This is a genomic window from Falsiroseomonas sp. HC035, from assembly GCF_050563525.1.
GTDB lineage: Bacteria > Pseudomonadota > Alphaproteobacteria > Acetobacterales > Acetobacteraceae > Falsiroseomonas.
In genome coordinates this window covers 436,159-491,239 of sequence record NZ_JBNXUN010000003.1, presented here as the reverse complement: position 1 = coordinate 491,239, position 55,081 = coordinate 436,159, and the positions used below count along the sequence as shown (strand labels likewise).

The 55,081-nt window shown below is 68.5% G+C and carries 54 protein-coding genes and 1 pseudogene (2 of these 55 running past the window's edge); 32 read left to right on the top strand and 23 right to left on the bottom strand.

Annotated features, from left to right (window positions below; all coding sequences use genetic code 11):
* The 4 genes from ACLF3G_RS10215 to ACLF3G_RS10200 form a co-directional block, all read left to right on the top strand.
* Positions 1-1,231, top strand: the 3' portion of a protein-coding gene (locus ACLF3G_RS10215) for an NAD-dependent succinate-semialdehyde dehydrogenase (protein WP_430669252.1). Its footprint begins 248 nt before the window's first position; the window shows 1,231 of its 1,479 coding nt (coding positions 249-1,479); its start codon lies off the left edge, out of view; it ends in the stop codon at positions 1,229-1,231.
* Positions 1,232-1,236: 5 nt separating this feature from the next.
* Positions 1,237-2,625 (top strand): glutathione-disulfide reductase, encoded by a 1,389-nt coding sequence (gene gorA, locus ACLF3G_RS10210; protein WP_430669251.1) that lies wholly within the window; start codon positions 1,237-1,239, stop codon positions 2,623-2,625.
* Positions 2,626-2,699: 74 nt separating this feature from the next.
* The gene (locus ACLF3G_RS10205) at positions 2,700-4,082 is read left to right on the top strand and encodes a class II 3-deoxy-7-phosphoheptulonate synthase (RefSeq protein WP_430669250.1); all 1,383 of its coding nucleotides are present in this window, start codon (positions 2,700-2,702) and stop codon (positions 4,080-4,082) included.
* A 5-nt stretch (positions 4,083-4,087) separates the two neighbouring features.
* On the top strand, positions 4,088-5,248 hold the full coding sequence (locus tag ACLF3G_RS10200; RefSeq protein ID WP_430669249.1) for a nicotinate phosphoribosyltransferase: 1,161 nt from the start codon (positions 4,088-4,090) through the stop codon (positions 5,246-5,248).
* 10 nt (positions 5,249-5,258) lie between these two features.
* On the opposite strand, the gene ACLF3G_RS10195 is transcribed toward ACLF3G_RS10200, so the two are convergent.
* Positions 5,259-6,290: a 2OG-Fe(II) oxygenase gene (locus ACLF3G_RS10195; protein WP_430669248.1), complete on the bottom strand. Its 1,032-nt coding sequence runs from the start codon at positions 6,288-6,290 to the stop codon at positions 5,259-5,261.
* A gap of 63 nt (positions 6,291-6,353) precedes the next feature.
* Between ACLF3G_RS10195 and ACLF3G_RS10190 the strand changes: the two genes are divergently transcribed.
* From ACLF3G_RS10190 to ACLF3G_RS10150, 9 genes are all read left to right on the top strand, one after another.
* Positions 6,354-7,283 (top strand): DMT family transporter, encoded by a 930-nt coding sequence (locus ACLF3G_RS10190; protein ID WP_430669247.1) that lies wholly within the window; start codon positions 6,354-6,356, stop codon positions 7,281-7,283.
* A gap of 34 nt (positions 7,284-7,317) precedes the next feature.
* On the top strand, positions 7,318-8,982 hold the full coding sequence (locus tag ACLF3G_RS10185) for an NAD+ synthase (RefSeq protein ID WP_430669246.1): 1,665 nt from the start codon (positions 7,318-7,320) through the stop codon (positions 8,980-8,982).
* The gene (locus ACLF3G_RS10180) at positions 8,979-9,395 is read left to right on the top strand and encodes a hypothetical protein (protein WP_430669245.1); all 417 of its coding nucleotides are present in this window, start codon (positions 8,979-8,981) and stop codon (positions 9,393-9,395) included. Before ACLF3G_RS10185 ends, ACLF3G_RS10180 begins: the two co-directional genes overlap by 4 nt.
* Positions 9,396-9,485: 90 nt before the next feature.
* A complete protein-coding gene (gene gltX / locus ACLF3G_RS10175; protein WP_430669244.1) occupies positions 9,486-10,820 on the top strand; it encodes a glutamate--tRNA ligase in 1,335 nt (444 codons plus the stop codon).
* Between the two features lie 5 nt (positions 10,821-10,825).
* On the top strand, positions 10,826-12,220 hold the full coding sequence (cysS, locus tag ACLF3G_RS10170; RefSeq protein ID WP_430669243.1) for a cysteine--tRNA ligase: 1,395 nt from the start codon (positions 10,826-10,828) through the stop codon (positions 12,218-12,220).
* Positions 12,221-12,287: 67 nt separating this feature from the next.
* Complete coding sequence (copM, locus tag ACLF3G_RS10165; protein WP_430669242.1) at positions 12,288-12,668, top strand: CopM family metallochaperone; 381 nt, start codon at positions 12,288-12,290, stop codon at positions 12,666-12,668.
* Complete coding sequence (locus tag ACLF3G_RS10160) at positions 12,665-13,498, top strand: RNA methyltransferase (RefSeq protein ID WP_430669241.1); 834 nt, start codon at positions 12,665-12,667, stop codon at positions 13,496-13,498. Before copM ends, ACLF3G_RS10160 begins: the two co-directional genes overlap by 4 nt.
* Positions 13,495-14,355 carry an alpha/beta fold hydrolase gene (locus tag ACLF3G_RS10155; RefSeq protein WP_430669240.1) on the top strand — a complete coding sequence of 287 codons (861 nt, stop codon included), beginning with the start codon at positions 13,495-13,497 and terminating at the stop codon, positions 14,353-14,355. The genes ACLF3G_RS10160 and ACLF3G_RS10155 overlap by 4 nt, the downstream gene beginning before the upstream one ends.
* A gap of 2 nt (positions 14,356-14,357) precedes the next feature.
* Positions 14,358-15,329: a Bug family tripartite tricarboxylate transporter substrate binding protein gene (locus ACLF3G_RS10150; RefSeq protein WP_430669239.1), complete on the top strand. Its 972-nt coding sequence runs from the start codon at positions 14,358-14,360 to the stop codon at positions 15,327-15,329.
* On the opposite strand, the gene ACLF3G_RS10145 is transcribed toward ACLF3G_RS10150, so the two are convergent.
* Positions 15,316-15,525: a hypothetical protein gene (locus tag ACLF3G_RS10145; protein WP_430669238.1), complete on the bottom strand. Its 210-nt coding sequence runs from the start codon at positions 15,523-15,525 to the stop codon at positions 15,316-15,318. The two genes, ACLF3G_RS10150 and ACLF3G_RS10145, sit on opposite strands and share 14 nt — an antisense overlap.
* Positions 15,526-15,742: 217 nt before the next feature.
* Here ACLF3G_RS10145 and rpsD point away from each other — a divergent pair, with 217 nt between their 5' ends.
* On the top strand, positions 15,743-16,360 hold the full coding sequence (gene rpsD / locus ACLF3G_RS10140; protein WP_430669237.1) for a 30S ribosomal protein S4: 618 nt from the start codon (positions 15,743-15,745) through the stop codon (positions 16,358-16,360).
* 95 nt (positions 16,361-16,455) lie between these two features.
* Here rpsD and grxD read toward each other — a convergent pair whose 3' ends face one another.
* The 10 genes from grxD to purB all read right to left on the bottom strand — a co-directional run bounded on the left by grxD (position 16,456) and on the right by purB (position 24,704).
* Positions 16,456-16,794, bottom strand: a complete 339-nt coding sequence (gene grxD, locus ACLF3G_RS10135) for a Grx4 family monothiol glutaredoxin (RefSeq protein WP_430669236.1) — start codon at positions 16,792-16,794, stop codon at positions 16,456-16,458.
* A 29-nt stretch (positions 16,795-16,823) separates the two neighbouring features.
* Positions 16,824-17,057, bottom strand: coding sequence for a BolA family protein (locus ACLF3G_RS10130; RefSeq protein WP_430669235.1), 234 nt, complete (start codon positions 17,055-17,057; stop codon positions 16,824-16,826).
* Positions 17,057-19,264 carry a phosphoribosylformylglycinamidine synthase subunit PurL gene (purL, locus tag ACLF3G_RS10125; RefSeq protein WP_430669234.1) on the bottom strand — a complete coding sequence of 736 codons (2,208 nt, stop codon included), beginning with the start codon at positions 19,262-19,264 and terminating at the stop codon, positions 17,057-17,059. The genes ACLF3G_RS10130 and purL overlap by 1 nt, the downstream gene beginning before the upstream one ends.
* A gap of 824 nt (positions 19,265-20,088) precedes the next feature.
* Positions 20,089-20,787 (bottom strand): phosphoribosylformylglycinamidine synthase subunit PurQ, encoded by a 699-nt coding sequence (gene purQ, locus ACLF3G_RS10120; protein WP_430669233.1) that lies wholly within the window; start codon positions 20,785-20,787, stop codon positions 20,089-20,091.
* A 10-nt stretch (positions 20,788-20,797) separates the two neighbouring features.
* Positions 20,798-21,031, bottom strand: coding sequence for a hypothetical protein (locus ACLF3G_RS10115; protein ID WP_430669232.1), 234 nt, complete (start codon positions 21,029-21,031; stop codon positions 20,798-20,800).
* 6 nt (positions 21,032-21,037) lie between these two features.
* A complete protein-coding gene (gene purS / locus ACLF3G_RS10110) occupies positions 21,038-21,277 on the bottom strand; it encodes a phosphoribosylformylglycinamidine synthase subunit PurS (protein ID WP_430669231.1) in 240 nt (79 codons plus the stop codon).
* On the bottom strand, positions 21,274-22,038 hold the full coding sequence (gene purC / locus ACLF3G_RS10105; RefSeq protein WP_430669230.1) for a phosphoribosylaminoimidazolesuccinocarboxamide synthase: 765 nt from the start codon (positions 22,036-22,038) through the stop codon (positions 21,274-21,276). Before purC ends, purS begins: the two co-directional genes overlap by 4 nt.
* 148 nt (positions 22,039-22,186) lie before the next feature.
* A complete protein-coding gene (locus tag ACLF3G_RS10100) occupies positions 22,187-22,930 on the bottom strand; it encodes an NRDE family protein (protein ID WP_430669229.1) in 744 nt (247 codons plus the stop codon).
* Between the two features lie 12 nt (positions 22,931-22,942).
* On the bottom strand, positions 22,943-23,269 hold the full coding sequence (locus ACLF3G_RS10095; protein ID WP_430669228.1) for a hypothetical protein: 327 nt from the start codon (positions 23,267-23,269) through the stop codon (positions 22,943-22,945).
* Positions 23,270-23,366: 97 nt separating this feature from the next.
* A complete protein-coding gene (gene purB / locus ACLF3G_RS10090) occupies positions 23,367-24,704 on the bottom strand; it encodes an adenylosuccinate lyase (protein WP_430669227.1) in 1,338 nt (445 codons plus the stop codon).
* Positions 24,705-24,824: 120 nt separating this feature from the next.
* Between purB and ACLF3G_RS10085 the strand changes: the two are divergent.
* Together ACLF3G_RS10085 and ACLF3G_RS10080 are read left to right on the top strand one after the other, a co-directional pair.
* Positions 24,825-25,442: pseudogene (locus tag ACLF3G_RS10085) on the top strand (TerC family protein); the annotation flags it as partial.
* A gap of 167 nt (positions 25,443-25,609) precedes the next feature.
* A complete protein-coding gene (locus ACLF3G_RS10080) occupies positions 25,610-26,206 on the top strand; it encodes a hypothetical protein (protein ID WP_430669226.1) in 597 nt (198 codons plus the stop codon).
* A 12-nt stretch (positions 26,207-26,218) separates the two neighbouring features.
* On the opposite strand, the gene parE is transcribed toward ACLF3G_RS10080, so the two are convergent.
* The 3 genes from parE to ACLF3G_RS10065 all read right to left on the bottom strand — a co-directional run bounded on the left by parE (position 26,219) and on the right by ACLF3G_RS10065 (position 30,513).
* Positions 26,219-28,225, bottom strand: a complete 2,007-nt coding sequence (gene parE / locus ACLF3G_RS10075) for a DNA topoisomerase IV subunit B (RefSeq protein WP_430669225.1) — start codon at positions 28,223-28,225, stop codon at positions 26,219-26,221.
* Positions 28,226-28,335: 110 nt separating this feature from the next.
* A complete protein-coding gene (gene dps, locus ACLF3G_RS10070) occupies positions 28,336-28,830 on the bottom strand; it encodes a DNA starvation/stationary phase protection protein Dps (protein ID WP_430669224.1) in 495 nt (164 codons plus the stop codon).
* A 63-nt stretch (positions 28,831-28,893) separates the two neighbouring features.
* On the bottom strand, positions 28,894-30,513 hold the full coding sequence (locus tag ACLF3G_RS10065) for an MFS transporter (RefSeq protein ID WP_430669223.1): 1,620 nt from the start codon (positions 30,511-30,513) through the stop codon (positions 28,894-28,896).
* Between the two features lie 95 nt (positions 30,514-30,608).
* Between ACLF3G_RS10065 and ACLF3G_RS10060 the strand changes: the two genes are divergently transcribed.
* Positions 30,609-30,941: an Mpo1-like protein gene (locus tag ACLF3G_RS10060; protein ID WP_430669222.1), complete on the top strand. Its 333-nt coding sequence runs from the start codon at positions 30,609-30,611 to the stop codon at positions 30,939-30,941.
* A gap of 1 nt (position 30,942) precedes the next feature.
* Here ACLF3G_RS10060 and ACLF3G_RS10055 read toward each other — a convergent pair whose 3' ends face one another.
* On the bottom strand, positions 30,943-32,229 hold the full coding sequence (locus ACLF3G_RS10055; RefSeq protein ID WP_430669221.1) for an NCS2 family permease: 1,287 nt from the start codon (positions 32,227-32,229) through the stop codon (positions 30,943-30,945).
* Positions 32,230-32,265: 36 nt separating this feature from the next.
* Positions 32,266-33,558: an amidase gene (locus ACLF3G_RS10050; RefSeq protein ID WP_430669220.1), complete on the bottom strand. Its 1,293-nt coding sequence runs from the start codon at positions 33,556-33,558 to the stop codon at positions 32,266-32,268.
* Positions 33,559-33,818: 260 nt separating this feature from the next.
* Here ACLF3G_RS10050 and ACLF3G_RS10045 point away from each other — a divergent pair, with 260 nt between their 5' ends.
* The 4 genes from ACLF3G_RS10045 to ACLF3G_RS10030 are packed head-to-tail and all read left to right on the top strand — an operon-like array spanning position 33,819 to position 36,859.
* On the top strand, positions 33,819-34,376 hold the full coding sequence (locus ACLF3G_RS10045; protein WP_430669219.1) for a VOC family protein: 558 nt from the start codon (positions 33,819-33,821) through the stop codon (positions 34,374-34,376).
* 10 nt (positions 34,377-34,386) lie between these two features.
* Positions 34,387-35,352 carry an ABC transporter substrate-binding protein gene (locus tag ACLF3G_RS10040; protein ID WP_430669218.1) on the top strand — a complete coding sequence of 322 codons (966 nt, stop codon included), beginning with the start codon at positions 34,387-34,389 and terminating at the stop codon, positions 35,350-35,352.
* A complete protein-coding gene (locus ACLF3G_RS10035; RefSeq protein WP_430669217.1) occupies positions 35,349-36,113 on the top strand; it encodes an ABC transporter ATP-binding protein in 765 nt (254 codons plus the stop codon). Before ACLF3G_RS10040 ends, ACLF3G_RS10035 begins: the two co-directional genes overlap by 4 nt.
* Positions 36,110-36,859, top strand: a complete 750-nt coding sequence (locus ACLF3G_RS10030; RefSeq protein ID WP_430669216.1) for an ABC transporter permease — start codon at positions 36,110-36,112, stop codon at positions 36,857-36,859. The genes ACLF3G_RS10035 and ACLF3G_RS10030 overlap by 4 nt, the downstream gene beginning before the upstream one ends.
* On the opposite strand, the gene ACLF3G_RS10025 is transcribed toward ACLF3G_RS10030, so the two are convergent.
* Positions 36,841-37,410, bottom strand: a complete 570-nt coding sequence (locus ACLF3G_RS10025; protein ID WP_430669215.1) for a nucleoside 2-deoxyribosyltransferase — start codon at positions 37,408-37,410, stop codon at positions 36,841-36,843. The two genes, ACLF3G_RS10030 and ACLF3G_RS10025, sit on opposite strands and share 19 nt — an antisense overlap.
* A gap of 137 nt (positions 37,411-37,547) precedes the next feature.
* Between ACLF3G_RS10025 and ACLF3G_RS10020 the strand changes: the two genes are divergently transcribed.
* The 7 genes from ACLF3G_RS10020 to ACLF3G_RS09990 are packed head-to-tail and all read left to right on the top strand — an operon-like array spanning position 37,548 to position 44,768.
* Positions 37,548-38,420: an FAD binding domain-containing protein gene (locus tag ACLF3G_RS10020; RefSeq protein ID WP_430669214.1), complete on the top strand. Its 873-nt coding sequence runs from the start codon at positions 37,548-37,550 to the stop codon at positions 38,418-38,420.
* Positions 38,417-38,875: a (2Fe-2S)-binding protein gene (locus ACLF3G_RS10015; protein ID WP_430669213.1), complete on the top strand. Its 459-nt coding sequence runs from the start codon at positions 38,417-38,419 to the stop codon at positions 38,873-38,875. Before ACLF3G_RS10020 ends, ACLF3G_RS10015 begins: the two co-directional genes overlap by 4 nt.
* Complete coding sequence (locus tag ACLF3G_RS10010) at positions 38,872-41,205, top strand: molybdopterin cofactor-binding domain-containing protein (RefSeq protein WP_430669212.1); 2,334 nt, start codon at positions 38,872-38,874, stop codon at positions 41,203-41,205. The genes ACLF3G_RS10015 and ACLF3G_RS10010 overlap by 4 nt, the downstream gene beginning before the upstream one ends.
* The gene (locus tag ACLF3G_RS10005; protein WP_430669211.1) at positions 41,198-41,980 is read left to right on the top strand and encodes an ABC transporter ATP-binding protein; all 783 of its coding nucleotides are present in this window, start codon (positions 41,198-41,200) and stop codon (positions 41,978-41,980) included. The genes ACLF3G_RS10010 and ACLF3G_RS10005 overlap by 8 nt, the downstream gene beginning before the upstream one ends.
* Positions 41,973-42,839 (top strand): ABC transporter permease, encoded by an 867-nt coding sequence (locus ACLF3G_RS10000; protein WP_430669210.1) that lies wholly within the window; start codon positions 41,973-41,975, stop codon positions 42,837-42,839. The genes ACLF3G_RS10005 and ACLF3G_RS10000 overlap by 8 nt, the downstream gene beginning before the upstream one ends.
* The gene (locus ACLF3G_RS09995; protein WP_430669209.1) at positions 42,836-43,756 is read left to right on the top strand and encodes an ABC transporter permease; all 921 of its coding nucleotides are present in this window, start codon (positions 42,836-42,838) and stop codon (positions 43,754-43,756) included. The genes ACLF3G_RS10000 and ACLF3G_RS09995 overlap by 4 nt, the downstream gene beginning before the upstream one ends.
* Before the next feature lie 16 nt (positions 43,757-43,772).
* Positions 43,773-44,768, top strand: a complete 996-nt coding sequence (locus ACLF3G_RS09990) for an ABC transporter substrate-binding protein (protein ID WP_430669208.1) — start codon at positions 43,773-43,775, stop codon at positions 44,766-44,768.
* A gap of 3 nt (positions 44,769-44,771) precedes the next feature.
* Here the strand turns inward: ACLF3G_RS09990 and ACLF3G_RS09985 are convergent, their stop codons facing one another.
* Positions 44,772-45,836: a ring-opening amidohydrolase gene (locus ACLF3G_RS09985; protein ID WP_430669207.1), complete on the bottom strand. Its 1,065-nt coding sequence runs from the start codon at positions 45,834-45,836 to the stop codon at positions 44,772-44,774.
* A gap of 65 nt (positions 45,837-45,901) precedes the next feature.
* Here ACLF3G_RS09985 and ACLF3G_RS09980 point away from each other — a divergent pair, with 65 nt between their 5' ends.
* Positions 45,902-47,044, top strand: a complete 1,143-nt coding sequence (locus ACLF3G_RS09980) for an FAD-dependent oxidoreductase (RefSeq protein ID WP_430669206.1) — start codon at positions 45,902-45,904, stop codon at positions 47,042-47,044.
* A gap of 2 nt (positions 47,045-47,046) precedes the next feature.
* Here the strand turns inward: ACLF3G_RS09980 and ACLF3G_RS09975 are convergent, their stop codons facing one another.
* From ACLF3G_RS09975 to ACLF3G_RS09965, 3 genes are all read right to left on the bottom strand, one after another.
* A complete protein-coding gene (locus ACLF3G_RS09975) occupies positions 47,047-48,471 on the bottom strand; it encodes a M20 family metallopeptidase (RefSeq protein WP_430669205.1) in 1,425 nt (474 codons plus the stop codon).
* A gap of 20 nt (positions 48,472-48,491) precedes the next feature.
* The gene (locus tag ACLF3G_RS09970) at positions 48,492-49,898 is read right to left on the bottom strand and encodes a M20/M25/M40 family metallo-hydrolase (RefSeq protein WP_430669204.1); all 1,407 of its coding nucleotides are present in this window, start codon (positions 49,896-49,898) and stop codon (positions 48,492-48,494) included.
* Between the two features lie 66 nt (positions 49,899-49,964).
* Entirely contained in the window at positions 49,965-51,398 is a 1,434-nt protein-coding gene (locus tag ACLF3G_RS09965; RefSeq protein WP_430669203.1) for an NAD(P)-binding domain-containing protein, read from the bottom strand.
* 248 nt (positions 51,399-51,646) lie between these two features.
* Here ACLF3G_RS09965 and ACLF3G_RS09960 point away from each other — a divergent pair, with 248 nt between their 5' ends.
* From ACLF3G_RS09960 to ACLF3G_RS09950, 3 genes are read left to right on the top strand one after another with little or no spacing between them, the layout of a single operon-like run.
* The gene (locus ACLF3G_RS09960) at positions 51,647-52,684 is read left to right on the top strand and encodes a TRAP transporter substrate-binding protein (protein ID WP_430669202.1); all 1,038 of its coding nucleotides are present in this window, start codon (positions 51,647-51,649) and stop codon (positions 52,682-52,684) included.
* Positions 52,681-53,175: a TRAP transporter small permease gene (locus ACLF3G_RS09955; RefSeq protein WP_430669201.1), complete on the top strand. Its 495-nt coding sequence runs from the start codon at positions 52,681-52,683 to the stop codon at positions 53,173-53,175. Before ACLF3G_RS09960 ends, ACLF3G_RS09955 begins: the two co-directional genes overlap by 4 nt.
* Entirely contained in the window at positions 53,172-54,488 is a 1,317-nt protein-coding gene (locus ACLF3G_RS09950; protein ID WP_430669200.1) for a TRAP transporter large permease, read from the top strand. The genes ACLF3G_RS09955 and ACLF3G_RS09950 overlap by 4 nt, the downstream gene beginning before the upstream one ends.
* Here the strand turns inward: ACLF3G_RS09950 and urtE are convergent, their stop codons facing one another.
* Positions 54,489-55,081, bottom strand: the 3' portion of a protein-coding gene (gene urtE / locus ACLF3G_RS09945; RefSeq protein WP_430669199.1) for an urea ABC transporter ATP-binding subunit UrtE. The gene runs 100 nt beyond the window's last position; 593 of the gene's 693 nt are visible here — the last part of the coding sequence; its start codon lies off the right edge, out of view; it ends in the stop codon at positions 54,489-54,491.

Genomic DNA, 55,081 nt, shown 5'->3' with positions numbered 1-55,081 from the left:
GCGCCGGCTGAACGACCTGATGCTGGCCAATACGGATGACCTGGCTGCGATCATGACGGCCGAGCAGGGCAAGCCCCTGGCGGAGTCCAAGGGCGAGATTGCCTATGCGGCGTCCTTCATCGAGTGGTTCGCTGAGGAAGCCAAGCGCATCTACGGCGATACGATCCCGCAGAACGCCAATGGCCGCCGCATCCTGGTGATGAAGGAGCCGATCGGCGTCTTCGCGGCGATCACGCCCTGGAATTTTCCGGCGGCCATGATCACGCGCAAGGCCGGGCCAGGCTGGGCCGCGGGCTGCACGGGCGTCATTCGGCCAGCCTCTCAGACGCCCTTTTCGGCCCTTGCACTGGCGGTGCTGGCGGAACGCGCCGGCATGCCGCCGGGCGTCTGCAACGTCATCACCGGGCCATCCCGGGAGACGGGCGGTGAGCTGACCTCCAACCCGCTGGTCCGCAAGCTGACCTTTACCGGTTCGACGGAAGTGGGTCGGACTCTGCTGGCGCAATGCGCGCCGACGATCAAGAAGACCTCCATGGAGTTGGGTGGCAACGCGCCCTTCATCGTCTTCGACGACGCGGACCTGGATGCTGCGGTGCAGGGGGCCATGGCCTCCAAGTACCGCAACACCGGGCAGACCTGCGTCTGCGCCAATCGCATCCTGGTTCAGGACGGCGTGTTTGAGGCCTTCGCGCAGAAGCTGAAGGTGGCCGTGGAGGCGCTGAAGGTGGGCGACGGGATGGAGGCGGGTGTCACCCAAGGCCCGCTCATCAACGCAGACGCCGTCAAAAAGGTGGAGGAGCACATTGCCGACGCCACTGCCAAGGGTGCCAGCATCCTGACGGGTGGCAAGCGGCATGCCCGCGGCGGCAATTTCTTCGAGCCGACGATCCTGACGGACGTGCCGCATGGGGCCCAGGTGTTCCGCGAGGAGACCTTCGGCCCCGTCGCGCCGCTGTTCCGCTTCCGGACGGAGGAGGAAGCCATCAGGCTCGCCAACGACAGCGAGTTCGGCCTGGCCGCCTATTTCTATGCCCGTGACATTGGTCGCATCTTCCGCGTGGCGGAGGCGATCGAGGCTGGCATCATCGGGATCAACGAGGGCCTCATCTCGACCGAGGTCGCACCCTTCGGCGGCGTCAAGCAGAGCGGGCTTGGCCGGGAAGGTTCCAAATACGGGATCGAGGACTACCTCGAGATCAAGTACCTCGCCCTCGGCGGCATCGGAAGCTGACATCCATGGCCTACGACTTCGACCTTTTTGTCATCGGCGGCGGCTCTGCCGGCGTGCGCTGCGCGCGCATCTCGGCCGGCCACGGTGCGCGCGTCGCGGTGGCGGAGGAGCGATTCTGGGGCGGCACCTGCGTCAATGTCGGCTGCGTGCCGAAGAAGATCATGGTGAATGCCACGGAATACGGCCAGTGGGCGGAAGACGCCGCCGCCTTCGGCTGGGACGTCGAGATCAAGGGCCATGACTGGGCACGCCTGGCGACACGCCGCAACGCCGAGATCGAACGGCTCTCGGGCATCTACGGCAGGCTGTTGAAGGGCAATGGCGTCACCACCTTCGACGCTCGCGCGACCTTCGTGGACGACCACACGCTTCAGGTGGGCGACCAGCGCATCACCGCCGAGCGGATCCTGATCGCCACGGGTGGCACGGCGCAGAGGTTGGACATTCCCGGCGCGGAACTCGGCCTGATCTCGGACGACCTGTTCACGCTGCCCGCATTGCCGAGGCGGGTCGTGATCATCGGCGGTGGCTACATTGCACTCGAATTCGCCTGCATACTGCATGGCCTGGGCGCAGAGGTGGATGTGATGTACCGGGCCGCCCTGCCGCTGCGGGGCTTCGACGCCGATGTGCGGGCCGAGGTTGTCGAGGCGCTGACCACCCAGGGCATCAACCTGAACCCGGATGTCTCCCCAACCCGGATCGCCCGGGTGGACGGCCATCTGATGGTCAACATGTCCAACAACTTCATGCGCGAAGCCGATGCTGTATTCTTCTGTACCGGCCGCCTGCCCAATACCCACGGCCTCGGCCTGGACAAGGCAGGTGTCACCACCACGGCGGAAGGCGCCATCGTGGTGGATGAGGAGCATCGCAGCAGCCAGCCGCATATATACGCCCTGGGTGATGTGATCGACCGCGTGAACCTGACGCCGATGGCAACGGCCACGGGCCATGCGCTCGCCGATACGCTGTTCGGCAACAAGCCGCGCCGCGCCTCCTACGACAATGTCGCCACCGCCGTCTTCACCAACCCACCCATCGGGACGGTAGGCCTGTCGGAGGAGGAGGCGGCCGCGCGCGGGCCGGTGGATGTCTACGTCACCCGCTTCACCCCTATGCGCCACAGCATCAGCGGCCGGAAGGGCCGGCGCACGCTGATGAAGCTGATCGTCTGCCAGAAGACGGACCGGGTTCTCGGCGCCCACATGCTGGGCGAGGATGCGGCGGAAATCATGCAGGGCATTGGCATTGCGGTGGGCATGGGCGCGACAAAGGCAGATTTCGACCGCACCATCGGCATCCATCCGACCGCGGCGGAGGAGTTCGTGACGTTGCGGACCCGGGCGCGCGAGGCCGGTGTGCTGCCGCCGGCCCAGGCGGCCGCAGAATAGGCCAAAGCCGCATGGAGTTTCCCTGAGCCGCCGCTGGCGCTAAGCTTGGCGTCAGGAGTGGAGCAGGAACCAAGATGATCGCGCGCGTGTGGACCCCGGATAGCTGGCGGGCGATGCCCATCCGGCAGGTGCCGGACTATCCCGACCAGGCCCGGCTTCGGGCCACCGAGGATAAGGTCCGGCGATTTCCGCCCCTGGTTTTTGCAGGTGAGGCTGATCGGCTGAAGGCCCAGCTGGCGCGTGCAGGTGATGGCGATGCCTTCGTCCTCCAGGGAGGCGACTGCGCGGAGAGCTTCGCCGATTTCCATGCCAATACCATCCGCGACACCTTCCGGGTGCTGCTGCAGATGGCGGTCGTGCTGACCTTCGGGGCGGCGTTGCCGGTGGTGAAACTCGGTCGGATGGCCGGGCAGTTCGCCAAGCCACGCAGCAGCGACAGCGAGACGATCGGGGGTGTGACGCTGCCCTCCTACCGCGGCGACATCGTCAATGGCCCCGATTTCACGGCCGAGGCGCGTGTGCCGGACCCAGCACGCATGGAGTTCGCCTATCTGCAGGCGGCGTCAACCCTGAACCTGCTGCGCGCCTTCGCCACCGGTGGCTACGCCGACCTGCGGGAGGTGCATCGCTGGAACCTGGACTTCGCCGCCCGAAGCCCACTTGCCGACCGCTATGAAGGGCTGGCGCACCGGATCGACGAGACGCTGCGCTTCATGGGCGCCTGCGGCATGTCCGACCTGCCTCAGGTGCGGGAGACGGAGTTCTACACCTCCCACGAATCGCTGCTGCTGCCGTTCGAGGAGGCGCTGACCCGCCAGCCCTCCACCCACCCCGGCCGGCACTTCGCCTGCTCGGCCCACTTCCTGTGGATTGGCGACCGCACGCGCCAGCCGGATGGCGCGCATGTCGAATTCCTGCGCGGGGTGGCCAACCCGATCGGCATGAAGGTCGGACCGACCATGGAGGCCGATGAACTCGTTCGCCTGACCGAGATCCTGAACCCGGCGAATGAGAAGGGCCGCCTGACCCTGATCGCCCGCATGGGGGCGGACAAGGTCGAGGCCAAGCTGCCTGGCCTGCTGTCCGCCGTGAAGCGTGCGGGCCGCAACGTGGTCTGGCTGTGCGACCCGATGCACGGCAACACCGTCAAAGCCGGGGACTACAAGACCAGGACCTTCGACTCGATCCTGTCCGAGATCCGCCGCTTCTTCGACTGCCACGCCGCCACAGGGACCATTCCGGGTGGTGTGCATGTCGAGATGACCGGCCAGAACGTGACGGAGTGCATCGGCGGCGCGCATCGGATGACGGAGGCCGATCTTGCCGGCAACTACGCGACCTTCTGCGACCCGCGCCTGAACGCGGAACAGTCGTTGGAGCTCGCCTTCCTGATCTCGGAGGAGCTGAAGGCGCGCCGCCCCGGCGCGGCGGTGCTGCCGGCGAGAGCGGCCCAGTGAAAGCCATGCCTACCCCGGGTCGCGCCTTGCCGCCGGAGGTGGATGGCATCGCCGCCTGGACCGACAGCTACTTCAACCGCACCCGGGCGGTCGTCGAACAGTTCGGCGACTGCCGCGTCACCTATGCGGTGTTTCTCCGGCGCCCGGTTATTTCCGCCCCAGGCCTGGCAACCACCTGGCTCGATGCCGTGGCGGCGCGCCGCGGCACCAGCTTCGACGTGGAGTTGATGCACCGCGAAGGCGACTGGGTCGGGGCCGGCGACCCGATCTTCTACTTGTCTGGTTCGTTCGCGCAATTGGCTGACCTCGAGACCATCCTGCTGCAGAAGCTCGGCCCGGCCTGCGTTGCCGCGCACAATGCCTACCAGATGTGCCTGGAACTGCCGACGGTGCCGTTCCTGGCGATGGAGGCCCGGCACTGCGCCGGGGCCGAGATGCAGGAAATGATGGCCTATGCCGCCGCCATCGGCAGCGCAGCAGCCCAGCGCGAAGGCGCAAAGGGCTTTATCGGCAACGCCAACGACGCCACCGCGCACTGGTTTGGAGCTGCGCGCGGACGCGGCACCATGCCGCATGCCCTGATCGGCTATGCCGGATCCACGGTTCGCGCGGCGGAAATGTTCCACGCGACCTTCCCGGCCGAGGATCTGACTGTGCTGGTCGATTACTTCGGGCGTGAGGTCACGGACAGCTTGGCGGTCTGCAAGCGGTTCCCGGAATTGGCGGCGGCGGGCCGGATGGCGGTGCGGCTCGACACCCATGGCGGCCGCTTCCTGGAGGGGCTGGACCCCGGCGAATCCTACGCCGTTCTTGAACGCCACTCTCCGCAGGCAGTCCGGCGCTACCGCAGCGAGACGGAACTTCGGCACCTAGTCGGTACCGGCGTCTCGGCTGCCGCGATCTGGCGCATTCGGGAGGCGCTGGACGAGGCCGGCTTTCCAAAGGTTCGCATCGTCGCCTCCTCCGGCTTCGGTGTCGGCAAGTGTCGGGTGGTGGCGGAGGCCAAGGCACCCATCGACGTCGTGGGCACCGGCTCCTTCATCCCGGAGGCCTGGAGCGAAACCTACGCGACGGCCGACATCGTCGCCTATGACGGCGTGCCCCGCGTGAAGGTCGGACGCGAATTCCTGCTGCGCAACGGGTCCCGGCGGCGCGGGCAAGGGTAAGCGCAAAGGCTCAGCGCATCGAAACTCCGGACTGTCCGCGCGCCGCGGCTTCGGCCATAAGCTTGCGTTCCTGCTGCGCGCCTTCCGCATCAGTGAAAAAAGTGAAGATGGCGAAGCGCCGGCCTTCGACAACCGGCAGCGCCTCATGCAGCAGGTCGCAGCAGAACACGGCGCATCCGCCGGTGCCGGGTTCGTATACATCCGGGCCGAATTCGGGAAACCGCAAGGTGCCGCCACGGTAGTCGCCGGTGTTCAGGTTCAGGCTCATGGCGAAGCGCCGATGCGCCGTGAAGGGCGTGCGGTTGTCGCGGTGGGCACCGAAGGCGCCGGCGACGTCGGCGGCGTAGCAGCCAATGCGAGGTGCCTCGAAGCTGGCGGCACGGAAGCGGAAGGCCCGCCACATCTCCGGCAGGACGCGGCGCTCCAGCCGGCGCTGAAACTCGGCGTATAGGGCGCGGTCGTCCAGGAACACATCGGTGCGTCGCTTGATGCCGGGGCCGGCACCTGCGCCTGCCTTCGCGGAGGCCACACGATCCTGCGACTTCTCCCCGGCCTGCCAGTGCGCCAGGAGCGCCGCAACGAGTGGTGGCTCCAGGACGTTGGGAACCAGGAGTACCGGCGCGAGCGTGTGATGCACGGCGGCCCTGGAGGCAGGCGGCGGCAAAGCATCAAGAGCCGCTTCCAAAGCCGATGAACCGGCCTGCGAGAAGTGCAGCTGGCCACGCGGGGAAATGACGGCGGCGCCGCCGTCTGGAAGTCCGAGACCCAGGAACAGCTTGCCTTTCGGGTCGAACAGATGAACCGCGCCCCCGACCCGATCACCTCCCTCCGGTGAACCCTGCGACACGATGAAGATTCGTGCATCCTGCGCCTTTGCGCGTGTCTCCGCAGCCTGCAGCCGCCAGGTGTCCGGCGATGGGCCGAGAAGGACGAGGCGAAACCGGCCTGCGAGGCTCTGCTGATGCAGATCGAAGGCCTCGCCCGCAGCATCGAGGAGCTGTGTCGCGGGCAACAGGTCACCGGTCCGGAACGGGGCGGGCACTGTCATGGCATTTCCCCAGGCGTCGGGTGGGCAGGTCAGGCGGTGAGGTCTAGACTGGAACGCATGGCCGGCGAAGCGCCTTCCCCAGACACGGCGCCGGCACGCGGCATCGCTTGGTCGCGAGAACGGCGGATCGGCTATGCCTGTGCCATCGCCGTCCTGTTCGCCTGGTCCGGCTTCCTGCTGTCCTCGCGCCTGTCGTCCGGACAGGCCATGACCGCGTGGGACGTGGCGGCACTGCGGTACGCCGGCGCCTTCCTGGTCGCGCTTCCGCTGGTCGGCGTCTTCGGCTTGCCAAGGCTGCCGCCGCTGCGTCTTCTGGCGGTCCTCGCGACCGCGGCGTTTGGCTTTCCGCTATTCGCCTATCACGGCTTCGGCTTCGCGCCGGCCTCCCATGGCGGCGTGATGCTGCCAGGAACGCTGCCCTTCCTGACCGCGGCACTCGGCGTAGCGTTCCTCGGCGAAAGCTGGACCCGCGCACGGATCCTGTCCCTCGCCGTGGTGGCGGCCGGGATGGTGCTGCTGGCGAGCGACACCTTCGGTGCGTATCCAGGCGCCTGGCGGGGCGACCTGCTGTTCCTGGCCGGGTCCTGTTCGTGGGCGATCTACACGCTGCTCATCCGGCTCTGGGGCATCAGTGCGGTGGAGGCCACCCTGTCCGTCGCCTTGTGGTCGGCGCCCATCTACCTGCCGGTCTGGTGGTTCCTGCTGCCGTCGAGCATCGGCGCGGTGGCGCCCGGCGCCCTGCTCTACCAGTTGATTTACCAGGGGGTCATCGCGACGATTCTGGCGGGCTTCCTGTTTACCCGTGCCGTCACCGCCATCGGCGCGCCGGCGACCACGACCATTACGGCGCTGGTCCCCGGCATGGCGGCGCTGGCCGCCTGGCCGCTGCTCGGCGAACCGCTCGGCCTCGCTGGGCTGGCCGGCGTGGCGCTGGTTTCGGCGGGGATGATGCTGTCCGTGTTCCGCTTCGGTGCGCGGGCGCGTTGACCCTGCCAGGGGCGGTCCCTAGGTTCCGCGCATCATGACAGACCGTCTCCGCATCGCGCTTGCCCAGATCAACCCGCATGAGGGCGCGCTCGACGCGAATGCGGACCGCATCCGCCACGCCCGCGCCGAGGCCGCGGCGGCCGGCGCGGACCTGCTGGTGACGCCCGAATTCTCGATTGCCGGCTATCCGCCGGAGGATCTGGTCCTGAAGCCCGCCTTCATCGCCGCCTGCATGCAGCGGATCGAGGCGCTGGCGGCGGACACCGCGGATGGCGGGCCGGGCTTGGTAGTGGGCGGCCCCTGGCTGGACGGCGACCGGCTGCACAACGCGCTGTACGTGCTGGAGGGTGGGCGGATCCTGGCCCGCCGCGCCAAGCACGAATTGCCCAACTACGGCGTGTTCGACGACAAGCGCGTCTTCATCGCCGGCCCTGCGCCGGGGCCGGTCGCCTTCCGCGGCGTGCGCCTTGGCCTGATGATCTGCGAGGACTGGTGGTTTCCCTCGGTCAGCGAGACGCTGCTGGAAAGCGGTGCGGAGATGCTGATCAGCATCAACGGATCCCCCTTCGAGGCCGCGAAGCAGGATACGCGGGTGCAGTTGGCGGTGGCGCGAGTGGTGGAGACGGGGCTGCCCTTCGTGTTCCTGAACCAGATCTGTGGCCAGGATGAGCTGGTGTTTGATGGTGCGTCCTTCGTCCTGAACGCCGACCGCAGCCTGGCGCTGCAAATGCCGATGTTCGAGGAGCAGGTAGCGATCACCGACTGGTCGCGCGGCGCCGCCGGCTGGACCTGCGCGCCTGGTCCTGTGCCAGCGGAGCCTTCGGCGCTGGAGCAGATCTACCGCGCCATGATGCTTGGCCTGCGCGACTACGTGGACAAGAACCGCTTTCCTGGCGTGGTCCTGGGGTTATCGGGCGGTATCGACAGCGCATTGTCGGCGGCGGTGGCGGCGGATGCGCTGGGGCCGGATCGGGTGCGGGCGGTGATGATGCCTTCGCCCTATACCTCCCGTGACAGCCTGGACGATGCCGAAGCCTGCGCCCGCCTGCTGGGCATCCGGTATGAGACCATCGCTATCGGCCCAGCCATGGACGCCATGGCCGGAATGCTGGCGCCGGCCTTCGGAAACCGCCCGCCCGATACGACCGAGGAGAACCTGCAATCCCGCCTGCGCGGCGTGACGCTGATGGCGCTGTCTAACAAGTTCGGGGACATGCTGCTGACCACAGGCAACAAGAGCGAGATGAGCACCGGCTACGCCACGCTCTATGGCGACATGTGCGGCGGATATTCGGTGCTGAAGGACGTTTGGAAGATGACGGTCTTCGCCCTGTCCCGCTGGCGCAATGAGAATCTGCCGAAGGGCGCGCTGGGGCCGGCCGGGCTGGTGATGCCGGACCGTGTCATCACCAAGCCGCCCTCCGCGGAACTCAAGCCGGACCAGACCGATCAGGATACGCTGCCTCCCTATGAGGTGCTGGACGCGATCCTGGAGGGGCTGGTGGAGAGGGAGATGGATGTGGATTCGCTGGTGGCGGCAGGCCATGACCGCGCCACAGTGCTGCGTATCTGGCGCATGCTGGACCGTGCCGAATACAAGCGCCGCCAGGCCCCGCCGGGCGTCAAGATCACGCCACGCGCCTTTGGCCGGGACCGCCGCTATCCCTTGACCAACGGCTTCTCCGGGCTGGTCACATGAGCGACGGCAACGAGCAGGACGAGGATCCGATTTTCGCGAAGCAGGTCTTGGGTCAGGTGGAGGGCCTCGAGGTCCGGATCATGGACATGTCCGGCGCCAACGGGTCCGAGCCCGTCGAGGTCGTACGCGGCTTCGGCACCATCGCCCATGCGAACGCCTTCGCCCGCCGCTACGTGCGGGATTCGGTCGATATCTGCCGGGCATCCGGCATGGACGCCAAGGCGGTGATGGAAGCCTGGGGCATGTTCGGTGAGGACGCCGAGGTGGTCGGCGCGGGCGACGACGCCTGGTGCAGCGCCACCGAACTCGCCGATTTCGCCGCTCGGCGCGCCACGGATCGGGAGGAGCGCAACTGGCGCATCATCGATCCCCGCCGGGATGCCGATGATGAGGAGGCGGAGGAGGAAGAGTAGGCGCGGAAGGCGCCTTCATCGCCCTCCAGTCGCCTAATCGTTCGCGATGCCTTGCCTTGTGTCGCCATTTGCCGTTCCTGTGCCCGCCTGATGAAACTCCGCTTCGCCCCCTCGCCCACGGGTCTGCTGCATGTCGGCAATGCCCGTATCGCCATCGCCAACTGGTGCCTCGCCCGGCACCGGGGCGGCCGCTTCCTGCTGCGCCTCGACGACACCGACACCGCACGCTCCCGCACCGAGTTCGCCCAGGCGATCGAGGAGGATTTGCGCTGGCTCGGCCTCGACTGGGACGAACTCATCCGGCAGTCGGACCGGCTGGAGCTGTACGCCGCCGCCGCCGCCAGGCTGAAGGCCTCCGGCCATCTGTATCCCTGCCTGGAGACCGAGGAGGAACTTGCCTTCAAGCGGGAACAGCGCATCCGCCAGGGCAAGCCGCCGCTATATGATCGTGCGGCCCTGCGGATGACGCCGGACCAGCTTTCCCGTGCGGAGGCAAACGGCAAGTCGCCGCATTGGCGGTTCAAGCTCTCCGCCGGCCATGTCGAATGGCAGGACGGCGTGCTGGGACGCCGCAGCGTGAAGCTGCCCAGCCTGTCGGACCCGGTGCTGATCCGGGCCGATGGCAGCTTCCTGTACACCTTTACCTCCGTCGTCGACGACCTGGAGACCGGGATCACCGACGTGGTGCGGGGCGAGGACCATGTGACCAACACCGGCATCCAGGTCGACATCTTCAAGGCGCTCGGCGGCAATCCGGACCAGCTGCGCTTTGCCCACCTGCCGCTGCTGACCGATGCCGATGGCGGGCCGTTGTCCAAGCGGACCGGCAGTGTTGGGTTGCGCCAGTTGCGGCGGGACGGCGTGGAGCCGGCGGCGCTGGTGGGCTACCTGGCCGCGCTCGGCACCTCCGCCGATCCGGTCCCGGCGATGCCGGCGGATCTTGTCGCCGGCTTCGATCTGGGACGCGTCTCCAAATCCTCGGCGCGGTTCGACACCAAGCAGCTTCTCGGCCTGAACCGGCGCTGGCTGCACACACTCCCGTTCGAGGCGGTGCGGGACCGCCTGCCCGATCAGGCCGATGAGACGTTCTGGCTGACGGTGCGCGGCAACCTCGACTTGCTCCGCGAGGCACGCGACTGGTGGGAAGTCGTGGCGGGTGACATCCTGCCGCAGGCCGACGCGGCCGACGCCGAATTGCTGCGCCAGGCTGCGGAAACGCTGCCGCCGGAGCCCTGGGACGAGGCGACCTGGCCGGCCTGGACCGCGGCGCTGGCCGCCGCCAGCGGCCGCAAGGGGCGTGCGCTGTTCCTGCCGCTCCGCCTGGCCTTGACCGGCGAGAGCCATGGCCCGGACCTTAAAACCTTCCTTCCCTTGATCGGCCGGGACCGGGCGTTGCGTCGCCTGCGCCAGGCTGCGGCAGGCTGACCCGCATGGACCTCCACTTCCACAACAGCGCGACCCGCCGCAAGGAACGGTTCGTGCCGATCGACGACCAGCATGTCCGCATCTATGTCTGCGGCCCGACGGTGTACGATCTGGCGCATCTCGGCAACGCGCGCCCAAACGTGGTCTTCGATGTGCTGGTGCGCCTGCTGCGCAAGGTGTTTCCGCAGGTAACCTATGCGCGGAACATCACGGATATCGAGGACAAGATCATCGACCGGGCGCGCGAAAGCGGCGAACCGATCGAGGTCCTCACGACGCGGACGACGTCCGATTTCCATCGGGACATGTCGGCGCTTGGCGTGCTGCCGCCGGATGTGGAGCCGACCGCGACCGGGACGATCCCGGAAATGATCACGATGATCGGGCGGCTCATCGAGAATGGCCACGCCTATGCGGCCGAGGGGCATGTGCTGTTCGCGGTGGACAGCTTCCTGGCCTACGGCGCGCTATCAGGCCGTTCACCGGACGAACTGCTGGCCGGGGCGCGGGTCGAGGTTGCACCCTACAAGCGTGGGGCGGGCGACTTCGTGCTGTGGAAGCCCTCGGCACCGGATCAGCCTGGATGGGACAGCCCCTGGGGCCGCGGGCGCCCCGGCTGGCACATCGAATGCTCCGCCATGTCCGCGAAGCACCTCGGGCCGGATTTTGACATCCACGGCGGTGGCGCGGACCTGATGTTCCCGCACCACGAAAACGAGGTTGCTCAATCGTTATGCGCCTTTCCGGGCAGCCACTTCGCGCGGGTCTGGTTGCACAACGGGATGCTGCTGGTGGGCGGCGAGAAAATGTCGAAGTCGGCCGGCAACTTCCTGACGGTGCAGGACATCCTGGCGCACGGCCCCTGGGCCGGCGAGGCTTTCCGTCTGTTGCTGCTGCGCACGCATTACCGCGGCGAGCTGGACTACGGCCAGCCAGGGCTGGAGGAGGCGCGACGTGAGCTCGACCGGTTTTACCGCGCGCTCTCGAAGCTGGAGGATGTGGAGGCCGAGGGAGACGACACGCCGCATCCCGTCGAATCGCCACCCTTCGAGCAGGCGCTAGCGGATGACCTGAACACGCCGCTGGCGCTCGCGACGCTGCATCACCTGGTCTCCGCCGTGAACGATGCGCTTGCGCGGGGCGAGACTGCGGGTCTGCCGCACCTCAAGGGGCGCATCCTGGCCTGCGCGTCCCTGCTGGGCCTTCTGGGCCAGGCACCGGAGGCTTGGTTCCGGGGCGAGACCGGAGACGCAGCGGCGATCGAGGCCGCGATCGCGGCCCGGCTTGCCGCCCGCAAGGCGAAGGATTGGGCGGAGGCGGACCGCATCCGCCAGACCCTCGCGGCGCAGGGCATCCTGCTGGAGGATGGACCGCAGGGCACCACCTGGCGTCGTGCCTGAGCCTATTGCCTTGCCCCCGGGTGAAGGTTCCATGTCTCCGGCCGGTTCATCTTCCGGAGGATACGGCATGTCGCGCCTCAGCATCGCAACGGCACTCTCCCTGGCCCTTGCCGCGCCGGCTTTCGCACAGCAGGGGCATCACCAGCATCACGCGGCGCCAACCCCGCAACGCGCCGCAGCCGAACCCCCCAGCACGCGGGAGTTCCGGGCAGCGAGCGAGCGGATGCACCGCGACATGGGCATAGCCTTATCCGGCAATGCCGACCGTGACTTCGCTGCCGGCATGATCCCGCACCACCAGGGCGCCATCGAAATGGCGCGCATCCAACTGCGCCACGGCACCGATCCAGAGATGCGCAAGCTGGCGGAGGAGATCATCCAGGCGCAGGAGGCCGAGATCGCCCGCCTGCGCGCCTTCCTCGCCCGCAGCGTTACCTCCCGACCATGACGGGGGGGCGCGGGGAAGGTGGCGCGGCGCTGACCCCTGCGGCGGGCGAGAGCCCGATCGTGGTGCTGGTTCGGCCACAGATGGCGATGAACATCGGCACCACGGCGCGTGCGATGGCGAATGGCGGCCTGTTCCACCTGCGGTTGGTGGCGCCGCGCGACGGCTGGCCACAGCCGCATGCCTATCCTGCTGCATCCGGGGCCGATGCCATCCTGGATGCGGCACAGGTGTTCCCGGACGTGCCCTCCGCCGTCGCCGACTGCCACCGGGTCTTCGGAACCTGCCCCAGGCCGCGCCATGCCATCGTGCAGTTGCGCGATGCGCGAGCCGCCGCGACGGACCTGCGGGAGATCAACGGGCGCGGGATGCGCGCCGCGGTGCTGTTCGGGCCGGAGCGGGCGGGGCTGGAGGCGGAGGATCTGTCCTACTGCGACACCCTCGTCCGCTACCCGCTGAACCCGCAGCACGCCTCGCTCAACCTGGCGCAGGCCGTGATGATCCTGGCCTATGAGTGGTGGATGGCGGCGGAGGCCACGCCGCCGCGGCAGTTCCTGACCAACGGTACGCCGGTCGCGACAAAGGGCGACCTGGAGCGATTCCTGGAGCGCCTGGTGGCGGAACTTGATGCCGCCGGCTTCCTGCACAACCCGCCGAAACGCCCGGGCATGGTGCGCAACCTGCGCCACTGGTTCGAGCGCGGGGAGGTGACGGAGCAGGAATTGCGCACGCTGCATGGCGTGGTGACGGAGCTGTCCCGAGGCCGCATGCAGCGCGGCCGCTTCCCGGCGGAGGACCCGCTACCGCCCTGGCATGAGGAGGAAGGCGCATGATGCACCCCGACGGCACGCCGGTCCCGCCCCTGCCGGACCTGCGGTTCTGCGAGGTCGATGCCGGTGCGCTCGGCCTGGAAGGACCGCGCCTGTCCTACATGCAGACGGGCGCGGGGTCTGCCACGATTCTCTGCCTGCACGGCATCGGCGCGAACAGCATGGGCTGGCGCTTCACCCTCGCAGGTCTTGCGGCGCATGCGCGGATAATTGCGTGGAATGCACCGGGCTACCTGATGTCCGACTATTTCGCGGCCGAGGCGCCCAGTGCCGAAGCCTATGCCGATGTGGCGGTGGCGTTGCTCGATGCGCTGGGCGTCCGAGATCCGGTCTGCGTGGCGGGGTCGTCCTTCGGCTCCATGATCGGGGTCTGCCTGGCGGTGCGCCACCCCGGCCGCGTCGCGCGCCTGGCGCTGATCGGCACTTCCCGCGGGCAGCGCTGGAAGGGGCCGGAGGGGAGGGCGGCGATGCTGGCCATGCGGCAGGACAGCGTCGCGCAGGGCGGCGTGGCGCTGGCTCGCACCCGATCCGCCAAGTTGGTTTCCCCGATGGCGGGCGCCGTGGTTCGGGATCTGGTCCAGGGCGTCGTCGCCGCCACCAATCCCCGGGGGCTGATGCAGGCGGCGCGCTGCACGGACCGGGTCGACGTGACCGAGGATTTCGCGCCGCATGTCCTGGCGCCGACCCTGGCGATTACCGGCCTCGACGACACCGTCAACCCGCCGGAGGTCGGCAGGGCGATCGCCTTGGCGATCCCGGGCGGCGTTTTCGTCACGCCCGCCGAAGTCGGGCATCTGCCGGAGCTTGAAGCGCCGGCCTGGACGCAGGACCATTTCCGCAAGCATTTCCTGGGGGCCTGAGCATGCGCCTGCTTCGCCGCACCATCCTTGTCTCCCTGGCACTGCCCGCGCTTGCCCGTGCGCAGTCCGCGGAGTTTCCAAGCCGTCAGGTCCGCATCGTCGTACCCTTTCCGCCGGGCGGCGGGTTGGATGCGCTGGCGCGGGCACTGGCGGACAGGTTGCAGGTCGTTTGGCGCCAGCCGGTGGTGGTGGACAACCGCCCAGGTGGATCGACGGTGCCGGGCACGGACATCGTCTGCAAGGCAACGCCGGATGGCCATACACTGCTGATCACGGCGGATAATTCCATCACCTCGAACCCGCATCTGATCCGCAACCTGCCGCACGACCCGATGAAGGACCTGGCGCCGGTCAGCCTGCTGGTCGACGTGCACCAGATGGTCCTGGTGCATCCCTCCATCGGCGCCCGGACCATGGCGGAACTGGTGGAGGCGGCGCGGGCCGCGCCCGGGCGGTTCAACTTCGGCTCCTATGGCAATGCCAGCCAGCCGCACCTCAGCTTCGCCGCACTGATGGCGCGGGAGCGGATCGAGATGGTGCATGTGCCCTATCGCGGCCTCACCCCCGCCGTGCTGGCGACGCTGGCCGGGGAGGTGCAGATGACGCTGGCGGGCATCGCCTCCGGCGCCACGCATATCCGGGCCGGCACGCTTCGCGCCCTCGCGGTGGGCAGGCCGGCGCGGTTCGAAGCGCTGCCGGAGGTGCCGACGCTGGAGGAGGCAGGCTTCGGGTACATCGATCCGCGGACCTGGTTCGGAGCCTTTGCGCCGGCCGGCACGCCGCCAGCGCTGCTCGGCCGCATCCAGCGGGACATCGCGGCCGCCATGGCGGAACCGGTGGTGCGGGACCGGCATCTCGAACCCTCCGGATACACTATTCACGCGGCGACGCCCGAGGCGACCTCCGCCTTCCTGCGGCAGGACCTCGCGTACAAGGCCGGGCTGATCGCCTCCGCGGGCATCAGCGCGGAGTGAGCTTCCGCGCCAGTCGGCGCGCCAGCACGTAGCCAAGCATGCCGGCCACCGGCGCCGCCGGCAGCACCAGCAGCCAACCAAGGTGCTGCCCGCCGATGGCGAGGCCAAGGCCCACGCCCAGCATCAGGCCGCCGACGAGGCTGCCGACGACGCCGGCCGTCAGCCCCAGGATCAGGATCTCTTCGCGTGTAACCATGGGGGCGGAGTAGGGGAGGGTCGGGTGGTTTGACAAGGCAGCCTGGCCAGCCCTATAGGCGCCGCACTTCCGGGAACGTGGACAGGCCTTCGGGGCCTGCGCCCGCCCTTGGCCATGCTGGCCTTGGGCCTACCGGGACAACCCGTCGCGATGCCCATAAGGGTGCCGGCACAAGCAAGAACCGGCAACCCCTACGGGTGCCGGGCAGGAGAAGCGCATGACCAAGCGCGCAGAAAGCAAGTACAAGATCAACCGCCGCCTCGGCGTCAACCTCTGGGGCCGCGCCAAGTCGCCGATCGCCAAGCGCGAATACGGCCCCGGCCAGCATGGCCAGCGCCGCAAGCAGAAGCCGACCGACTTCGGCGTGCAGCTGATGGCTAAGCAGAAGCTGAAGGGCTACTACGGCAACATCGGCGAGAAGCAGTTCCGCAAGTACTACGAGGAAGCCGTGCGCCGGAAGGGCGACACCTCGGAGAACCTGATCGAGATCCTGGAGCGGCGCCTCGACACTATCATCTACCGCATGAAGCTGGCCGTGACGCCCTTCGCCGCGCGCCAGTTCGTCAACCATGGCCATGTGCTGATCAACGGCCGCCGCCTCAACATCCCGTCCTACCTTGTCAAGGACACGGACGTGATCGAGGTGAAGGACAAGTCGAAGCAGCTGACCTGCGTACTCGACGCGGCGCAGTCCGGCGAGCGTGACATCCCGGAATACATCGAGATCGACCACCGCGCGATGCGCGGCCGCATCCTTCGCGCGCCGAAACTGAGCGATGTGCCGTATCCGGTCCAGATGGAACCGAACCTGGTCGTCGAATTCTACTCGCGCTGATCGGGTCAGTCCGGACAGCAGAAAGCGCCGGTCCCGCGAGGGGCCGGCGCTTTGCTTTTCGGGCCAGAACGGTCAGGCCAAAGGGGCCGGAGGCGTCAGGCGGTTGCCTTCGGCACCACGCCGTTTTCCTCCAGCAGCGTCTGCAATTCGCCGGACTGAAACATCTCGGTGACGATGTCGCAGCCGCCTACAAACTCGCCCTTCACATAGAGCTGCGGGATGGTCGGCCAGTTCGCATAGGCCTTGATCCCCTCGCGGAGCTCCTGGTCCTCCAGGATGTTCACGCCCTTGAAGGGCACGCCGACATGCGAAAGGATCTGCACGACGCGGGCCGAGAAGCCGCACTGCGGGAAGACAGGCGTACCCTTCATGTACAGCACCACCGGGTTGGCGCCGATGTCGGACTGGATGCGGTCGAAGACGGGGTTGCTCATGGCGTTGGGTCCCTGGTCGGTAAGGTTCATCAGTCGGGGGCGGAGGTCTGCAGCGCAAGGGCGTGCAGCGCCCCGCCCATTCGGCCCTGCAGAGCGGCATAGACGATCTGGTGCTGCTTCACCCGGCTGATGCCCTTGAAGGCCGAGGACACGACCGTCGCGGCATAATGGTCGCCGTCACCGGCCAGATCCTCGATCGTCACCTGGGCATCGGGCAGGGCGGCCTTGATCAGGGCCGTGATTTCCGCCGCATCCATCGCCATCAGCCAGCTTCCCCCTGCATCAGTGCCGGAAGCGTCGCCTCATGGGCGACCACCAGCCTTGCCACGGATATGGAGGAACCATCGGCCAGAACCAAGTCCCCGCCACCGCTGCGGCCCAGCAGCATGGACGGAACCTTGGCGGCGGCGGCGGCATGCAGCAGTGCTGCGCCGTCCGGGACGGCCAGCAGATAGCGGGCCTGGTCCTCGCCAAACCACCAGGCCTGCGCGGGGAGGCCCTCCGGCGGGGAGGTCAGCTGGGCTCCGGTGCCGCCACCCATGGCCATCTCGGCCACCGCCACAAGAAGGCCTCCATCCGAAAGGTCGTGGCACGCCGCCACCTGGCCGGCCAGGATCTGCGCCCGCACGAAGTCGCCGTTGCGGCGCTCCGCGGCCAGGTCCACGGGTGGCGGTGCGCCGTCCTCCCGGCCCAGGATCTCGCGCAGCCACAGGGATTGCCCAAGCCAGCCCCGGGTCTCGCCCACCAGCACCAAGTCGAGGCTCGGCGTCAGCGCCAGCCCGAGGGCCTGCGCCGCATCCTCCAGCACGCCTACGCCGCCGATGGCTGGGGTGGGCAGGATGCCGCGGCCCTGGGTCTCGTTGTAGAGCGAGACATTACCACTCACGACCGGAAAATCGAGCGCCAGGCAGGCGGCGCCCATGCCGCGCACGGCGGCCGCAAATTGGCCCATGATCTCCGGCTTTTCCGGATTGCCGAAGTTCATGTTGTCCGTGATGGCGAGCGGGCGGGCGCCCACGGCGGTCAGGTTGCGCCAGGCCTCGGCCACGGCCTGTGCACCGCCAGCCTCGGGATCGGCCTGGCAGTAGCGCGGCGTGCAATCCGTGGTCATGGCCAGCGCCCGCCTTAGCCCCTCCAGCTTCACCACGGCCGCGTCCGCGCCGCCCGGGCGCTGCACGGTCTGTCCGCCGACGGTGCTGTCATACTGGTCCCAGATCCAGCGGCGGGAGCAGAGGTCGAGGCTGCCGACCAGCTTTTCCAGGGCCGGAAGCGGGCCAAGCGGATCGGCGAGCGTGCTGGCATCCAGCACGGGATGCTTCGGCGTCTCGACGGTCGGCCGCCGGTACAGCGGCGCCTCCGATTCCAGCGGCGCCAGCAGGATGTCGGCCTCGATGGTGCCGCGGTGGCGGATGACGATGCGGCCGGTGTCGGTCAGGTGGCCGATCACGGCGAAGTCCAATTCCCATTTGCGGAAGATCGCCTCGGCCGCGGCTTCTGCGCCGGGCTTCAGGATCATCAGCATGCGTTCCTGGGATTCGGACAGCATCATCTCGTAGGCCGTCATGCCCTCCTCGCGTTGCGGGACGCGGTCCATCTCCAGCTCGATGCCAATGCCACCCTTGCTGGCCATCTCGACGCTGCTGCTGGTCAGGCCGGCGGCGCCCATGTCCTGGATGGCGACGATCGCGTCTGTCGCCATCAGTTCCAGGCACGCCTCGATAAGCAGCTTCTCGGTGAAGGGATCGCCAATCTGCACGGTGGGCCGCTTCTCCTCAGAGTCGGCGGAAAACTCGGCCGATGCCATGGTGGCGCCATGGATGCCGTCGCGGCCGGTCTTGCTGCCGACATAGACGACCGGATTGCCGATGCCCGCCGCGGCGGACAGGAAGATGCGGTCAAGCGGCGCGATGCCGACGGTCATGGCGTTGACCAGGGGATTGCCGTTGTAGGCCGGGTGGAAATTCACCTCGCCACCTACCGTCGGCACGCCAACGCAATTGCCGTAGCCGCCGATGCCGCGCACCACGCCATCGATCACCCGCTTCATCCGCGGCGCCGAGGGATCGCCGAAGCGCAGCGCGTTGAGGTTCGCGATTGGTCGCGCCCCCATGGTGAAGACATCCCGCAGGATGCCGCCGACTCCGGTGGCCGCACCCTGGTAAGGCTCGATGAAGCTCGGGTGGTTGTGGCTCTCCATCTTAAAGATCGCGGCCAGCCCGTCGCCTATGGCGATGACTCCGGCATTCTCGCCCGGCCCGTGGATGACCCAGGGTGCCTTGGTCGGCAGCGTCTTTAGCCAGATGCGAGACGATTTATAGGAGCAGTGCTCGCTCCACATGACGGAGAAGATGCCCAGCTCGGTCAGCGAAGGAGACCGCCCGAGGATGGACAGCATGCGGGCATGCTCATCCGGTTTCAGGCCGAACTCGGCGGCAAGTTGGGCGGCGCGGTCGGCGGGCAAAAGCTGCATTGCGTCGGGGGCTCCGGGGGCCTGTCGCGGCGATGGGTAGCATTTTTTCGTGCCTCGCAAGAGCCACCAGGCAGGAGAGACATGCGGATGGGGAGAGCGGAACGCACGGGGGGCCCGCAGTTGGACGTTCTGGCAGAGCTCGAAGCCGGGACCCGGGAGAGCCGCACGCTGGCGGAGGCGCTGAGCGTGGACTTTGCGCGACTTTTGTCAGTCGCCGTGCCGCTGGCGGGCGCCGACGCCGTTCGAACGCTGCAGGCCGCGGCCGGCGAAGGCTTGGTGCGACGCATGGCGCTGGCCGGTGCCATCCTGCTTGATCGGCTGAGCTCAGAGGCGGTGCCGCAGCTTGCACGCCACGACTCGGACCCCGCGCGCGGCTGGGCCTGCTACATGATCGGCGCGCTGCCTGGCCTGGATTTCGGGGCGCGCCTGGAGGCGATGCGGCCGCTGGCCTGGATGGCGCTGCGCAGGCCCATCGTCGCGGCACCCGATGCGGCCATCGCCGAGTTGCTGCCATGGTGCCGCGCGTCGGATGAGCGGCTGCGACGCTTTGCCAGCAAGGCGACGCGGCCGCGCGGCGTATGGTGCGCGCATATCGGCATCCTCCGGGCCGAGCCCTGGCGAGCGGCGCCGCTGCTGGAGGCGCTGCGCGAGGTTTCCGCCATTCTATGTGCAGGTGTCGGTCGGCAACTGGCTGAACGATGCCGCCAAGGACCAGCCGGATTGGGTGCGTGCACTGGCGGCGAGGCGGCGTGCCGAAACCGCCTCCCCGCACACGGCGCAAATCCTGCGCCGCGCGGAGCGCTCGCTGCCCGAAGTTCGGGTGTTCAGGCCGCGACGAGTGACGCGACGAGGCTTGTGAACAGCGGCAGTCCGTCCTCGCTGCCCATCAGCGGATCGACCAGATCCTCGGGGTGCGGCATCAGCCCGCAGACGCGCAGGTTGGACGAGAGGATGCCCGCGATGTTGTCGCGCGCCCCGTTGCGGTTGGCCTCGGCCGTGACGGCGCCTTCGGCGGTCGCATAGCGGAAGGCGACCAGGCCTTCGCCCTTCAGCCGCGCCAGGGTCTCATCATCGCAGAAGTAGTTGCCGTCGCCATGCGCCATCGGCGCGCGGAACACGGCGCCGCGCTGCCAATGCGCGGTGAAGGGCGTATCGGCGCGTTCCACCCGCATGTGGCAGTCCATCGACAGGAACCGCAGCGTGGCGTTGCGCAGCAGCGCGCCGGGCAGCAGGCCGGCCTCTGTCAGGATCTGGAAGCCGTTGCAGACGCCCAGCACATGCCCGCCGGAGGCCGCGAAGCTGCGGACCGCGCGCATGATGGGCGATTGCGCCGCCATCGCGCCGCAGCGCAGGTAGTCGCCATGGCTGAAGCCGCCCGGCAGCACCACGAGATCGGTCCCGGGCGGCAGGCCATCCGCCAGGTGGAACACCATGGTGGGCTTGCGGCCTGTCGCACGCTCCAGCGCGATCGCCATGTCGCGCTCGCGGTTGGTGCCGGGGAAGACGATGATGACGGCGTTCATGAAGCCAGCTTCACCTCTGCCAGACGTTCAACCAGTGCAGCCCGCCCATCAGCAGCAGCGTCACCAGCGCGGCGATGGCCGCCGCATTGACCCAGCGGTCCAGGCCCTTCTTGCCGCGCGCGACCAGTCCGAGCCGGCTACGCTTAGCCGCGGCTACCTGCGGCATCCGCTGATCGCGCCAGCGCAGTCCGAAGGCGATCAACACGGTCAGCGCCAGCATCAGCAGCAGGGATGCCTTGACCATCGTGGTTCAGGCGATCTCGACGCGGAAGGATTCAATCACAGTGTTGGCCAGCAGGCGCCGGGCCATATCCTCGGCCACCGCCTGAGCCTTTGCCGGGTCGGATTCCGCCAGTTCGAACTCGATAACCTTCCCGGCCCGGACCTCGCCCATGCCGGTGAAGCCCAAGGAGGCCAGGGCATGGCCGATCGCCTTGCCCTGGGGATCGAGCACACCGGTCTTCGGCATGATGGTGACGCGTGCCTTCATTGAACGGTCTCCGGACCCTTCATGTCGCGCACGCCGGCCTCCGGCAGGATGCCGAGGCGCTTGGCGACTTCCTGATAGCCTTCCTCGACCTTCCCCAGGTCGCGGCGGAAGCGGTCCTTGTCCATCTTCTCGCCGGTCTTCACGTCCCAGAGCCGGCAATTATCCGGGCTGATCTCATCGGCCAGGACGATGCGCATCTCGTCGTTCTCGTACAGCCGGCCGAACTCCAGCTTGAAGTCGACCAGGGTAATGCCGACGCCAAGGAACAAGCCGGTCAGGAAGTCGTTCACCCGCAGCGCCAGGGCCACCATGTCGTCGAGGTCCTGGGTCGCGGCCCAACCGAAGCAGGTGATGTGCTCCTCGGAGACCATCGGGTCACCGAGTGCGTCGTTCTTGTAGTAGTACTCCAGGATCGACCGTGGCAGGCGCGTGCCTTCCTGGATGCCAAGGCGCGTGGCCAGGCTGCCGGCCGCGACGTTGCGGATGACGATTTCGAGCGGAATGATCTCGACTTCGCGGATCAGCTGTTCCCGCATGTTCAGGCGGCGAATGAAATGGGTCGGGATGCCGATCTCGGCCAGCTTCATCATCAGGTATTCGCTGATGCGATTGTTGAGCACGCCCTTGCCGGTGATGGTGCCCTTCTTGGATCCGTTGCCGGCGGTGGCGTCGTCCTTGAAATACTGGACGAGCGTGCCTGGCTCGGGCCCCTCGAACAGGATCTTGGCCTTGCCCTCGTAGAGCTGACGGCGGCGCGCCATGGTACAAAGACTCCTCGACAGCCGCGGTCCCCGGAAGTGGGCGCGCGGGACGACAGGCCGCGGCGGCCCGGTATCTTTCGGTGCTATAGCAGGGCACAGCCGGCACCGCCACGCCACGGCGACAGGTCCGGGTTGCATCATGGCGGCTTCAGCCGCCCGGCAGGGAAATGTCCCTGAAGGCGGCCATTCCCGCCGGCGTTGGGCAGAAGCGCCAGCGCACCGCACCGCTCGCCCCGAGCGCGAAGAGGCTGGCGCAGATCGTGCCAAAACCCTTCACCGCCGGGACGCGGAGTGCATCGGCGACGCCAGCGGGTCCCAGGCTGTCATCCGCCAGCAGCGCTTCCCAGGCGGCCCAATCTCGCTGCGCTGGGTCTGGCGGCGCGGCGGCCTGGAAGCGGGGCAGGTGGCGTTGGATGCGGGGGCTGCTGAGGTCGTTCGCGTCGTGGGCCGTGACCATGCTGACGCCCTCGGGCAGACCGGTTGCATCGGGCCGCCCTTCACCGAGTGCGCGCAGGAAAAAGGCCTCGTCGCGGTCGGCGACGACCAGATTGAAGGGTCGAAAGCATCCGGCGTCCAGGTCAACCAGCCGCTCCGCCGCTTCACGAGCCGATCGCTGGCTGGCTGCCATCAGCGGCAGGGCGCCACGCGACGCCTTTCCTGCCGCGGGCCCAAGGCTGCCTGGCCGGTTCAGGATCGCCGCGACGATGCCGCCGCGGCCCGCGGCCATCCAGGTTCCACCCGCCATTCGATCCCGGCCACCGACCACCCCAGGATAGTCCGGCCAATGTGTGGCCGGGGCATCCCAGGCGCGATCCAGCCGTTCGTCCCGATTGGCCGCGAGGACCAATGGCCACGAGTGCCCCGGACGTCGCAGCAGGATGACGGTGCACACGAGCCAGGCAAACTAGAACCGGAAATACAGTCCAACACCGGGGGGCGGCGCTGGGCGGTAGTAGCGCGGCGGCGGAGGCGGCGCGAAGTAGACCGGCGGCGGCGGGTAGTAGGCTCGCGGCGGCGGTCCGCGGTAATAATGCGGCGGTGGGCCACGATAGTAGCGGGGCGGCGGGGGGCCGCGATAGCGCGGCGGGGGGCCGTAGTAGTGGCCGCCACGCGGCTTCCAGTCGACCAGCAGCGCCGCATCCTGCGCGGCAGCCGGTGCCACGCCCCCGACGCTCGCTAACAGCAGGCCCCCGGCCAAGGCCGGAAGAATCTTCGCCAGGATGTTCATCATAGCGGATCTCCTGTTCACCCGAATCATCTAGGCACGCGCTGTGGCAAGAGCTTGGCAGATACCCATGCCAGGCCATGACGGATGCGCGAGCGCCTGGTCAGACGGTCCCGAGCACCCGGCGGAAGGTCGCATCCACATGCACGAAGTCCCGCGCCGGATCCATCGCGGCGTCGAGCCTCTCGGCCGTCATGCAGCCGGCGACCTCCGGGTCGGCCAGCAGGTTGGTCCGGAAGTCCTTGGCGCCTGGCTGGCCGAGCGCCTGCCAGGTCGCCATCGCCGCGCGCTGCACGGCGGAATAGGCACCCTCCCGGCTCAGCCCGGCCTGGGTCAGGGCCAGGAGGACTTTCTGGGAATGCACCACGCCGCCCAGGCTCGCGAGGTTTTCCGCCATGCGGACTGGGTAGATGGTCAGCTTCGCCATCATGCCAGTCAGGCGCATCAGAGCGAAATCGAGCGTGATGGTCGCATCCGGTCCGATGACACGCTCGACGCTGGAATGGCTGATATCGCGCTCATGCCAAAGGGCGACATTCTCCAGCGCCGGCATCGCATAGCCTCGCACCAGGCGCGCCAAGCCGGTCAGGTTCTCGGACAGCACCGGGTTCCGCTTGTGAGGCATGGCGCTGCTGCCCTTCTGGCCGGCATGGAAGAACTCCTCGGCCTCGCGCACCTCGCTGCGCTGCAGGTGGCGGACCTCGGTCGCGAGCCGCTCCACGCCGCTCGCCACCACGGCCAGAGCGCAGAAGAAGGCGGCGTGGCGGTCGCGCGGGATCACCTGGGTTGAGACTGGCTCGATGGTCAGGCCGAGTTTCGCCGCGACATGCGCCTCGACCCGCGGATCCACGCTGGCGAAGGTGCCGACAGGGCCGCTGATTGCACAGGTCGCCACCTCGGCGCGTGCCGCGACCAATCGCGCGCGGTGGCGCTGGAACTCCGCGTGGTGCCCGAGTAGCTTCAGCCCGAAGGTAGTGGGCTCGGCATGGATGCCGTGCGAACGGCCAATTGTGGGGGTATTCCGATGTTCCTCTGCTCGCGTGCGAAGCGCATCCAGAAGGGCATCGACATCGGCGATGAGAAGGTCCGCGGCGCGGGTCAGCTGAACAGACAGGCAGGTGTCCAGCACGTCGCTGCTGGTCATGCCCTGGTGCAGGAACCGCGCCTCCGGCCCGATGCCTTCGCCGAGCCAGGTCAGGAAGGCGATGACGTCATGCCGCGTCTCCCGCTCGATCGCATCGATCCGCTCCAGATCCGCGGCCGAAATCGCGGCGACCTTGGCGGCGCCACCCTTCCGTATGGCCGCGGCGGCCTCGGCTGGAATGCTGCCAAGATCGGCCATGGCTTCCGCGGCAAGAGCCTCAATCTCGAACCAGATGCGGAAGCGTGATTCAGATGACCAAATGGTAACCATTTCCGGGCGGCTGTAGCGGGGGACCATCGGGGCAGTTTCCGTGCGCGATTATGCGAGCGTTTCATCGCGCGCCGGGCTGGCGGTTGACAAGTCTCCCGCTGCGCGTGGCATTAGCGCCGGCGAACTTCTGGATGGATCGAGGCGGACATGGATTTCTTCACGCAGTGGGGGCCGGAGCTGACCGCCCTGGGCCAGGTGCTCCTCATCGACATCGTGCTGGCCGGAGACAATGCCATTGTCGTCGGCATGGCGGCGGCAGGCCTGCCGGCCGACCAGCGCCGCAAGGCGATCTTCTGGGGCATCGTCGCCGCCACCGTCATGCGCATCGCCTTCGCCTCGATCACGGTCCAGTTGCTGTCCATCGTCGGCATCGTGCTGGCCGGCGGCATCCTGCTGCTGTGGGTCTGCTGGAAGATGTACCGCGAGTTGCGCAGCCCCCATGTTGCGCATGAGGATGTGCCTGTCGCGGGCGAGGAAGGCGGGCCACCACGCAAGACGCTCAAGCAGGCGATCATCCAGATCTTGGTGGCCGACGTCTCGATGAGCCTCGACAACGTGCTGGCGGTCGCCGGCGCGGCGAAGGACCATCCCTACATCCTGATCATCGGCCTCGCCTTCTCGGTCGTACTGATGGGTGTTGCCGCGACGCTGATCGCCCGGCTGCTCGACAAGCATCGCTGGATCGCCTGGGTCGGCCTGCTGGTCATTCTCTACGTCGCCTTCCAGATGATCTACGAGGGGACCAACCAGGTCGCTGAGAACGTGCCGCAGGCCTATGCCTACCTGTTCCTGCCGCTCGGCTGGATGGCACTGCCCGACGTGTTCCCGATCGGCCTGTGGGTCCTCGCGACGGTCATCCAGGTGGCTGTCCTGACCGTGGTGGCGACGCTCATGGTCGACGTGACCCGACAGGTCATGCGGCGCAACCAGGAATGACCTGGCCGATGCGCCCGGCGATGGGCCTGCTGGCGGCAGGCCTCCTTGCGGCCTGTGCCACCCAGCAGGGCCCGGGAACCGCCGGGCGCGACGCGCGTGCCTCGCTGGAGGCGATGGCAGGTCGGCTACCGATTCAGGTGGCCGACTTCGAGCGTGGGGAAACCACGTGGCACGAACAGGCCCGCCCGGGCCTGGGTGTCACCGTTGATTATGCTGGGCCGGGGCGCAGCGCCGTCGCCACGGTCAGCGTCTACGACCGCGGCCAGGCCGCAATCCCTGCGGATATCGGCGCTGCCGGCGTCCAGCAGGAATTCGCCCTTGCCGTGCGGGAAGTGCTGGACCTGGCCGAGGATCGGACCAGCCAGAACCTGGCGGAGCGGGACCGCACCCGGCTCGACATCCCCGGCCAGGCGCCGTTGCAATGCGCGACACTCCAGGGCACCTATGGGCGCCAGCCGGTGCAGACCCTGCTTTGCCTTGGGACGGCGTCTGGCCGTTATCTGAAGGTGCAGGTGACGTCGCCGACCCGGCAGGTGCGGCCGGTGGACCCGCTGCCCTTCGTCGTCGGGATCACGCGCGCGGCGCGCGGCTAGGCCGGCGCCGCATCAGGCATCCACGGCTTCCTCGTCCAGCCTTGCGGCATTGTCCTGGATGAAGCGGAAGCGGAGTTCCGGCCGCCGGCCCATCAAAGCCTCGATCAACTCGGAGGTCCGCGCCCGGTCTTCCGTCGGCAGCACCACCCGCAACAGGCTGCGGCGCTTGGGGTCCATGGTGGTCTCCTTCAGCGAGGCGGGCGGCATCTCGCCAAGGCCCTTGAACCGGCTGACATCGACCTTCTGGTTGGGCTTGAACTCCTTCTTCAACAGCCGTTCCCGGTCCGCGTCGTCGCGCGCATAGATCGTCTTGCCGGAGGCCTGCAGCCGGAACAGCGGTGGCTGGGCCAGGAACAACCGGCCTTGGCGCACCAGTTCCGGCAGTTCCTTGTAGAAAAAGGTCATCAGCAGTGCGGCGATATGAGCGCCGTCCACATCGGCGTCCGTCATGATGACGATGCGGCCGTAGCGCAGCCGGCCAAGGTCGAACTTGTCGCCGGCGCCACAGCCCAGCGCCTCGATCAGGTCACGCAATTCCTGATTCTGGCGCAGCTTGTCGGCACTGGCGCTGGCGACGTTGAGGATCTTACCCTTCAGCGGCAGGACCGCCTGGGTCTCCCGGTCCCGCGCCTGCTTTGCGCTGCCACCGGCCGAATCGCCCTCGACGAGGAACAACTCCGTGCCGTCGACGCCTTCCCGCGAACAGTCAGCGAGCTTGCCGGGTAGCCGCAGCTTGCGGGTGGCGGATTTGCGCGGCGTCTCCTTCTGCTCGCGCCGGCGGATGCGGTCCTCGGCTCGCTCTATGCACCAGGCCAGCAGGTTGTCCGCCCGATTCGGATCACCAGCCAGCCAATGGTCGAAATTGTCGCGCAGCGCCGCTTCGACCAGCCGTGCCGCTTCCGGGCTGGTCAGGCGGTCCTTGGTCTGGCCCTGGAACTGCGGGTCCCGCACGAAGACCGACAGCATGCCGGCGAGGCCGCCAAGCAGGTCCTCCGCCGTCACATTCGCCGCCCGACGTTCCTTCTTGAGTTCGCCATACGCCCGCAGCCCCTTGACCAGGGCGGCGCGCAGACCTGCCTCATGCGTGCCGCCCTGCGGCGTCGGGATGGTGTTGGCGTAGGTGGACAGGAAGCCATCGCCCTGTTCCAGCCAGGTCACTGCCCATTCGGCCCGGCCGGCGCCGTCGGGGAAGGTCGCGTCCCCAGCCCAGGGTGCGGCCACGACGGGCGTGCGTCCCTCGATCGAGGCGGCCAGGAAATCCGAGAGGCCGCCGGGAAAGTGCAGCACGGCCTGGGCCGGCGTCTCGGTGCCCTCGACCAGCTTCGGGTCGCAGGACCAGCGGATTTCCACGCCACGGAACAGATAGGCCTTGGAGCGGCAGAGCCGGTGTAGCCGTGCGGCACTGAAGACTTGCTTGCCGAAGATCTCCGGGTCCGGTCGAAACCTCACCTGGGTGCCTCGGCGGTTGTGCACAGGGCCAACTGTCTTCAGCTTCTGCACCGGCTTCCCACGCTCGAAGGCGTGCGCATAGAGAGTCCGTTCGCGTGCTACCTCCACCTCCAGCCGCTCCGCCAGCGCATTGACGACGGAGGAGCCGACGCCGTGCAGGCCGCCGGAGGTCTCATAGGATTTGCCGGAGAACTTGCCGCCCGAGTGCAGCGTGGTGAGGATGACCTCCAGCGCCGACAGCTTGGGGAAACGGGGATGCGGGTCGACCGGAATGCCGCGGCCGTTGTCGCGCACGGTCAGCCAGTTCTCGGCCTCCAGCGTGACATCGATTCGGTCGGCGTGCCCCGCGACCGCCTCGTCCATGGAATTGTCCAGGACCTCGGCCGCCAGGTGGTGCAGCGCGTTGTCGTCGGTCCCGCCGATATACATGCCCGGCCGACGGCGCACCGGCTCCAGGCCCTCGAGGACCTCGATGTCCTTGGCGGAGTAGTCCGAGGTGACGGGAGTGATCGCGGTGGGCGGCTTCGCGGGCAGCTTCGAGGCGCGGCCGGCCTTGAACAAGTCGTTCATGCTGTGTTCTCAGGTTCCGGCCCAAGATAGCGGCGGGTCACGTCCTGCACAACCGAAGGGATGATGAGGCCGGAGCGGGCCTGCCCGGCCCCGCTCCGGCCCAAGGCGGCTCAGCCGCCGGTGGTCGCCGTGGCTTCCAGCATCCAAAGGGCCTTGTCGAGGTTCTTGGACACGCCGGTGAGGATATCGGCGGTGTCCGCATCGCCGGCCTCGTCCGTCTGGTCGATGCCCTCCCGCATGCTCTTGGCCAGTGCGGCGTAGCGGTCGGTCAGGGCGGCCACATGATCGAGCCCGGCCTTCAGCTCCGCTGGGTAGGCGGGCAGGCGGGTCTGGCCGGCGACGGCCTGGCTGCCGCCGATGGCGGTGCCGCCGAGCTGCACCAGGCGTTCCGCCAACTCGTCGATGTCTGTAGCCAGCTGGTCATAGAAGGTCTCGAACATCGTGTGCAGGCCGATGAAGTTCGGGCCCTTCACGTTCCAATGCGCCTGGCGGGTGCTGTTGTAGAGGTCGATGCTATCCGTCAGGCAGGCCTGCAGCACCTGGATGGAGGTTGCCTTCGCATTGTCCTGGAGGTCGATGCGGCTCTTCGAGGCGGGCTTGGCCATGGGTGTCTCCGTCGCTGTTGCGTCGCGGCTTAACGTGGCGACGGGTGGTCGCGTTGCATCCCCTCAGGACGGCAATCCTGGCATGACATTCAGGTAGCGCGCGGCCTCGGGTGGCGCCTCCCCGCGGTGCAGGCGGGCGGCACGGGACAGCACCGTCAGATCCCAATCGGTCATTCGTCCCTCCTCCCGCAGGTGCTCGGTCCAACTCTGCATAATCCAGAACTCGACCCATCGCTCGGGATGCGCGACATCCTCGAAAAGACGCCAGCCGAGTGCCCCGTTGCGCAGGCGCACCTGCCGACACTCCGCCATGGCGGCCAGGAAGGCGCTGCGGTTCGCGGGGTCGATATGGTAGCGGACGACCTCCAGCACCTGGCCGCTTTCGTCGTGCAGCAAACCCGTGAGCGCCTGCGCGGCGGGTTCGGGACGCGGCACGCTCGGGGCTGGCGCATCGGGTGCGGGGACGGCGGATTCGGCGGCGGGCGGTTCGATGATGAAGCGCCGGACGAGAACGCCGCCGATGGCGCAGAGCAGCCCGGACAGGCCGAGGGCGTAGCCGATGCCGAAGCTTTCGCCGCCCCATCCGCCGAAACCGGCGCCTAGGGTGAGCCCACCAAAGGTCACCAGCTGATAGATTCCGATGGCGCGGGCGCGGACCCAGGACGGGACCGAAAGCTGCGCCGCCGCCTGCAGGGTCGAGGCGCCCGCCAGCCAGGCGACGCCGTAGAGCACCATCGCCAGCATCGCGACCGCCCAGTGATGCGACTGCCCCAGCAAGATGAGGGCCGCGCCGGCGATCAGGGAGGCGGCGGTCACGGTGCCGCCACGGTCGAGCCGCCCCCGCAGCGAGGGCAGCAGCAACCCGGCGGCGACGGCACCGACGCCCATTGCCGCCAGCATGATCCCGAACCACTCCGGTCCCAGGCCGAGCTGCTGGCGGACCAGCAGCGGCAGCAGGCCCCAGAGCGCCGCGGCGAACAGGAAGAAGACGAAGCCGCGCAGCATCACCCCGCGAAGCACGGGACTGGCGCGGGTGTAGCCAATGCCGGCGCGGATGGCGGACAGGAAATGTTCCTTGGGCAAGGTGGCGCGCGGTGCCTCCCGCTTCCAGACCAGCAGCGCGACGATAACCGCCAGGAAGGACAGTGCGTTGAGCGCGAAGGTCGCCTCCGCCCCCGCGGCGGCCACGGTGAAGCCGCCGATCGCCGGCCCTACCGTGCGGGACAGGTTGAAGCCGATGCCGTTCAGCACGATGGCCCCCGTCAGGTCCTGGCGCGGCACCGTCTCCGGCGTCGTTGCCGCCCAGGCCGGGGAATTCATGGCGGTGCCGACGCCGATGGCGAAGGTCAGCGCCACCAGGCCCCAGGGCCCAAGGTTGCCTGTCCAGGCGAGGATCGCCAGCAGTGCGCCGGCGCAGGCGATCCAGGCCTGCGCGAAGATCAGGTAGCGGCGACGATCCACGATATCCGCGAGCGCCCCCGCGGGCAGGGCCAGAAGAAACACCGGCAGCAGGCTGGCCACCTGCACCATGCTGACCATGAGGGGGGACGGCGCGAGTGAGGTCATCAGCCACCCGGCGCCGGTATTCTGCATCCACATCCCAGTGTTGCTGCAGAGGTTGGCCAGCCAGAGCAGCCGGAAGGCCGGGTGGCGGAGGGGCGTCAGAGCGGAGGGGAGCTGCATCGAACACAAGTTGGCCAAACTGCGCCCCTGGCGGAAGCGGCAAAGCGATGAAGCCTTACGGATCGGCAGCGGAGGCAGGCTATGCTCCGTCCGCCATGTCAGGACCAAGCTTCACGCGCTACGCCGATTTCTGGCCGCACTACTTGCGCCAGCATGCCGATCCGCGGACCCGCGCGGTCCATGCGGCGGGGACAGTTGCCGGGCTTGGGCTGTTCGCCTGGGGTCTGCTGGCTGGCCCCCTGTGGTTGCTGCTGGCGGGACTCGTCGTCGGCTACGGCGCGGCCTGGGCCTCGCATCTGGCCATCGAAGGAAACCGGCCGGCCACCTTCGGGCATCCGCTCTGGTCGCTGGGAAGCGACCTGCGGATGGCCTCGCTGCTGCTGACGGGTCGCCTGGATGCGGAACTGCGGCGGGCGGGTGTGCGGTAGCTCAGCCCACTGAGAACTTCACGGCGGAAAGGGCCGCCAGCAGCCACACGGCACCATGCACTTCTCCGGCCCGCCCCGCGACCGTCTTCACCAGGGCAAAGCTGATGAAGCCCAGACCGATGCCCGTTGCGATGGAGAAGGTGAAGGGCATCGCCAGCGCCGTCAGGATCGCCGGCAGGTATTCCGTCGTGTCGTCCCACGCCAGGTCCTTCAGCGCCTTGGCCATCAGGCAGGCGACGAAGACCAGCGCCGGGGCGGTGGCGTAGCCCGGGATCGAGGTCGCCAGCGGCGCCAGGAAAAGCGTCAGCAGGAACAGCAAGCCGACGGTGACCGCCGTCAGCCCCGTGCGCCCTCCGGCCTGAATGCCGGCCGCGCTCTCGATGTAGGAGACGGTGGTCGAGGTCCCGAGGGCGGCACCCATCATCGCGCCGCCTGAATCGGCCATCAGCGCCCGGCCCAGCCGAGGCACCGTCCCGTCCGGATTCATCAACCCGGCCCGATGCGTGGTGGCGATCAGCGTGCCGGTGTTGTCCAGCAGGTCGACGAGGAAGAAGGTGAAGACGATTCCGACCAGCCCGATCCCGATCGCGCCGGCGATGTCCATCTGCAGGAAGGTCGGTGCGAGGGATGGCGGCAGGGATGCGATGCCGCCGAACTGCGTCAGCCCGAAAGGAATGCCCGCCACCGCCGTGGCGATGATGCCGAGCACGATGGCTCCCGGCACGGCCCGCGCCACCAGGCCCGCGATGAGAACGAAGCCGGCGCATGCCAGCAGGGTGCTGGTCGCGGAAAGCGGCCCGAGGCCGACCAGCGTCGCAGGATTGGCCACCACGAGCCCCATTCCCCGCAACCCGATCAACCCCAGGAAGAAGCCGATCCCCGCGGCGATGCCAAGCTTCAGCGACATCGGGATGCCGTTCACCAGCCACTCCCGGATCCGCAGCACCGATACCAGGAAGAACAGGAAGCCGGAGACGAAGACGGCGCCCAGCGCCACCTGCCAGGGAATGCCCATGGCGCCCACCACCACGAAGGCGAAGTAGGCGTTCAGCCCCATGCCGGGCGCCAAAGCGATGGGGAAATTCGCCAGCATGCCCATCAGCACGCTGCCGATGGCGGCCGCGAGGCAGGTTGCGACGAACGCAGCGCCCTGGTCGATGCCCGCCGCGGCCATGATCGAGGGATTGACCACGACGATGTAGACCATGGTCAGGTAGGTCGCGAGCCCCGCCATGATCTCGGTGCGCGGCGTGCTGCCGCGTGCTGTGAGTTCGAAGAAGCGGTCCATGCGGGAACGACTCCGGTTGCTGCAATGCAGCGTAGGCTAGCCCGGAAACCCCTTGCCTGTTGAGCCTCGGGAGAGTGCGTACAAGGCTTCGGCCAGACCGACCAGCCGCGCCTCGTCATAGGCTCGCCCAACGATCTGGACCGAACAGGGAAGGCCGCCATCCTCCGCTGGCCAGGGAATCGATATGGCGGGCTGGCCGCCGATGTTGGCGAGTGCCGTGAAGTCGGCCTGATCCACCGGCGCGGCCATGCCGTGTGGGAAGGCGCGCTGTGGCGCCGTCGGCATGAGCAGGATGTCGCAGGCATCCAGGGCCCGCAGGGCGCCAGCCCGAACCTCGGCAAGCCGGAACAGGGCCCGCGCCAGGCGCACCGAGCCGGCATCGCGGCCATAGGCGAGCGCGGCGCGAAAGCCAGGTGATGCGGCACGCGGATCATCGATCAGCGCCGGATGCAGCGCGGCGGCCTCCGCTTCGATCACCAGCAGGCTGGCGCGACGCGCCGCTGTGGGATCCCAGGCTGCCACGGCAATCGTCGCGACCGAGGCGCCGGCACGGCCGAGTTGCGCCGCGGCGGCCATCCATGCCGCGCGGATGGCCGGCTCCATGGCCGCATCGAGAACCGGCTGCGGCAAGCCGACGCGCAGACCTGCGGGGTCCGTGGGTGCCTCGGGCACGGCGCGCCAGCCGGCGGGGGCGGGCCGGAAGGCAGGATCGGCAAGGTCCTCGGTGATCATGGCCTCGAGGCCGCCCGCCGCCAGCATAGGCGTGCGCGCCAGCGTGCCCAGGTGGTCCAGCGTGGGTGAAAGCGGCACCACGCCGCTGCGGCCGATGAGGCCCGCCGTTGGCTTCAGCCCCACCACGCCGCAATAGGCCGCCGGAATGCGGACGGACCCCAGCGTATCCGTGCCGACAGCCAGGTCCACGAAGCCCGCCGCGACCGCCGCGGCGGAGCCGCCGGAGGAGCCACCAGGCGTATACCCGGCGCGGAGCGGATTGATGCATCGGCCGAATCCCGGCGTATCAGTTGTCGCGCCCAACGCTCCTTCATGCATGGCGAGCTTGCCGAGGATGACCGCGCCCGCACGCCGCAGCGCGGCGACGCAGGGCGCGTCGGCTTCGGCGCTTCGGCCGCGAAGGGCGGCAATTCCGGCAGTGGCCTGCAGGCCGGCGACGTCGACATTGTCCTTTATGCCTACGGCAAGGCCACGGAGCGCGCCTTGGGCAGGCCGAACCGCCAGCGCGCCAGCCGCATCGACCTGCCAGAAGGTGCCGAGCGCGCCGTCCTCCCGCGCGATGCGGTCGAGCCGGCCGGGTATGTCGGTCGGCCTCATCGCGAGGTGCTGATCCGGCGGGTCGGCGTCCGCCGGGCTGGCGCGGGGCCTGTCAGGCTCATTCTGCACTTCCGGTTTCGCGAACGGCTAGGCGCGCGATCAGGCCTGGCAGGTAGGCGGTGGCGGGCTTTGCGGTCAATCCCATTCGGCGCGATGGCGCGCCGCATGGGACTGCCCAAGCCTGGTGCAAATGCGGCAACCAACAGAGGCAGCAGGTGTGGCGCAGGAGCTTGCGGCGGCAGGGCGGGAAGTGCGTCGCCGTGGCACGCGCATTGCTGGCTTCCAGGGGGATGGTGGATGCGGAACTCATGGCGGAGTTGGATGGCGCGGCGGTTACCGCAGGGCTGTTTCATGTGGCGATCAAGACCAATGACCTGGTGGCCACGGTCGCCTTCTACACGCGCATCATCGGGCTGCGGCAGGCGACACGTCCGGACCTCGGCTATCCAGGCGCCTGGCTTGCCGTGCCGATGCCGGGTGGCGCCGCCATCCTCCATGTCTATGCCGGCGGTCCGGCCCTGGGGCGGGACGGGGTGGCGCCGATCGGGACCGGAGCGATCGACCATGTCTCGCTCGCCTGCCACGGATACCACGCCTTCATCGCCCGGTTTCGGGCCGCCGGCCTGGACTGGCGCGAGTTTCTCGTGCCGGGCACTCATCTCTGGCAGCTTTTCGTGCACGACCCCTCCGGCGTGCAGCTGGAATTGACCTTCGACGGCATGTCGGAACGCGGCGCGCGGCCGGACCAGTCGGACCACCGGCGCTACGTCGCCGGCGCCAACTTCCACGATCCAGCCACCTATCCGAAGCTTGTATGAGGATGCCCGAATGATCCGCCGCCGCCCGCTGCTGCTGGCATCCCTCGCAGCGCCGTCCATCGCCAGGGCGCAGGCCCGCGACCGTGTCCGCGTCGCCGTCTTCAACGTCTCCTCCGCTTTGCCCTACTACGTGGCGGCCGAGCGTGGCTTCTTCGCGGCCGAGGGTATCGAGGCGAGCGCCATTCCGTTGCAGGCAGCGCCGCTGATCGTGCAGGCCATGGTCTCCGGCGATGTCGAGGCGGCTTCCAATCTGGTGACGCTGGAGGGGGCCAACATCAATGCACGTCGTGCGGAGACGGCGCTCTACATCGCACTGAACGGCCAGAATGCGCGCTACCGGATGGAACAGTTCGTGGTCCGCCCGCAGCACCCGGCGCAGGCCATCCGGGACCTGAAGGGCGCCCGCATCCTGTCCGCGCCAGGCCCTGCCAACCTGTCCGCCGCGCGCGCCGTGCTGGCGGCCAACGGCCTGCAGGAAGGCCGCGACTACACCATCCAGGAACAGCAGATGGGCGTGCATGTCGGCGCGCTCGCAGCCGGCACCTTCGATGCCGCCTACACGCTGGAACCCGTGGCGACCATCGCCGAGCGTGCCGGCGCCGCGCGGCGTCTGGAAGCGGGTGTCATCGCCACGCACCTGCTGGGCCGTGCGGAAGCGCAGGCCTTCGCGGCCGGAGCCGCCCTCACCGGCAGGTTCGTCCAGGAGAAGCCGGAAGTCGCTCGCCGCTTCGCCAACAGCTGGTCCAAGGCCTGCGCGCTGATTGCATCGGATCCCAGCGCCGTGCGGCCGCTTCTGGTACAGCACATGCAGACCTCGGCCGAGCTGGCACCGACCGTGCCGTTGGTGAACTTCGTCATGGTGCGCGACCTGACGCCGCAGGACATCGCCGACTTCCAGAAGTTCGTGGACCTCGCGGTGGCGCAGGGCGTGGTACGCAACCAGATCGCCGTCGGCAGCTTCCTGCGCGCCTTGTGAAGCCGCGCGAGGCCGCCATCACGATCCGGGGGCTCAGCAAGTCCTTTGCGGGGCAGCCGGTCTACGAAGGTTTCGACCTCGACGTGCGCCGCGGGGATATCCTGGCCATCTTCGGGCCGAACGGCTGCGGCAAGTCCACCCTCATCAACATGGCCGCCGGCCTTCTGCCGAAGGATGGCGGCGAAATCCTGTACGATGGCCGCGAGGTTTCCGAGGTTCGCGTCGGCTACGTCTTCCAGAACTACCGCGAGGCGCTGTTCCCCTGGCGGCGGTCGGTCGACAACATCCGCTACCCGTTGCGGCGCATGGGTCTGCCCGCCGCCGAGGTGGAGGCGCGCGTCGCGAGCCTCGCGGAACGCTTCCGCGTGCGCTTCGACCTGAAACGGTATCCCTATGAATTGTCCGGCGGCCAGCAGCAGCTTGTCTCCATCATGCGCGCCCTGGCGGTGGAGCCGGAAGTGCTGTTTCTGGACGAGCCCTTCTCGGCGCTGGATTTTGAAACGACGCTTTCGCTGCGGAGCCTGTTGCAGCGGGTGCTGAAGGACCTTGGCGTCACGACCATCCTCGTCTCGCACGACCTCGAGGAATCCATCATCCTCGCCGACCGTCTGCTGATGCTGACGCGGCGACCCACGACGGTGGCGGACGATCTTTCCATCCCGCTGCCCTGGCCGCGGGAGGCAGAGGCGCTGTCCACTCAGGACTTCGTGCGACTGAAGGCGCATTGCCTCGACGTGTTCCAGAAGGCAGTCGCCACATGAAAGCCTTTGGCGCGCCCATCGCCGGGGCTGCCGGCTTCCTGCTGCTGTGGCAGGCCGCAGTGTGGCTGCGGGTTGCGGACCCGATCCTGCTGCCACCACCGGCCGAGGCCATCGGTGAAACCTGGCGCGGCTTCACCAGCGGCACGCTGCTGCACGATACCTGGCGGACGGTGGAGCGCACTGGCCTCGCATTCCTCATTGCGAGCGCGATCGGCGTGCCGCTCGGCGTCGCGCTTGGGGCGCAGGAGCGTCTGTACCGCAGCGTCGAATTCGTGGTGGATTTCTTCCGCTCGACCCCGGCTTCCGCCCTGTTCCCGCTGTTCCTGGTGCTGTTCGGGCCGGGGGAGGGGACCAAGGTCGCGGTCGCGGCGTTCGGGGCGGCGCTGGTGATCCTGTTCAACGCTGCCTACGGCGTCATCAATGCCCGCCGCACCCGCGTCCTGGCCGCGCGCATCATGGGCGCCGGTCCAGGGCGGATCCTGGTCGACGTGCTGATCTGGGAGGCGCTGCCGCAGATCCTGGTCGGGATGCGCAGCGGCGTCTCGCTCGCCCTGGTAATCGTGGTGGTCGCGGAGATGTTCATCGGATCGACCGACGGCCTCGGCCACCGCGTCATCAACGCGCAGATGCTGTTCGAAAGCGGCCTGATGTACGGCGTCATCTTCGTCGCCGGTGCCCTCGGCTACCTCCTGAACCTGATGTTCATCCTGCTGGAGAAGCGCTTCGTTCACTGGTCCGGACGCTGAGGCCTGAGTTGCGCCGCGGCCAGTGCCACGCAGCGCGCGAAGACCTCCAGCGAGTCGAAGGGCAGGTCCTGGTTGCCCTCGGGCAGCAGGATGGACAGGCCGCCGCCGGCCTCCACCGCGCCGGGGATCATCAGGTTGTCCGGCAGGCCGAAGCCCCCAACGGTCAGCCCGGGCATCGGGTCCGGCACGGCGGCACATTGCGACGCGCTGCGGGTAGCGAAGGGCGTAGCACTGTTGGAATAGGCGAAGATCGGCAGGCCGCGGCCTAGGAACCAGCCCAGTTCGACCAGGGTGCCGGCATCGGCCGAGGCGCCGCGGAACGGCGTCAGGTTGGCGATGACGAGGTCGGCCCTTTGCATCATCGCCAGGTCCTTGGCGAAGATCACCCTCCACGCCTCGTTGTCCGGCATGGCGGAGAGGGTGGCCACATCCTCGTTCAGGGGCGGCAGGGCGGTCAGGCCATGGCTGGCGCAGATGGCGGCCTTGCGCGCGGCATGCACCGGCGCGTCGGGCAGGAACACGTCTGGGCCGGCGAGATAGGCGAGGGGCATGCGGCAAGCTGACCATGCCGCGCGCAGCCTGTGCAAGCGCTGGGCAGTCTGGCATCCACATTCCGCGGTCAGGACAAAAATGCCTGTGGCCCGGCGCGGGCGGCTTCTGGCAGGTTTGATCTCATGAGGATGAATGCGTGAAGCCGGCTCCGTTCCAGTGGCATGCGCCGGAGACGATTGAGGAAGCACTGGCGCTGAAGGCGGAGCATGGCGAGGCCGCGCGGTTCCTGGCCGGGGGCCAGTCCCTGGTGCCGGCCATGAATTTCCGCGTGGCGCAGCCCGCGGTGCTGGTCGACCTGGCACGGATCTCGGCGCTGGATCATCTGGAGTTCTTGGCGGACGGCACGCTGGTGATCGGCGCGATGACCCGCTATCGCGGAATCGAGCGTGATGCCGCGGTTGCCCGCCGGCAGCCGCTGCTGGCGGAGGCGCTGGCGGAAGTCGCACATCCCCAGATTCGTACGCGGGGCACACTCGGCGGCAACCTGTCTCATGCCGACCCGGCCAGCGAGATGCCGGCGGTGATGCTGGCGCTTCAGGCGCACTTCCTGGTTCGCAGCGCAAGCGCCGTGCGAAGCGTGGCGGCGGAGACGTTTTTCGTGGGGCCTCTGGCGACCGTGCTGGGTGAGGATGAGATGCTGGCTGAGATTGAGGTGCCGCCATTGCCGCCCGGTACCGGCACGGCCTTTCTCGAGGTTGCGCGGCGGCGCGGGGACTACGCCATGATGGGCGTCGCGGCGGTGCTGAGGCGTGGGGCCGATGGCCGATGCGTCGCGGCGCGGCTCGCGCTGTGCAGTGCCGGGCCGATTCCGATGCTCGCGGTGCAGGCGGCGCAGGGGCTGGTCGGCACAGGGTTGACGGAGACCGATTGCGCGGCCGCGGCCGAACTGGCGGTGCAGGAGATCGATCCGATGGGCAGCGTGCAGGCCTCGCCGGCCTATCAGCGACACCTGGCTGCTGTCCTGGTGCGGCGAACGCTGGCGGTGGCCGCGGAAAGGGCGGCGGCATGAAGGTGACGGTTCGGGTGAATGGCACGGACCATGTTCGCAATGTCGAGCCGCGCCTGCTGCTGAGCGACTTCCTGCGTCACGAGATCGGCCTGACCGGCACGCATGTCGGCTGCGAGCATGGCGTCTGCGGGGCCTGCACCATCCTGTGGGACGGCGCACCCGCCCGCGCCTGCCTGGCCTTCGCCGTGCAGGCGCAGGGGCACGAGATCCGGACAGTGGAGGGCTTGGCACCCGGACCGGGCCAGCTCGATGCGTTGCAGCAGGCGTTCCAGGACGCGCATGGCCTGCAATGCGGCTACTGCACGCCGGGAATCCTGATGACCATGACGGCCTTCCTGGCCGAGAATCCAAACCCCGATGAGGCGGAGGTGCGGGAGGCGTTGTCCGGCAATCTCTGTCGCTGCACGGGCTACCAGCACATCGTAGATGCGGTGCTGCGGGCGTCCCGCGCGTGAACAGCTTCGGCACGCCGCTGACCCGCAACGAGGACCCGCGCCTGCTGCGCGGCGAGGCGCTGTTCGTCGATGACGTCGAACTTCCCGGCCTGCTGCACGTCGCCTTCTTCCGCAGCCCGCATGCGCATGCGCGCCTGGTGTCGCTGGACACCGCAGCGGCGAAGGCTCGGCCAGGCGTGGTGGCGGTGGTGACCGCCGCTGACCTCGGCGACTACTGGAAGCCCGGACCGCTTCTGGTGCCGCCGCCGCCGGTGCCGGGCATGGAATTCCATCAGCGCTGCCAAGTGCCCCTGGTGCGCGATAAGGCACGGCATGTCGGCGAGCCGGTGGCGATGGTGGTGGCGGAAAGCCGCTACCTCGCCGAGGATGCGGTGGGCGACATCCTTGCTGAGTGGGAGACGCTGCCGGCGGTCGGTGACCTGGAGGCCGCCCTGGCGCCCGGCGCGACGCGTGTGCATGACGACCTCGCCGGCAATATCGCCGCACATGTGCGTCAGGCGCGCGGTGATTATGCAGCGGCCGCCAAGTCCGCGCATCTCGTTCTCCGGCGGCGCTTCACCTACGATCGCGGCGCGTCCATTCCGATGGAGACGCGTGGCGTCGTCGCGAGCTGGGATCCGCGCGCGGATCGCCTGACCGTGTGGGACACGACCCAGGCGCCGGTCGTGATCCGTAACGGACTGGCGGCGATGCTGGGGCTGTCGGAACGCCAGGTTCGCGTGGTCGCGCCGAACATCGGCGGCGGCTTTGGACCGAAGATGATGATGTTCTACCCAGAGGAGGTGCTGGTTCCCTGGGCCGCCATCCAACTCGGCCGCCCCGTGAAGTGGATCGAGGACCGGCTGGAGCATTTCTTCGCCACCACGCATGAGCGCAGCCAGATCCACGATGCCGAGATGGCGCTGGATGTTTCCGGGAAGATTCTCGGCGTGCGCGATGTCTTCCTGCACGACACCGGTGCGTATGACCCCTATGGCCTGACGGTGCCGCTGAACAGCCAGTGCACGCTGCTCGGCTGCTACGTGGTGCCGGCCTATGACAGCAGCTTCACCGCGGTGTTCACCAACCGTACGTTGGTCACGCCCTACCGCGGGGCCGGCCGCCAGCACGGCGTCTTCGTCATGGAACGGCTGCTGGACATCGCGGCGCGCGAACTCGGGCTGGACCGCGCCGAGATCCGCCGCCGCAACTTCATCCCGGCTGACGCCTTCCCCTTCGACCAGGGCCTGATCTACCAGGACTTTTCTCGTCTTTCCTATGACAGCGGCAATTACGAGCCGATTCTCGACAAGGCGCTGGCCGCCATCGGCTACCAGGATTTCCTCTCGCGCGTGCAGCCGGAGGCGCGGGCGGCGGGTCGTGCCGTGGGTATCGGCCTGGTCTGCTATGTCGAAGGCACGGGGATCGGTCCCTACGAGGGGGCCAAGGTGCAGGTGCAGAGTTCCGGGAAAGTCAGCCTGGCCACCGGCATCGGCAGCCAGGGCCAGGGGCACGCCACCGCCTTCGCGCAGGTGGTGGCCGAACAGCTCGGTGTCGATGTGCGCGACGTCGAGGTCACCACAGGCGATACCGACCAGTTCTACTGGGGCGTCGGCACCTTCGCGAGCCGTGGCGCGGTCGTCGCCGGGTCTGCCGCGCATGAGGCGGCGAAGGTCGTGCGGCAGAAGGTGTTGCGGACTGCAGCCAGGCACTTTGAATGCGCCGAGGAGGACCTCGTGCTGGCCGACGGCGCCGTGCACGTCGCCGGCGTGCCGGACCACGCCATCCGCCTCGGCGCGCTTGCCGGCCTCGCCAATCCCATGCGGGGCGCGGTGACGCCCGGTACGGAGCCGGGGCTGGAAGCGACGAGCTATTTCGGCCCGGCCAGCGGAGCCACGGCCAGCGGCGTGCATGCGATGATCGTTGAGGTGGATCCGGCGACCATGCGGCCCACCATCCTGGACTACGTGGTGGTGCATGACTGCGGCACGGTGATCAATCCGCTGATCCTCGCCGGGCAGATCCATGGCGGCGTGGCGCAGGGCATCGGCAATGCCTTCTTCGAGAAGCTCGAGTGGGATTCGGAGGGCCAGTTGCTGAATGCCAGCCTGGCCGACTACCTCATCCCGACCGCGCTCGATGTGCCACGGATGCGGCTGGAGCATACGGTGACGCCCTCGCCGTTGAACCCGCTCGGCGTGAAGGGGGCCGGGGAGGCAGGGGCCATCCCGGTCGGCGCGCTGTTCGCCCAGGCGCTGGAGGATGCGCTGGACCTGCCGGGCCGGGGGATCGAGATACTGGAAATGCCGCTCGGACCCTGCCGGCTGTGGGAGATCAGCAACGGTGGCTGAGCCGGTCATTTCAGCCCGAAACCTGTCGCTCGATTTCCCGACGCAGGACGGTACGGTGCATGCGCTGTCCAACGTGACACTCGATGTCGCGCCGGGTGAGTTCGTCTCGCTGATCGGCCCATCCGGCTGCGGCAAGACCACGCTGCTGCGCGTGATCGCGGATCTGGAGCGCGCGACCGCGGGCCATATCACCGTGAACGGACGCAGTCCGGCGCAGGCGCGGCTGGCGCGCGACTATGGCTATGTCTTCCAGGCGCCGGCGTTGTATCCCTGGCGCACCATCCTCGGCAACGTGATGCTGCCGCTGGAGATCATGGGCGTGGCGCGAGCGGAGCGGGAGGTGCGCGCCCGGGCGCAACTGGCGCTGGTCAACCTCTCGGGCTTCGAACGCCGGTTCCCCTGGCAGCTTTCCGGCGGCATGCAGCAACGTGCCTCCATCGCACGCGCGCTGGCCTTCGAGCCGCAGCTGCTGCTGATGGACGAGCCCTTCGGCGCGCTCGACGAAATCGTCCGCGACCACCTGAACGAGCAGTTGCTGAAGCTGTGGGCCGCGACGCGCAAGACTGTGGTCTTCGTCACCCATTCGATTCCGGAGGCGGTCTTCCTGTCCACCCGCATCGTGGTGATGTCGCCGCGCCCGGGACGCATCACCGACATCGTGGAGTGCGACCTCGGCCCGGACCGTCCGCTCGAGATTCGTGAGACGCCGGCATTCCTGCGCATCGCCCAGCGCGTGCGCGAGGGGCTGCGGGCAGGGCATTCCTACGATGTCTAGAAGCATCCTGCCCGTGCTGACGGTTTGCGCGGTGCTGGTCGTGGCCTGGTACCTCGGTGCCGTCTGGATGAATTGGCAGGTGGTGGCGGACACGCAGGCACGGGCGGGTGCCGCGCCGAATGCGGCGGAGATGGTGCGGCTGACGCTGAACCACGCGCGGCCGCTGCTGCCCGCGCCGCACCAGATCCTGGAGGAGTTCTGGCGCACCACCGCGACGCTGCCCGTCACCTCCCGCCGCAGCCTGGTGCACCACGCCTGGGTCACCCTTTCCGCCGCACTGATGGGCTTCGGCATGGGGGCGGCCTTCGGCGTGGTGCTGGCGGTGGCCATCGTCCACATCCGGGCGCTGGAGCGCAGCCTGATGCCGTGGATCGTCGCCTCCCAGGCCGTGCCGGTGCTGGCCCTTGCCCCCATCGTCATCGTGGCGCTCGGGGCGCTGGGGCTGCAGGGGGTGCTGCCGAAGGCGATCATCGCGGCCTATCTTTGCTTCTTCCCGGTGGCCATCGGCATGGTGAAGGGGTTCCGGGTGCCGGACGCCATGGCGCTGGACCTGATGCGGACGTGGTCGGCCTCGCGCGCGCAGCTGTTCTGGAAGCTGCGCCTGCCGGCGTCGCTGCCCTACCTGTTCGCGGGCCTCAAGGTGGCCATTGCCGCCGCGGTGGTCGGGGCAATCGTGGCGGAACTTCCGGCCGGGGCGCAGGCCGGGCTCGGTGCCCGGCTGCTGGCCGGGTCCTATTTCGGCCAGACCATCCAGATCTGGTCGGCCCTGCTGATGGCGGCGCTGCTCTCGGCCAGCCTGGTCGGGCTGTTGGGCGCGGCGGAGCGGATGCTCGCGCGCCGCATGGGTGCGCGTACATGAGGACGGCGCCTTTGGCCGCCCTGGTCGGTGCCGGTTTCGCCGCGGCGATCGCCGGCGCGCATGGCGGCCTGCCCGCCGCTGGGATTTGGACCGCGGCGGGCATCCTCGCCCTTCTGGCCGCGGTGCTGGTGCAGCGCCTGGGGGATGCGCCCGGAGAGGGCTGGCGCGCGCTCGGCGCTCCGCTCGCCTTCGGTGCGACGTTGCTGGCATCGTGGGAACTGCTGGTGGTGGGCCTTGGTGTGCCGATGGTGCTGCTGCCGGCGCCTTCCGCGATTGCCGTGCGCATGGCGGCCTCGGCACATTTGCTGTGGCAGGATTTCGCCCAGACCTTCTTGAAGGCGGTCCTGGCCGGCTACGTCATCGGTGGCGCTGCCGGTTTCGCGATGGCGCTGCTGGCGGACCGCGTGCCGTTCCTGCGCCGCGGCCTGTTGCCGCTGGGAAACCTGGTCGCGTCCTTGCCAGTGGTCGGCATCGCGCCGATCATGGTGATGTGGTTCGGCTTCGACTGGCAGTCCAAGGCGGCCGTCGTCGTGGCCATGACGTTCTTCCCCATGCTGGTGAACACGGTGGCCGGGCTTGCCGCGGCTGGGGCGCTGGAGCGCGACCTGATGCGCAGCTATGCCGCCAGCCATCGGCAGACGCTGTGGCTGCTGCGGCTGCCTGCGGCGCTGCCCTTCATCTTCACCGCGCTCAAGGTCAACGCGCCGCTGGCCCTGATCGGCGCCATCGTGGCCGAGTTCTTCGGCAGCCCGACCACCGGCATGGGCTTTCGCATCACCACGGAGGCGGCGCGGCTGGCGCTCGACATGGTCTGGGCGGAAATCGTTGTCGCGGCGGTGGCAGGTTCGGCATTCTACGGGCTGGTGGCGTTGGCCGAGCGCGCGGCGACCTTCTGGCACCCCTCGGTCCGCAATTGAAACAGGAGAGACAGGCATGCACAGGACACTTCTGGGTGGATTGGTCGGACTTGGCCTTCTGGCCGGCGCAGCCGCGGCGAGTGCGCAGGAGCGTGTGACGCTGCAACTGAAATGGGTCACGCAGGCGCAGTTTGCCGGCTACTACGTGGCGCAGGCGCGGGGAATGTATCGCGCCGCCAACCTGGATGTCCGGATCAACGCAGGCGGGCCGGACATCGCGCCGCCGCAGGTGATGGCCGGTGGCCGCGCCGATGTGGTGGTGGAGTGGATGCCGGCGGCGCTGGCCAGCCGGGAGCGTGGCGTGCCGCTGGTGAACATCGCGCAGCCCTTCAAGCAATCCGGCCTGATGCTGACCTGCCGCGCGGAAACCGGCATCCGCACGCCGGCGGACCTGCGCGGCCGCACGCTGGGCGTCTGGTTCTCCGGCAATGAATATCCGTTCCTGGCCTGGATGTCGCGCCTCAACCTGCCGACCAACGGCACGCCGCAGGGCGTGCGCGTGCTGCGCCAGGGCTTCAATGTGGACCCGCTGCTGCAGCGCCAGGCCGACTGCGTGTCCACAATGACCTACAACGAATACTGGCAGGTCATCGATGGTGGCTTCCGGCCCGATCAGTTGACGGTGTTCCGCTACGCCGACCAGGGCGTCGCCACGCTGGAGGACGGCCTCTACGTCCTTGAAAGCCGACTGACCGATGCAGCCTTCGTGGCCCGCATGGGCCGCTTCGTGCGCGCTTCCATGCAGGGCTGGGACTGGGCGCGCGCGAACCCGGATGCGGCGGCGGCCATCGTGCTGGACAACGATGCCTCCGGTGCGCAGACCGAAGCGCATCAGCGCCGCATGATGGGTGAGATCGCCAAGCTGCTGGACACCAGCGGCGGTGGCCGCCTCGATCCGGCGGACTACGAGCGCACGGTGCAGACCCTGCTTTCCTCCGGCGGCGAGTCCCCCGTCATCGCCCGCGCGCCGACCGGTGCCTGGACGCATGCCGTGGTGGATGCGGCGCGCTGACCGTCAGGCGCGGGCGAAGACGCAGACCAGGCCGCCACCCGGCGGCCCCTGATGCTCCGCCCCGCCGCTGACGAAGACCTGGCCAGTACCTGCCACGCTTGCGACGATGGCGCCCAGCGCACCTCGCAGGTGGCGCTGGGCGTCGAGGTCCGTATCGCCCAGCATGGTGTGGCGCGCCCCGCGGATCGCGCCGTTCCGCTCTGGTTCGCCCTTCGCAATCACGCCCAGCACGCGACCCTGCTGCGCCGCCGGAACCGCGGGCGCGGCATCAAGTCCGGCGGCGCGAAATGCGGCGACCACACCTGCGAGGTCAAGCAGGTCAGCCATTGGCGCGACGCCAGCCGTCATGCCTGGCGCCCAGCCATCGGCGTGTCCGAAGACCACCACCTCATTCGCCGTCACCTCGATGCCGGAGGAAATGCTGGCGCGGTTCGAGAACCGGTTCATGTCACGCAGCAGGTCTTGCTCAGCTGGATCGGGAATATCCCCGAGCGCCTGGCCCACGCCGAAGGCCGCGGCGGCGCGGGACAGCGCCATCAGCACGCGCGGGTCGGACGAGCGCGCCTCCGGCCCGGGCGCCTGGGCGCAGGGCGCCTTCACCTGCACCAGCACGACATCCTCGGCCCGCGTGATGCCCGCCTGCGCCATGGCATCCCGCACCGCCTGCGCCACCTGGCGGATCTGCGCATCCCGGCCAATGGCCGCCGCCGGTGTCGGCGGGCTGAAGGCGGTGCCGAGGGCCAGGCCACGCGCACCGGCTTGCGACCGATCCACGGCGAAGACCAGGTAGTGCGGCGAAAGCGCGCCCTCCGTGCCGCCGGACAGCACGCAGGGAATTTGCGCGGCTAGCGAGGCTGCGTCCTCCCCCGTCTCCCGCGCCAGAAGCAGCATCAGCGACTGGGTAAAGTAGCCGCGGGTGAAGTCGTTCAAACCGCCATTCCCCTCGGTCTTGCCGATCACTGCCTGAATATCGGAGGCGCGCAGTTCGCCCGTCGCGATCAGCGCGGTCAGGGCTGAGAGGTCGCCCGGATGGGCCATGGGCAGGCGGTGGATGGAAAGCTTGGGCATGGGGGGAGCATAAGTCCCCTGGCGCGGCATTTGCACGGCCGTGCGCGGAAATTCGGGACGAAATCATGCGGATCGGCATCATCGGCACCGGCGTCGCCGGCAGCCTGCTGGCAGAGGGGCTTGAAGGCTTCGACGTCACGGCGTTCGAGCGCGTCGCGCCTGGTGACCAGGCGGAGGCCGGCACTGGGCTGAACATCGGCCCGAACGCGCTGAAAGCCCTCCGGCTGAACCGGCCGGAGCGGCACGCTGCGCTGCGCGAGGCCTCGTTGCCCTGGCAGCGCTGGTTCATCGACCTGGCCGACGGCACCCGCCTGTTCGACCTCGACCTGCGGGAGGTGGCGGAGGAACCCGGTGTCCGCATCCGATGGTCCGAGCTCTACCGCCTGCTGCGCGCCCCCGTGGCAGGCTGCACCCGCAGTGCGCACGCCCTGGAAGCGCTGGAGGAGGACGCGGCCGGGCGTCTCGTGCCGGTATTCCGGACGCCCGACGGCCTGGTGCGCGATGGTGGGTTCGATCTGCTGGTCGGTGCCGATGGTCGCTACAGCCGCTTGCGCAGCCTGGCGGCGGGAGAACCTGAAGGGACGCTGCTTGGCGTCTGCATCTGGCGGCTGCTGGTAACGGAGGCCCAGGATTGTCCCTATGACGATTACGGCCAGTGGTTCAACGGCAACGCGCGCCTGCTTTCCTTCCGCGTGCCGGGCGGCGCCGTCTATATCGCAGGGACCTTTCCGCTCGGCGTCGACCGCCAGATTCCCGATGCGATGAAGACCGCGGCGGCACAGCGCGCGCTGTTCACACCGGCCGATGCGCAGCCCAGCCCGGCCGTCGCCTGGATGCTGGCGCAGATCGACGCGCATGTTGCGGAGATCCACTGGGCGCGCTCAGCCATCGTGCCGGTGCTGCGGCATGCGCTTGATGGCCGTGTGCTGTTCCTCGGCGATGCGGCGCAGGCGATGGTGCCGACGCTGGGCCAGGGCGCGACCCAGGCAGTGGAATGCGGCGTCGTCGCTGCCAATGTGCTGCGCGCCGGCGGCGACGCGGCGGCTGTGGCCAGGGCACGCGACCAGCGTGTCGATTTCGTGCGGCAGTTCTCGATGGAGTCTTCCGACACGCTGCTGCCACCGGTGGACGTGCAAGCCGGCACCGCGAAGAAGCGGCAGCCGGACTACCTGGCGAAGCTAAGGAAGCTCTACACTGACATCGCGTAGAGCTACTCCGCCAGCGACATGCCAAGCGCGGGCTTCGCATCAGCCGGCAGCGGGCTTTCATAGGGCCGGCCGCCGGTGCGCGCCGCATGGTCCGCCTTCGCCTTGGCGATGAGGTCCGGGTTGCGGATGGCATCCACGGCCGTGCCGGCCATCACCTTCGCGACGTGCACCATGCCGGTATGCGCCGCCGGCGCCTTGCCCTGCGCCACGACCTGCCAGCTATGGCCCGGCGTGCCGATGGCATATGTGGCACCACGCGCCTGCACCGTCGGCACCTTCCAGGCCACATCGCCGACATCGGTCGAGCCGTTCATGCCGGCCCCCTTCGCACCCAGCGGGACGATCAGGTCGCACAGCGCCTTGCCAGTCTCCGGCGCAACGCCCTGGCGCCGGTAGCCGGACAGAATGTCTTCCTCCCGCAGCGTCTTCTGGATCTCGGCTGCAAAGGCGCGATCCTCGTCGCTGAACTGCGGCGGCCCAAGCCGGTCGAAATTGGCGTGCATCGCCTGCTCCAGCGGCGAATTTCCCAGCAGGTTCGAGACCGCGGAGATCACCTGGGTGGAGACCGTGGTCTCCGTCATCAGTGCTGCGCCATCGGCGATCTTGCGCACCCGCAGCACCAGGGCGTTCAACTCCACCAGGTTGCGGGCGCGGATCAGGTAGCGGACCCTGGCGCGGGACTGCACGACATTCGGCGCGATGCCGCCGGCATCGAGATAGGCGTAGTGGACCCGTGCATCCGCCGGCATATGCTCCCGCATGTAGTTCACGCCGACACTCATCAACTCCACCGCATCCAGCGCGGATCGGCCGAGATGCGGCGAGGACGCCGCATGCGCCGCGCGACCCGTGAAGGAGAAATCGATGCGCGTATTGGCCAGCGAGATCGGCTCGTTGACACCGGAGAAGCTGGCGGGGTGCCAGGAGATCGCGATGTCCACGTCGTCAAAGGCACCTTCACGCACCATGAAGCCCTTGGCCGCGCCGCCTTCCTCTGCCGGGCAGCCGTAGTAGCGCACGCGTCCGGGGATGCCGTTGGCCTTGAGGTAGTCCTTCACCGCAGCCGCCGCCAGCAGGCTCGCCGCGCCGAGCACGTTGTGGCCGCAACCATGACCCGTGCCGTCGCCGGGCATCGGCCGGTGCTCCGCCACCCCGGCTTCCTGCGACAATCCGGGCAGCGCATCATACTCCCCGAGGATGGCTATCACAGGGCCCCCCTCGCCGGCCTCGCCCATCACGGCCGTCGGGATGCCGGCAACGTCGCGGGTGATGCGGAACCCCTCGGTCTCCAGCATCGCGACGTGTTCCGCGACACTCCGATGCTCGTTGTAGCAGAGCTCCGGCATGCCCCAGACGCGATCGCTGAGGGCTGCATAGGCCTCGCGCCGGATGTCGACTTCGCGCCAGACCTGTTCGTCATTGCGCATGTTCGCGCTCCCTGTCCTGTTCAACGCCGGGCCGGCACGCGGCCCTCACCGATGTCCCACCAGATGCCCGCCATCAGGCCCAGCCCCTCGCGCAACAGCGGCGCCAACGCGTGTTCGTCAGGGCCGTGCTGGTTACAGCCGGCATAGCTGTTGGGAATCCAGATCACCGGCGTGCCCAACTCCTCCAGGAACATGTCGGACGGGTTGGAGCCGGAGGAGTTCGGCACGATGTTCGGCGCCCGGTTGCTGGTCCGCGCCATGGAACCCGCGACCATTGCCACCCAGGGATCGTCCGGGTCGGTGCGGGATGCGCCGAACATGTCGCGCTCCATCATCGGCACGATCTCGACCTCGGGGAAGCCCTTGGCATCCAGGTGGCGCCGCAATGCCGGGATGAAGGCGGCGCCGGGAATGTCCGCGGTGTGCCGCACCTGCAGCCGCGCCCGCGCCTCGCCCTGCACGGCGTTGGTCGGCGCGTCCGGATGGCCGACCAGCGCCGCCAGCACGATCACGCTCGTCCAGCCGAAGATTTTCTCGGCCTTCGTCAGGCCAGGCTCGCCCCAGCCGGGATCGCCCTCCGGCAGCCCGGGGATATCCTCGAAGACCAGGTCGCCGATGGCGCGCTTCACCGAAGCCGGCATGGCATCGGGCGTCCAGCCCTCCACCAGGATGCGGCCGTTCCGGTCCACGATGCTCGCCATGGCATGCGCCAGCACGAAGCCCGGGTCGGACAGCACGCCACCCCAATGGCCCGAATGGTGCGCGTGGTCTCGCAGCCGCACCACCAGGTCGAAGGCCACGCCACCGCGGGCGCCCAGCTTCATCTCCGGCATGAAGGTGGTTTGCCGCGGGCCATCGAGGCCGATGAACACATCCGCCGCCAGTCGCGCACGCTCCGCCCGCAGCAGGTCGCGCAGGCCGGGCGAGCCCTGTTCCTCCCCGGTCTCCACCAGCACCTTTGCGTTGAAGCCGAGCCGGCCGCCCCGTTCCGCCAGCACCGCGCGCAGCGCCTCGATCGCGATCAGGTGCTGGCCCTTGTTGTCGACCGTGCCGCGGCCAAACCACTTGTCACCGCGCTCGATGACCTGCCAGGGGTCAAGCCCCTCGCTCCACTTCGGCGCCAGGCCACGCACCACGTCGCCGTGGCCATAGATGAGCACGGTCGGCAACGCAGGGTCCTCGATGCGTGACGCCAGGAACACCGGCCCGCGCCCGGCGCGTGGATTATCCAGCACCGCCTGCTCGAACGGCATGTCCCGCATCAGGTCTGGCAGCGTTTCGGTGCAGTAGCGTGTCAGGGCCGGCAGGCTGTCCGGCAGCTGGCTTTCCGTCGGCACCGCGACCAGGCGCCGCAGCGCGGCGAGGTAGGTGCCGCTGTCGAAGCAGCCTTCCGCACGCGCGATGGCGCCAGCCCTGGTTCCCGCCATGTCCTAAATCCCTCCCGTGGTGGGTGGAGCTTGGCATGGTGGTGCGGCAGGCGGGAAGATGCCGGCCTACTCGGCGGCGAGCCGGCTGGGGTCCAATTCCACCTGCGCAACATCGTAGGCACGAAGCGATTCGAAGTAGCGAGGCAGGTCGGCCTCGAACAGGCCACGCGTCACCCCGGCCGCGAGCCGCGGCACGGCGATGCCCATCGCGTTGATCGAGGCGCCGGCTGGGCCGAACGACATCGTTGTGCCGATTCCGAACAGATGGATATCGCGGATCCAGGGCGTCTCGTCGGGCACGCGCTCCTCGAAGGCGTAGTCGGCACCGAGATACGGGAAGGCAGCAAGCCGTGCATCCGCCTCGGCATCCGGCGGCGTATAGCGATCCGCCCAACTGGCAATGTTGTGCGCGCAGCCCGCCAGTTCCGGCACGCGCGTGGCATCCATGCGCACGCCGGTCCCGCAGATCAGGAAATCGGCCGCGACCTCGCCGCGTGCGGTGGAGAGAATGGCGCGGCCATCCTCACCGACCCGCGCACCGGTCCAGGGCCTGCCGACATGCATGGTGAACTGCGGAAACCGCAGCACGCGCGCGTAGGTATCGGGTGGGAAGCCTTCGCGCAGGCCCAGCACATGCGCCATGAAGCGCCAGCGCCACTCATCCGGCATTTCATGGATGTGCCGCAGGAAGCCGGCGAAGGTCAGCCAGCGATAGGGCTGCACCACCATCGGCTCCGCCCTGCGGCAGAACAGATGCACCTCGGCCGCACCGGCCTCCAACGCCATCGCCGCATTGTCGAAAGCCGACGCGCCGGCACCGAGCACGGCGACGACCTTGCCGCGCAGTCGCGTGAAATCGATCGGGTCCGCGCTGTGGGCACGCAGGTCCCTGGGCAATGCCGTGACGAAATCCGGCATCCACCAGAAGCCCGCACCCTCCTGCCCCGTGGCCAGCACGACCTTGCGCGCCAGCATTGGGCCGGCGCTGGTTTCGATGCGGAGGCAGGGCAAGCCGTCATCCGTCCGGGCCGGGCCGATGCGCCCGGCGGCGATGCCATTGCGCACCGGCACGCCGACGACGCGGCGCAGCCACAGCAGGTAGTCAGCCCAGAGCTCCTTGGGAATGTAGCGCAGCGCCACCCAGGATGCTGCGCCGAACTGCGCCTCATGCCAGGCCTGGTAGGTGAGGGAGGGCACGCCGAGGTCCGGGCCGCTCTGGTCCTTCCAGGACCGCAGATTGTGCATGCGCGCATAGGTCTGCCAGGGGCCCTCGCGGCCATAGGGCTCGCGGTCGATCACCAGGATGTTGCGCACCTTGTCGCGCATCAGCGCGAAGCCTGCCACAACGCCGCATTGCCCGCCGCCGACGATCAGCACATCCAGAACCGCCGCACCGCCGCTGGTCTTGGGCTGCAGCCATTCCATGCGGGGATGCGCGATCAGGTCGAGGTCGCGCCGCGCATCGGCCTCGAGCGCGGCGAGGGTGCTAGGTGCAGGCAAGACTCGGTCTCCGGGTTTCCACTGGCGCCGACCAAGATGGGCGCAATCCTGCCGGCCACCAGTGCAAATCCCGGCGTCCTATCACGCGGCTTCGGCAGGTGCCGCGTATACCGGCAGGCGATGCATCCTTCGGACGCAGCGATGCGTCCAAGCGGTCCGGCCGCGAGCCAATCGGCCTTGCAAGCGAAGGCCGGTTGCGGCCACGCTCCATCCCGCCGGAAAAGACGCCACGAACGGAGATGACGACCATGCTGCGACGGACCTTGTTGGGCACCAGCCTCGGCCTCGCCGCGCCGGCGACGCTTCGCGCGCAGGGAGCGCCGCAATTCACCTTCCGCCTGCACAGCTTCTCCTCGCCGACCGCGCTCGACCACACCATGCATCTCGACCCATGGGCGGCGAAGGTGGCGGCGGAATCCGGTGGGCGCATCAAGATCGACGTGTTTCCCGCCATGCAGCTCGGCGGGCAGCCGCGCGATCTGGTGCAGCAGCTTGAGGACGGCGTCGTCGACATCATCTGGACCGTGCCGGGCTTCACCCCCGGCCGCTTCATGGGGACGGAGGGCCTGGAGCTTCCGTTCCTCAACACCGGGCTGAGCGTCACGGAAAGTGCTGCGGCCATGGAATTCGCCGCCAAGCACCTGGCGGAGACAGAATACCGTGGCATCAAGATCATCTCCATCCATTCGACCGACCGCGCGCTGATCCACACCTCCCGCAAGCCGATCCGCACGCTGGAGGATTTCCGCGGCATGAAGCTGCGCGTCGCCGGACGCTTCATCGGAGAGGCGGTGACCGCGCTTGGCGCCACGCCCGTCGGCATCCCGCTCGGCGGCGTGTACGAGGCGACGGCACGCAGCCAGGTGGATGGGTTCCTGATCAACTGGGCGATCACCCAGCCCTTCCGCCTCTACGAGGTGGCCAAGTTCCACAGCGAGCCGCCGGGCGTCGGCCTTTTCCAGGGCATGATCCTCACCCTGATGAACGGCCGCAGCTACAACCGCCTGCCGCCCGACCTGAAGGCCGTGATCGATGCCAATTCGGGCCCCGCGCTCGCAGTGAACCGCGGCGCCATCTGGGATTCACAGACCGCGGCGGCCGTGGATGCGGCGCGCGGCGCCGGCAACGAGATCATCGCGATCGGGCCGGAGGAAAAGGCGCGCTGGCGCACCGCCGTGGCACCGGCCTACGAGGCCTGGGTCGCGGAGATGACCCGCCGCGGCCGCAATGGCCGTGCGATGTTCGAGGATCTTCAGGCGATCACGGCCAAGCACGGCCGCGCATGAATCTGCCGGCTCTGCGCGTCGGCCTGACGCGTCTTGCCGTGGCCTGCGCTCTGGTGAGCGGCTTCCTGCTGCTTGCCGCGGTTGGCGTCACCAGCGCCTCCGTCATCCGCGGCGCCTTCGGAACGCCGATTCTGGGTGACAGCGAGGTGGTGGAGATGCTGCTGGGCGTCGCCGTCGTGCTGTGCATGCCGCTGTGCGAGATGAAGGGCGTGCATGTGCTCGTTGATTTCTTCACCCAGAAGCTGCCGCCGCGGGCGACGGGTGCGCTGGATGCCGTGATGCGGTTGGTGGTCGCCGTGGTCGTCGCGGTGCTGGCCTGGCGCCTTATCATCGGTGGCATCGGCATGTGGGACCGCGAGAGGGATACGATGTTCCTGCAATTGCCGTACTGGTGGGGCTACGCGGCGGCTGGCCTGGGCATGATGGCCTGGAGCCTCTGCACCGTGTTCGTCGCGGTCGAGGGCTTTGTCCGCCTGCGTCGGCCGGCATGACGGATTTCGGTGTCGGGCTGCTGATGTTCGGCGGCGCGCTGGTGCTGATCGCGCTACGCATGCCTGTCGGGATCGCCATGCTCCTTGTCGGTGGACTGGGCTATGCCGGCCTGTCAGGTTGGGACCGACTGTTCGCCACGCTCAACACGCTGACGTTCAGCCGCTTCTCCTCCTACACCCTGTCGGTCATCCCGCTGTTCCTGCTGATGGGCGACTTTGCGACCAAGGGCGGCATGAACCGGGCCCTTTTCGCCTGCGCCCGCGCCTGGATGGGACATTGGCGCGGTGGGCTTGCGGTGGCCAGCATCGGCGGCTGCGCGGCCTTCGGCGCGATCTGCGGATCGTCGCTCGCAACTGCCGCCACCATGTCCCAGGTGGCGCTTCCGGAGATGCGCAGGCACGGCTACTCGCCCGCACTCGCCACCGGCACCCTGGCCGCCGGCGGCACGCTCGGCATCCTGATCCCGCCCAGCGTCATCCTGGTGATTTACGCGATCTACACGGAACAGAGCATCGGAAGCCTGTTCATCGCCGCCGTCATCCCCGGCCTGCTCGCCACCATCGGCTATATGCTCGTGGTCAACATCTACACCCGGGTGGCCCCTGGCGCCGCGCCGCCGGCCGAACGCATGCCCTACCGCGCGCGCCTGCGTGCGACGGCGGAGGTCTGGCCGGTGATGACGGTGTTCCTCGTCGTCGTCACCGGCATCTACGATGGCTGGTTCAGCGCGACCGAGGGTGCGGCCATCGGCGCCGCTGCGACCGGCCTGCTGGCCTTCGGACTTGGCGGCATGCGGTGGCAGGGCCTGCGCGAGAGTCTGTTGTCCACGGCCGAGACCACCGGGCTGATCTTTATTGTGCTGCTGGGCGCTGAGCTGTTCAGCGCGGCACTGGCGCTGTCGCACCTGCCGTCCGAGCTTTCCAGCATGGTCGCCGCCCTGCCGGTGCCGCCGCTCGCCATCCTGTTCGCCATCCTGGTGGTTTATCTCGTGCTCGGTTGCTTCATGGAAAGCATGGCGATGGTGCTGCTGACGCTGCCCATCTTCGTACCGCTGATGCTGAGCCTGGATTTCGGGCTCGATCGCACGCAGGTGCTGGTCTGGTTTGGCATCCTGGTGCTGATGAGCGTGGAGGTCGGCATGATCTCGCCGCCCTTCGGGCTGAACCTGTTTGTCATCAACGCCATGGCGAAAGACATCCCGATGGGCCAGACCTATCGTGGCGTGATGGGATTCTGCGCCTCCGACCTGCTCCGCATCGTGCTGCTGCTGTTCTTCCCGGTGCTGTCGCTTTGGCTGCCGGGGCTTTGGTAGCTATACCGTCAGCAGCCTCCGCACGGCGGCCTCGTCCAGCGTCCCGGCCGGCCCACCCAGCGCCACCTCGCCGCGCACCATGACAGCGATGCTGTCGGCAAGCTCGCGGGCGAAGTCGTAGTACTGTTCGACCAGGATCACCGCCATGCCGCGGTCGCGCGAGAGATGGCGGATGACGCGCGCGATATCCTTGATGACGGAAGGCTGGATGCCCTCCGTCGGCTCATCCAGGATCAGCAGGCGTGGCCGGGCACACAACGCGCGGCCGATCGCCAGCTGCTGCTGCTGCCCGCCGGACAGGTCGCCGCCGCGGCGCCGCAGGAACTGCCGCAGCACGGGGAACAGGTCGAAGATCTCCGAATCGACACCCGAGCCACGCGGCGCAGCAGCCAACGCCGTCTCCAGGTTCTCCTGCACCGTCAGGAAGGGAAAGATCTCCCGTCCCTGCGGCACATAGCCGATGCCGGCGCGTGCGCGCTCCGCTGGTCCCAGCCGCGTCACGTCGCGCCCCTCCCAGGTGATGCTGCCGGCGCGCACCTTCTCCAGCCCCATGATGGCGCGCAGCAGCGAGGACTTGCCGACGCCGTTCCGAC

What these genes read in the sequence shown, in the direction of transcription:
- gorA (WP_430669251.1), top strand. Translation starts at nt 1,237, where the DNA reads ATGGCCTACGACTTCGACCTTTTTGTCATCGGCGGCGGCTCTGCCGGC.
- ACLF3G_RS10205 (WP_430669250.1), top strand. Translation starts at nt 2,700, where the DNA reads ATGATCGCGCGCGTGTGGACCCCGGATAGCTGGCGGGCGATGCCCATC.
- ACLF3G_RS10200 (WP_430669249.1), top strand. Translation starts at nt 4,088, where the DNA reads ATGCCTACCCCGGGTCGCGCCTTGCCGCCGGAGGTGGATGGCATCGCC.
- ACLF3G_RS10190 (WP_430669247.1), top strand. Translation starts at nt 6,354, where the DNA reads ATGGCCGGCGAAGCGCCTTCCCCAGACACGGCGCCGGCACGCGGCATC.
- ACLF3G_RS10185 (WP_430669246.1), top strand. Translation starts at nt 7,318, where the DNA reads ATGACAGACCGTCTCCGCATCGCGCTTGCCCAGATCAACCCGCATGAG.
- ACLF3G_RS10180 (WP_430669245.1), top strand. Translation starts at nt 8,979, where the DNA reads ATGAGCGACGGCAACGAGCAGGACGAGGATCCGATTTTCGCGAAGCAG.
- gltX (WP_430669244.1), top strand. Translation starts at nt 9,486, where the DNA reads ATGAAACTCCGCTTCGCCCCCTCGCCCACGGGTCTGCTGCATGTCGGC.
- cysS (WP_430669243.1), top strand. Translation starts at nt 10,826, where the DNA reads ATGGACCTCCACTTCCACAACAGCGCGACCCGCCGCAAGGAACGGTTC.
- copM (WP_430669242.1), top strand. Translation starts at nt 12,288, where the DNA reads ATGTCGCGCCTCAGCATCGCAACGGCACTCTCCCTGGCCCTTGCCGCG.
- ACLF3G_RS10160 (WP_430669241.1), top strand. Translation starts at nt 12,665, where the DNA reads ATGACGGGGGGGCGCGGGGAAGGTGGCGCGGCGCTGACCCCTGCGGCG.
- ACLF3G_RS10155 (WP_430669240.1), top strand. Translation starts at nt 13,495, where the DNA reads ATGATGCACCCCGACGGCACGCCGGTCCCGCCCCTGCCGGACCTGCGG.
- ACLF3G_RS10150 (WP_430669239.1), top strand. Translation starts at nt 14,358, where the DNA reads ATGCGCCTGCTTCGCCGCACCATCCTTGTCTCCCTGGCACTGCCCGCG.
- ACLF3G_RS10145 (WP_430669238.1), bottom strand. Translation starts at nt 15,525, where the DNA reads ATGGTTACACGCGAAGAGATCCTGATCCTGGGGCTGACGGCCGGCGTC.
- rpsD (WP_430669237.1), top strand. Translation starts at nt 15,743, where the DNA reads ATGACCAAGCGCGCAGAAAGCAAGTACAAGATCAACCGCCGCCTCGGC.
- grxD (WP_430669236.1), bottom strand. Translation starts at nt 16,794, where the DNA reads ATGAGCAACCCCGTCTTCGACCGCATCCAGTCCGACATCGGCGCCAAC.
- ACLF3G_RS10130 (WP_430669235.1), bottom strand. Translation starts at nt 17,057, where the DNA reads ATGGCGATGGATGCGGCGGAAATCACGGCCCTGATCAAGGCCGCCCTG.
- purL (WP_430669234.1), bottom strand. Translation starts at nt 19,264, where the DNA reads ATGCAGCTTTTGCCCGCCGACCGCGCCGCCCAACTTGCCGCCGAGTTC.
- purQ (WP_430669233.1), bottom strand. Translation starts at nt 20,787, where the DNA reads ATGAACGCCGTCATCATCGTCTTCCCCGGCACCAACCGCGAGCGCGAC.
- ACLF3G_RS10115 (WP_430669232.1), bottom strand. Translation starts at nt 21,031, where the DNA reads ATGGTCAAGGCATCCCTGCTGCTGATGCTGGCGCTGACCGTGTTGATC.
- purS (WP_430669231.1), bottom strand. Translation starts at nt 21,277, where the DNA reads ATGAAGGCACGCGTCACCATCATGCCGAAGACCGGTGTGCTCGATCCC.
- purC (WP_430669230.1), bottom strand. Translation starts at nt 22,038, where the DNA reads ATGGCGCGCCGCCGTCAGCTCTACGAGGGCAAGGCCAAGATCCTGTTC.
- ACLF3G_RS10095 (WP_430669228.1), bottom strand. Translation starts at nt 23,269, where the DNA reads ATGATGAACATCCTGGCGAAGATTCTTCCGGCCTTGGCCGGGGGCCTG.
- purB (WP_430669227.1), bottom strand. Translation starts at nt 24,704, where the DNA reads ATGGTCCCCCGCTACAGCCGCCCGGAAATGGTTACCATTTGGTCATCT.
- ACLF3G_RS10080 (WP_430669226.1), top strand. Translation starts at nt 25,610, where the DNA reads ATGACCTGGCCGATGCGCCCGGCGATGGGCCTGCTGGCGGCAGGCCTC.
- parE (WP_430669225.1), bottom strand. Translation starts at nt 28,225, where the DNA reads ATGAACGACTTGTTCAAGGCCGGCCGCGCCTCGAAGCTGCCCGCGAAG.
- dps (WP_430669224.1), bottom strand. Translation starts at nt 28,830, where the DNA reads ATGGCCAAGCCCGCCTCGAAGAGCCGCATCGACCTCCAGGACAATGCG.
- ACLF3G_RS10065 (WP_430669223.1), bottom strand. Translation starts at nt 30,513, where the DNA reads ATGCAGCTCCCCTCCGCTCTGACGCCCCTCCGCCACCCGGCCTTCCGG.
- ACLF3G_RS10060 (WP_430669222.1), top strand. Translation starts at nt 30,609, where the DNA reads ATGTCAGGACCAAGCTTCACGCGCTACGCCGATTTCTGGCCGCACTAC.
- ACLF3G_RS10055 (WP_430669221.1), bottom strand. Translation starts at nt 32,229, where the DNA reads ATGGACCGCTTCTTCGAACTCACAGCACGCGGCAGCACGCCGCGCACC.
- ACLF3G_RS10050 (WP_430669220.1), bottom strand. Translation starts at nt 33,558, where the DNA reads ATGAGGCCGACCGACATACCCGGCCGGCTCGACCGCATCGCGCGGGAG.
- ACLF3G_RS10040 (WP_430669218.1), top strand. Translation starts at nt 34,387, where the DNA reads ATGATCCGCCGCCGCCCGCTGCTGCTGGCATCCCTCGCAGCGCCGTCC.
- ACLF3G_RS10030 (WP_430669216.1), top strand. Translation starts at nt 36,110, where the DNA reads ATGAAAGCCTTTGGCGCGCCCATCGCCGGGGCTGCCGGCTTCCTGCTG.
- ACLF3G_RS10025 (WP_430669215.1), bottom strand. Translation starts at nt 37,410, where the DNA reads ATGCCCCTCGCCTATCTCGCCGGCCCAGACGTGTTCCTGCCCGACGCG.
- ACLF3G_RS10015 (WP_430669213.1), top strand. Translation starts at nt 38,417, where the DNA reads ATGAAGGTGACGGTTCGGGTGAATGGCACGGACCATGTTCGCAATGTC.
- ACLF3G_RS10000 (WP_430669210.1), top strand. Translation starts at nt 41,973, where the DNA reads ATGTCTAGAAGCATCCTGCCCGTGCTGACGGTTTGCGCGGTGCTGGTC.
- ACLF3G_RS09995 (WP_430669209.1), top strand. Translation starts at nt 42,836, where the DNA reads ATGAGGACGGCGCCTTTGGCCGCCCTGGTCGGTGCCGGTTTCGCCGCG.
- ACLF3G_RS09990 (WP_430669208.1), top strand. Translation starts at nt 43,773, where the DNA reads ATGCACAGGACACTTCTGGGTGGATTGGTCGGACTTGGCCTTCTGGCC.
- ACLF3G_RS09985 (WP_430669207.1), bottom strand. Translation starts at nt 45,836, where the DNA reads ATGCCCAAGCTTTCCATCCACCGCCTGCCCATGGCCCATCCGGGCGAC.
- ACLF3G_RS09980 (WP_430669206.1), top strand. Translation starts at nt 45,902, where the DNA reads ATGCGGATCGGCATCATCGGCACCGGCGTCGCCGGCAGCCTGCTGGCA.
- ACLF3G_RS09975 (WP_430669205.1), bottom strand. Translation starts at nt 48,471, where the DNA reads ATGCGCAATGACGAACAGGTCTGGCGCGAAGTCGACATCCGGCGCGAG.
- ACLF3G_RS09970 (WP_430669204.1), bottom strand. Translation starts at nt 49,898, where the DNA reads ATGGCGGGAACCAGGGCTGGCGCCATCGCGCGTGCGGAAGGCTGCTTC.
- ACLF3G_RS09960 (WP_430669202.1), top strand. Translation starts at nt 51,647, where the DNA reads ATGCTGCGACGGACCTTGTTGGGCACCAGCCTCGGCCTCGCCGCGCCG.
- ACLF3G_RS09955 (WP_430669201.1), top strand. Translation starts at nt 52,681, where the DNA reads ATGAATCTGCCGGCTCTGCGCGTCGGCCTGACGCGTCTTGCCGTGGCC.
- ACLF3G_RS09950 (WP_430669200.1), top strand. Translation starts at nt 53,172, where the DNA reads ATGACGGATTTCGGTGTCGGGCTGCTGATGTTCGGCGGCGCGCTGGTG.